The following is a 54735-nucleotide window of genomic DNA, read 5'->3' as shown; positions in this document are numbered from 1 at the left end:
TACCTTGAACGGGAACAACACTTTGAACGGGAATTTAAGCGGCTCATTGAAGCTGAAGAGAAGCTGCAGGCAAAGTTCAACGAGATTGGTGAGCGAATGCTCGCTGGTGCGCAATCGAAATTTCTCGAAGGTGCAGGTGCACACCTTGCTAGTCTGAACAAGGAGAGCCTCGCGGAACTCGAAAAGAAGGCTGAACCGATTAGCCGCACACTGGAAGATTATCGTAAGCGTGTCGAAGAACTAGAGAAAGGCCGTAGCGAAGCTTGGCATCAACTCCAAGGAGTGATCGGAGAAGTAAAGGCAGGACAGCGCGAAGTTATCGATGGTGCCAATCGCATTACAACTACTTTACAGGGTGCTACAAAGGCAAGAGGGGACTGGGGTGAACTCCAGTTGGAAAATCTTCTTGAAAGCTGCGGACTCACTGATCGCACTGATTTTCGACGTGAGGTGAACGTCAAAAATGCAGACGGAAATGATCTACGTCCAGACGCTATAATCAACATTCCAGGCGGTCGGAAGCTCGTTGTCGATGTTAAGAACGTATTCAACACTTATCGATCTGCCAACGAGGCTGATACCGAAGAAGAGCGACAAACGCTTCTGAAAGCCCACGCTCGAGAGCTTCGCACTCATATCGATGCGCTTTCAGTGAAGCGCTATCAGGACTCTGTAGATGGCTCTGCGGATTTCGTTGTGATGTTCGTTCCAGGCGAACACGTTTTGTATGCAGCGTTAACACAAGACAGCGGACTTCTCGATTATGCGCTTAAAAGACAAATTGTATTGTCAAGTCCCCTCAATTTTATGTCGATCGCCCTTACTGTCTCGACAATTTGGCGTCAGGCGGGAGTTCAGGCAGACGCAATGGAAATTGCCAAACTTGGCAAGGAGATTTACGATCAACTTGGAGTTGTGGCGGGACATCTATCAAGGCTGAGGAAAAGCATTTACTCGACAAACCAACACTTTGATGCGCTGGTGACGAGCTTCGACGGGCGTTTGCGTGTCCGAGGAGAACGGTTTGAACAGCTCAACGTCGATACAAGTGCACAAGACCTTACCGAAGCCCTGCCAATTGGACACAATCCTCGTGTCTTAGCCAACTTTGCAGACAGCGGAGCCGATGAAGAGGTCTAATTTAGACTCGCCAGCACCTCATACCCCAGCACCGCTGCCGCTACCGCAGCGTTGAGCGAATCCGCGCGGCCTTTCATCGGCATCGTTACCCGCAAATCGCACGCCGCCTCATAGGCTTCGGGCAGGCCTTGCGATTCGTTGCCGACCATCACGAAGCACGGGCTGGCATAGGGTGCGCCGCGATAGGGCACTGCGTCGCGTAGGGACGCTGCGACCAGCTGTCCCGCTCCACCACGCAGCCACGGCAAGAACTCCTCCCACCGCGCCTGCGCAATCGCCTGCGTGAACACCGCGCCCATGCTCGCGCGCACGGCCTCGACGCTGAACGGATCGGCGCAATCGTCGATAAGAAGCAGCCCGCCCGCGCCAATCGCGTCGCCGGTGCGCAGCATGGTGCCGAGATTGCCCGGATCACGCAACGCCTGCGCCACCAGCCAGATCGGCGCGGCATTGCGGTCCAGCTGGCCAAGCGATGTATCAAACTCCGCAAACACGCCGGCCACGCTTTGCGGATTGTCCTTGCCGGTAATCTTGCCGAGAATGTCGGGCGGGGTTTCGATCACTTCGCCGCCCGCCGCCGCTACTGCCGCCTCCAAAGCGTCAAGCAGCGGGTGGGGATCGCGCTTTTCGGCCATCACCAGCACTTCCGGAATGCGCCCGCATTCGCGCGCATCGGTCAGCAGCCGCAGGCCTTCGGCGAGAAACTTGCCCTCGCGCTTGCGATATTTCTTGTCGCGCAAGCTCCGCAGATACTTGACCGTGGGGTTGGAATAGCCGGTGATGTGTTTGCGCATGGCGAGGGACTTATTCCTCGCCGAAACCGGCCTCGACCAGCGCCACCAGCTCGGCCAGCCGCGCCTCTGCCGCTTCGCCTTCAACGCTCAGCGTGATCGTATCACCCTTGGCCGCGCCGAGCATCATCAGGCCGAGGATGGAGGTGCCCAGCGCCTCGTTCCCGTCCTTCGCCACTTTCACCGTGCAATTTTCCATCGCGGCGGTGGTGGCGACGAATTTGGCGCTGGCGCGGGCGTGCAGGCCGCGCTTGTTGACGATCAGCACCTCCTTGCCCGGGCTGCTCATGCGTGCTGCCCGAGAAATTCGGAGGCGAGGGTGATGTAATTGCGGCCCGCCGTGCGCGCGGCCTCCGCCGCTTCGCCCAGCGTCATCTCCTTGCGCGCGCCGGCCAGCCGGATCAACATCGGCAGATTGATGCCCGCAATCACTTCGGTCTTGCCCGGATCGAGCAGCGAAATGGCGAGATTGGAGGGCGTGCCGCCGAACAAATCGGTCAGCAAGATCGCGCCCATGCCGCTATCGACGCGCGCGATGGCGGAGGCGATTTCGCTGCGCCGAACTTCCATATCGTCATTCGGGCCGATGCAGATTGTTGCCACATCATCCTGCTGGCCCACCACGTGTTCCATGGCGGCGACAAATTCATCGGCCAAGCGGCCGTGCGTCACAAGGATAATGCCGATCATTGCCAGCACGCGGCCTTAAAGTTTGTTTGGGGGGAGTGCGTCCCGGTCATTTCTGCTGCGTGCCTTCTACCAGTTCTGCCGCTCGCGATGCCAGATTGCGATGCAAGACCGTGGGCGAAAAGCCACCGTCGCGCAAGACCTGAGCCATCTTCTCGGCCGTGTAAACGCTGCGGTGTCTCCCGCCGGTACAGCCGAAGGCGATGTTCACATAGGCCTTGCCCTGTTCCGCATAGCGCGGCAGCAATTCGAGCAGCAAGCTGCGGATTTTCTCGAAAGTTGAGGCAAATACCGCGCTTTGCTCGATAAATTCTCCAACCGGTGCATCCAGCCCCGTCTGCGCGCGCAGGTCTGGCTGCCAATGCGGATTGTCGAGAAAGCGCATATCGAACACCAGATCGGCGGTGGGCGGGGTGCCGCGCGAAAAGCCGAAGCTGGAGACGGTGACGGTCATTTCCTTGGGCGCGGTCTGCGCGAATTGGGCGCGGATCGTCTGCTTCAGATCATTGGTGGTGAAGTCGGTGGTGTCGATCAGCACATCGGCCCAGCGGCGCAACGGGCTGAGCAGCTCGCGCTCTGCCGCGATGCCATTCGCCACCGGCATATCCTGTGCGAGGAAGTGCCGCCGCCGCGTTTCGTTGAAGCGGCGTTCCAGTTCATGCCCCGCGCAATCGAGGAACAGGGTGGTGATGGCGACCGAATCGCTTTCCACCCACTTCTTCATCCGCGCGATGACATCATCGGGCACGAAGCCGCGCGTGCGGCAATCAAAGCCGATGGCGAGCGAGAAGGGTTCGGTGTCTTTGCCGACCAACCGGTCGAGCAGGCGGACGGGGAAATTGTCGATCGATTCCCAGCCCAGATCTTCCAGCTCGCGCAGGGCGGTCGTCTTGCCTGCGCCCAGCATTCCCGTCACCAGCAGAATGCGCTGGCGGCGCGCGGCGGATGGCGAGGGAGGAGCAGGGGGCGGGGTAGAGGTCTCGACCATGCCGGTGCGCTTTGCGCCCATCGCGCGCAAATGTGAAGTCCTTCCTTATGCGGTATCGAAGGCGGAATCGAAAACCAGCCCGTGGATTTCCAGCGCGGCTTCGGCGCGCAGCGGCAGAACGGGAGTGTCGGGATACAGGTCAACCTGCGGCACTTCGTGCCCGATCAGCAGCGAATGGCCGGTGCCCAGAGGCAGCCGCTCGGCATCCTTGGTGAGATGGATCACGATAGCGATGGGCGCGCTGGCGGAGGGTACTTCGAGCAGGCCGACATTGCGGATTTCGATCAGGCCTTCGGTGTTGGGCGGCGGTGCGGCGCGGACGCATCCGGCCTTGGCGTCCCACGCCAGCCGCACGCCGTCATCCCCCACCAGCTCTCCGCCGCGATCAAGCAGGGCGAGCGCCAGGCTCGATTTGCCGCTGCCCGGCGCACCGGTAATCAGAACGCCGCGCCCGCGCATGGCGACGCAGCTGACATTGGCCATAAGTTCGCTCATCGGCTTGCTATTCTCCCTTGCGCGGTGCCGGTTTGGCGGCGGGCAATTCCAGCACCAGGCACGCGCCGCCGAGGAATGGCGGAGCATCCTCCACCCGCAGCGTGCCGTCATGCGCTTCGGCAATTGTGCGGCCAATGGCAAGGCCGAGGCCCGAATGGTTGCCGAAACTTTCGTTTTCGGGGCGGTGCGAGTGGAAGCGGCGGAATACCTTCTCGCGCTCGTCCACAGGAATGCCCGGCCCCTGATCGCTGACCCGCACTTCCACCCGCCCTTCGGCATTGGTCACCGAAATCACGATCCGCCCGCCTTGGGGGGAAAAAGAGACGGCATTGTCGATCAGGTTTTCCGCCACCCGCTCCAAACGGATCGGCACGCCCATCACCGTGGCGGGCAAGCCGTCAGGTTCGATTTCGATGGTGCAGCCGCGCGTTTCGCCGCGCTCCAGCTTGCGCGCGACGACGTTGGAGAACAGCTCGGTCATGTCCACCTGTTCGAAGATGGCGCGGCTGAGTTCGGCATCGATGCGGCTGGCCTCGGAAATTTCGCTCACCAGCCGGTCGATGCGGCGCACATCATGCGCGGCGATATCGACGAGCTGCGCGCGCAGCTCCGGATCGTCGATCTTGGGCATCGATTCGGTGGCGCTGCGCAGCGAAGCGAGCGGGTTTTTGATTTCATGTGCGACATCGGCGGCGAAGCTCTCCACCGCGTCGATGCGGTGGCGTAGCGTGGCGGTCATATCGGAGACGGCGCGGGCGAGCAGGCCAATCTCGTCCCCGCGCTCCTGCATCCGCGGCACTTCGATATCGCGCTCGCGCCCCAGCCGCACGCGCTGCGTGGCGCTGACGAGGCGGCGCAGCGGCTCGATAATCGTCGATGCGAGATAGAGCGAGAGGATCGTCGACAGGAAAAGCGCCAGCAGGATGATCGTCATCAGGCTGGAACGCGCATTGCGCACCGCCTGCGTGATGTCGGTCGCGTTGCGGGTGGTGAGCAGCGCTGCGCCGTTGAGGCCCACCGGCGCAGCAGCGTTGATGACCGGCGTATCATCGGGCGCGCGGCGCAATTCGATCTGGCTGAGCCCCTGCTGCCGCACCCGCACAAGTTCGGGCCAGGCCTCCGCATCGGTGCTTTCGGGTTCGACATAGCGCGGGGCGGACGGCGCGCCGGTGACGATGTTCACCGCATTGTCCGTCCAGCGGGCGAGGTCTTCGAAGAAGGGTTCGGCCACCGGATCGTCAAAGGCAAAGCTGGGCGCGGCAAGGGCGAAACTGTCCGCGATCAGCTTGCCCTCGGCATCATACATCCGCAGCCGCATCGACTGTTCGCGCCCGATCTGGCTGAGCAGCGCTTCCTGCCGTTCGGTGGTCGCACCCGCCAGCGCTTCGGCGGTGATCTGCGCTTCGATGCGGGCGAGCTTGAACCGCTCGTCGAGCAATTGACGGCGGTAGGAATCGAGGAAAAACAGGCTCCCCGCCAGCACCAGCAGCGGGATCAGGTTCACCGCCAGAATCCGCTTGGTCAGCGATTTGCCCACCGGCATGGTTATCCGGTCGAGCCTGCTTCCCGGCCCCGCCTCCTCAGCCATGGGGCTTAGCCATCGGAAAAGCTGTAGCCCGCGCCGTAAAGTGTCTCGATCGCGCCGAATTCACGGTCCGCCGCGCGGAATTTGCGCCGCAGCCGCTTGATGTGCGAATCAACCGTGCGATCATCGACGAAAATATCGTCGGGATAGGCGGCATCCATCAGCTGGTTGCGGCTTTTGATAACGCCGGGGCGCTGGGCGAGGGCTTCGAGAATCAGGAATTCGGTGACGGTCAGGCTGACCGGCTTATTGTCCCATGTTACCTGATGCCGCGCCGGGTCCATGCTGAGGCGACCGCGCATAATCAGCCCGCCTTCGCTGCCGGAAGCCGGTGCGTCTGCCTCCTGTCCTTCCTCCAGCGGCGCGGCGCGGCGCAGGATTGCGCGGATGCGGGCGAGCAGCAGCCGCTGGCTGAACGGCTTGGCGATATAATCATCCGCGCCCATGGCAAGGCCCGCTTCCTCGTCCTCTTCCTGATCCTTGCTGGTAAGGAAGATGACCGGCAGATCGGATTTCTCGCGCAGGCGTTGCAGCAGTTCCATCCCGTCCATGCGCGGCATCTTGATATCGAACACGGCCAGATCGGGCGGATTGCTGAGCAGCGCATCCAACGCGGCCTCGCCATCGGAATAGACGCGCGTGGCATAGCCTTCCGCCTGCAAGGCGATGGACAAGGTGGTCAGGATGTTGCGATCATCATCCACCAGAGCGACCACGCGCTGGGCATCGCTTGTCCGGCCACCCGCCGTGCCGTGTGCTTGTTCGCTATCCGCCTGCATCACCTATTGCCTTTTTCTCTCCCCGCAAGGCCTAACCATTTGCGCGCTTTTGCACAACTTAAGCGCAAAAAGACCGCTGGAGAAAGCCGCTTGGGCGCGTTGTGAACGATAACATGGCGAGAGGTTAACCACAGGGATTTGACGCGCGCTTTTGTCGCCACTAAGGGGCGCGTCAAAGCTGTTACGCATTCGTATGCGTTGGCCCTGTTTTTCACGGGGCCGCAGCAGCTCCATCGGCGCATTCTGCCGCGCCAGACGCGTAATTGAGAGGATAGGCCTGTGTCCGCTTCGCTGAGTGTTCCCTTGTCCGCGCAGGGCATTGTCACCAACGCCACCATCCACGCTAATCTGGGCACGCCCGCGCTGGTGGAGCACGCGATTGCCAATGGCGAAGGCCGACTGGCCAAGCACGGGCCGCTGGTGGTCGAAACCGGCAAGCACACCGGCCGCAGCGCGAAGGACAAGTTCATCGTCCGCGATGCCGAGACCGAAAGCACCGTGTGGTGGGATAATAACGCCTCGATGAATCCCGAACACTTCGCCGCGCTTAAAGCCGACTTCATGGCGGCGCTGGCGGCGAGGGATACGCTCTATGTCGCCGATCTGTTCGGCGGCTCGCAGCCCGAACACCGCGTAAATGTGCGCGTCATCAACGAACTAGCCTGGCACAACCAGTTTATCCGCACGATGCTGTGCCGCCCGACGGCGGACGAGCTGGAGGGCTTCACGCCCGAATATACCGTCATCGATCTGCCGAGCTTCCAGGCCGATCCCGCACGCCACGGCACGCGGAGCGAAACGGTGGTGGCGGTGAACTTCACCGAGAAGCTGATCCTGATCGGCGGCACGCGTTATGCGGGCGAGATGAAAAAGGGCGTGTTCGGCATTCTCAATTACCTGCTCCCCGCCAAGGGAGTAATGCCGATGCACTGTTCGGCCAATACCGGAGCAGACGGCAAGACGGCGGTTTTCTTCGGCCTGTCGGGCACGGGCAAGACAACGCTTTCCGCCGACGCCAGCCGCACGCTGATCGGCGATGACGAACACGGCTGGAGCGACCAGTCGGTGTTCAATTTCGAAGGCGGCTGCTACGCCAAGATGATCCGCCTGTCCGCAGAGGCAGAGCCGGAAATCTACGCCACCACGCGGATGTTCGGCACGGTGCTGGAAAATGTGGTGATGGACGCAGACACGCGCGAACTCGATTTCGACGACGCCTCGCTCGCCGAAAACAGCCGCGGCGCTTACCCCATCGATTTCATTCCCAACACCAGCAAGCACAATCTTGGCCCGGTGCCGAGCCATGTGGTGATGCTGACCGCCGATGCTTTTGGCGTGCTGCCCCCGATTGCGCGGCTCACTCCCGATCAGGCGATGTATCACTTCCTCTCGGGCTACACCGCGAAGGTCGCGGGCACCGAAATCGGCGTGACCGAGCCGCAGGCGACCTTCAGCACCTGCTTCGGCGCGCCCTTCATGCCGCGCCACCCCTCGGTCTACGGCAATTTGCTGAAAGAGCGGATTGCCAAGGGCGGGGTGCAGTGCTGGCTGCTCAACACCGGCTGGACGGGCGGCAAATATGGCGTCGGCAGCAGGATGCCGATCAAGGCGACGCGCGCGCTGCTCAACGCCGCTCTCGACGGCAAAATGGACGCGGTGGAATACCGCAAGGATGCCAATTTCGGCTTTGACGTGCCCGCCAGCGTGCCAGCCTTGGCAGAGGCGGGGATTGACCAGACAATTCTCGATCCGCGCAGCACCTGGGCCGATGGCGCAGCCTACGATGCGGCGGCGCAAAAGCTGGTGCAGCTTTTCGTGGACAATTTCGCGCCCTTTGCCGCCCATGTCGATGACGGGGTGCGCGGTGCGGCGCCGCAGGCGGCCTAAGCCAAGCCTGCTGTAGAGTTGGAGAGGAGGCCCCGCCCGTGCCGGAGAAATCCGGTGCGGAGCGGGGCCCGAACTTTTGTACGTCTGGCCAAAACAGTCTGCCCCTGAGTCATATAGGTTTCACCTTGTTTTACTTGACTCCGCAGGCTGCGAAGCGTCCTTTCGCGCCAGCACACAACGCCATTCCAAGGAGCGATTTCCATGAGTATTTTCGACCAGATTCTCGGCCACGTCACCAACAACCCCACCGTCACCAACATGGCGGAAAAGCTGGGCATTGATCCCGCCGATGCAGCGCGCGCCGTGGCGGCGCTGGGCGAATCGCACCAGCAGGAAGGTGACACCATCGAGCTGGCGGCAGAGCGCACCGGCATGGATGCAGGCATCCTCAACCAGATCCGCGATGCGATTGGCGGCGAAGGCTCGCTGAGCAACTTCGCCTCGATGGTGGACAAGGATGGCGACGGCAATCCGCTGAACGACATCGCGGATATGGCCAAGGGCTTCTTCGGGCGTAGCTGAGGATGAGCCTTGCACAAATCCTCCAGCAGACGGGCGTCATCGAAAGCATGGCGCGCGAGCTGAACATCGACGAAGCGACCGCGCGCATGGGCGCAGGCGCTTTGCTTCCGGCGATTGTCGCGGGGATGGGGCGTAGCTCCACCGCAGGCGGCGGTTCCGATCCGCTCGGCGGGCTGGGCGGCGTGCTCGGCTCGGTTCTGGGTGGCGGAGCCTCTGGCGGTGGCCTTGGCGGCGGTCTGCTCGAAGCGGTGCTGGCTCCGCAACCGACGCCAGTAGAGCAAGGCAACGACATTCTCGGCAGCATCTTCGGCAGCCGCGATGTCAGCCGCTCGGTTGCAGGCGAAGTCGCCGGTGTGACCGGGATCGACGAGAACCTGCTCAAGCGGATGCTGCCGATCCTCGCCATGGCGGTCGTCGGCTATATGACCCGGCAGGCCGGGCAAGGCGAAGGCGCGCAAGGCGGCGGGCTGGGGGGAATCCTCGGCTCTATCGTCAGCGGCATGGCGCGCCGCTAATCCGTTTTTCGCGCTCGCGCAGTCAGACGGATTGCGCGAGCGCGGAATGCACCGCGCCGAACAGGCCGAGCCCGATCAACATCGCCGCGCCGCCGCGCGAGCCGATGCGCTGCCAGCGGATTTCGGATCGCGGCAACAGCGCCAGCAGCATCACGCCCATGGCGGCGATCACCAGAAATGTCAGCTCCACCGGGCGCTCCTTCCGCGTTAGGGAAATGGTAAGCTGCGCCCCATTGGTTAATTCTGGCTAAGCAAACAGGGTTAACAGCGCGCTAACCCGCGCTTATCTGCGCGCCATTGGCGATCATGTAGCGCGAGACATTCTGCCCCATCACATCAAGGGGCGCGTTGCCGCCTTCCACCACTGCCATGTTGAAATCGCGCAGATCGTAGGCGCTGCCCAGCACGCGCTGTGCGCGGCTGCGCTGGCGCAGGATTTCCAGCTTGCCGACCATGTAGCCGCAGGCTTGGCCCGGCCAGCTGCAATAGCGGTCGATCTCGTTGGTTGTCTCGGGAATATCCACTCCGCTGTTCGTGTGGAAATAGTCAATCGCCTGCTGGCGGCCCCAGCCTTGGGCATGGAGGCCGGTATCGACCACCAGCCGGATCGCGCGATAGGCGGCGGCTTGCAGATAGCCCAAGCGCCAGGCGGGATTGTCGGCATAGGCGCCCAGCTCGTCCGCCAGTTGCTCGCTATATAGCGCCCAGCCTTCGCTGAATGCGTTGAAGGCAAGGATCGCGCGGATCAGCGGCAACTGGTTCGAATATTCGCCTTCCCACACATGGCCCGGAATCGCCTCGTGATGCGTCAGCGTGACGAGATCATAGGCGCGGTGCAGATCGGTGGTGCGCAGGTTGATCCAGAAGGTGCCGGGGCGTGATCCGTCGACCGCAGGCGCGCCGCCATAGGCGGTGGGTGCGCCCAGTTCCTCGTTCGGCGGAATGCGCCGGACTTGCACGGCGGGATTGACCACGCGGCGGAACGCGCGGGGCATTTCGCCGCGTATCCATTCGATCCGTTCTTCGAGGAAATCGATGATCTGCGCGCGGCCCTCATCGCCCTCGGCGAACTTGAAGCGGTCATCCTGCGACAATTCGATCATCCGCTGGCCCGGATTGCCTTCGGTATAGCCGAGGCTGCGCAGGATCGGATCCATCTCGGCATGGATGTCGGCCAGCGTATCGATGCCAAGTTCGTGGATTTCGGCTGGCGACATGGTGGTGGTGGTGCTCGATTTGAGGCTCCACCGATACCATTCATCGCCTTCTGGCTGCGCAGCCATGCCCGGCGCGCTGCCCGCCATGCCGCGTTGCAGGCGCAATTCGGCAAGCTGGTTTTCCAGCCGCATGGCGACAGGGCCGGTAACGATGGCTTCCGCGCGCGCCTGCCAGTCACCGGCAATGCCCGCTTCCGCCGTGCGCCGGACAAGCGATTCCACCAGCGATCCGCCCGCCATCGCATCGCGCAATTGCCGCTCCATCTGGTCATCGGCGCGGGTCAGCAGGAAATCGGGCGGGATGACGCCCATCGTGCGGCCCGCCTGCATCCGCTCCAGCTCGCCCGCCAGAACATCGGGAATGGCTTCGAGGCGGGAAAGATAGGCTTCGGCATCCTCTTCGGTGCGGATCGGGTGGTCGCTATCGAGCGCGCGCGGCAGATCGATATAGGCGCCGACATTCTGGATGACGGGATAGGGCGCGGTGCGCCAACTGCCGACGGGGATATCGCCATAGGGCAGGGCGAAACCTTCCACCGCGGTGGCATAGGCACTCTCGACCACGGCAAAGCTGGTGCGGGTGGTGGCATCCAGCCCAACCTTGGGGAATTGCCGCGCGCGCTCCAGATCGCGTTGCAGGGTTGCGGCATAGGCATCCTGCCCCGCCTGCGTCGCATCGTGCAGGCGGCTGCGCAAAGCGGCGCGTTCGCCGGTATCAACGCCCAGACTGCTGGCGCGGGTGGGCTCATGCTCCAACAGGTTCCACGCAAATTCTTGCAGCAGCGCCTCGCCCGCCGCTTGCCCGGCAGGAGGGGTCATCATGGTGGTGACAGGCTCGATCTGCGCGGTTTGGCTGGCAGCGCAGCCGGGCAGAACGGTGAGCGCGGTCGTGGCCCCGAGCGCGCCAACGAAGGAACGGCGGGTGAGGGTGTGATCGAATGGTGTGGTCATAGGGCCGAGTGGTCGCTCACCAATGCGCTTCCGTCAAGCGGCGGTGCGCGCTAATGCGACGGGATGTTTGACGTGATTATCTCTATCATCATGCTCGCCGGTGTGGCGCTGGTGGCGGGCGCGGTGGCGTTATGGCGGCGCGGCAATCGCAAGAATGCGGGGCTGATGGCGCTGCTGGCGGCGGTGATGTTCGTCAATGTGGCAATCTGGCTGCTCCCGACAGCGGATGGCGAAACGCTCGCCGATGCCGCCGCCGGGAATGCCGAGTAGGCCTATTCGGGGATCTGCCAGGTGACTTCGCCGGTATAACTGCCCGCCACCCGTGCGCCGGTGGTGTCGGTGGCGGGGGTGAAGCGGGCGACGCGCTGGATGACGCGGCAGGTCTGCCGGTCGAGCCCGCTATGCCCGGTGGTGCGCGTCATCTCGCATCCGGTGACCCGGCCATTGCTGCCGATGGTGAGGCGATAACTGCCCGTTCCTTCATTGCCGCGCCGCAAATCGCGGTCGGGATAATCGTCGGTCGTAATCCAGCCTGCGGGGCCGTTGGTGGGGCGAGCCGCGACTGCCGCGATGGTGGGCGAGGGGGACGGTGTGGGCGACGGTGTAGCGCGCGGCGTTTCCGTGGGGCGCGGGCCTGCCTGTTCGCCGGGGTTGGTGATCGGCGGGCCGGGCGGGGCCATGGTGGGCGATGTCGGGATCGGATCGTTCGGCGTGAGCGGGAAGGGGCTCGGCGGCACATAGATGATGTCACGCGGCTGCGGGACGGGGTCTTCGACGACCTGCGGATCGGCTGGGGGCGGCGGTTCGACCACAATGGTAGCCTTTGGGCTTGGCGGTTCCTCAACCGGCTCGAAAGTGGTGACCGCAAGTCCGGCGATCAGCCCCGCGCCGATCAGCGCGTGGATACCGATAACGGTGGTGGCAGCCTTGGCGCGCTGGGCCGGGGTGACGGTGGCATTGGCGTATGACATGGCTTCTCTCCTTAGCGAGTCATGTTATACTGTTACCTATCGTAAGAAAGCGCGTATGGCAAGTCACCTCGCGTAACAGTGTTACGCGAGGATGTCCTGAAACCGTTTATTCGGAACTGTGCGCGTGGTTCGGTGCCCGATCAGGTGATCGGGCAGGCCGGATCGAGGCGGAAGTCGAGATAACGGTTGACCGACGCCATCAGCTCCTCCTGCTCGTTTTCAAAGAAGTGATTGGCGCGCGGAATCTCGTCGTGATGGATGGTGATGTGCTTCTGCGTCCGCAGCTTTTCCACCAGCTTTTCCACCGATTGCGGCTGCACCACCGTGTCATTCGTCCCCTGGATGAAAATGCCGCTGGCAGGGCAGGGGGCGAGGAAGCTGAAGTCGTACATATTCGCAGGCGGCGCTACCGAGATGAAGCCGCGGATTTCCGGGCGGCGCATCAGCAGTTGCATCCCGATCAGCGCGCCGAAGGATACGCCTGCGACCCACGTTACCTGCGCTTCGGGATGGATCTGCTGCACCCAGTCGAGTGCGCTTGCCGCATCGGAGAGCTCGCCAATACCATTGTCGAATGACCCTTGCGAGCGGCCCACGCCGCGAAAGTTGAAGCGCAAGGTGGCAAAGCCGCGATCGACGAAGGTCTTGTAGAGCTTCTGCACGATCCGGTCATTCATCGTGCCGCCGCCCTGCGAATGCGGGTGAAGGATCATGGCGACGGGCGCGCGCGGACGCGGGCCGGGGGAGAAACGACCTTCAAGGCGGCCTTCGGGGCCGGGGAAAATGACGTGCGGCATGGGCTTGTGTGGCCTTGGCAAAAATGGTGGGTGCGCACGGCGGCTGGCGCTGCGCAAGTGCGCGGCTATATAGGCATCATGCGCCAAATCGCAATCATTCTCGCCCGCCTGTTCTGAGATGGGCCGCATCTATCTCGATCACGCCGCCACCAGCCCGCTGCGCCCGGAGGCGAAGGCGGCGATGGAGGAGGGCTTCGCCATCTGGGCGAACCCGTCTAGCCCGCACGCCGAGGGCCGCAAGGCGAAGGCTGCGCTGGAAGATGCGCGGGAGCGGTGCAAGCGGGCGCTCGGCTGGGACGGCGAACTCATCTTTACGAGCGGGGCGAGTGAGAGCGCGCGGCTGGCCTATGACGCGGGCAAACAGGCGAGCGAGTATGTCAGCGCGGTCGAGCATGACTGCCTCATCAACCTCGCTCGCAATTATGGCGATATGACACTGTCGGTCGGCCAAGACGGCAGCGTGCAATACGCGCAGTTGGAAGCGGGGAACCCGCTGAGCATCGAGAACACAAGCGATTACTATCTGCAGCCAGCGCTGATCGCGGTGCAGCACGTCAATTCGGAGACTGGCACCCTGCAAGACCATCAGCGTCTTTCGCAGCTGATTGCTTCGCGAGGCGGCATATTGCTAGCCGATTGCGCGCAAAGTGCGGGCAAGATCGCGCTTCCGCCTAGCGATATGGCAATCGTCTCTGCCCACAAGTTTGGCGGCCCGATTGGCGTTGGCGCGCTCCTTGTCAGGGATTTTGCGCTGCTCACCCCGTATGGCGGCCACGAACGCGGTTATCGTCGGGGCACCGAAAATCTGCCGGATATCATGGGCATGGCAGCGGCGCTCGAAGCGGGGGATTGGGCGACCACTGCAGAGCAGCGTGCTGCGTTTCGTGCGCGACTGGGCGAGCGTATTCTGCGCATCGGCGAGCAGGTTGATTACATCATCCCGCTCACCCACCCCACCATGTCCGCGCAGGCCCTTCTGATCCGGCTCGACGCGATGGGATTTGCGGTCTCGGCGGGCAGTGCGTGTTCGTCCGGCACGCTCAAGAAAAGCCGCGTCCTGCACGCTTTCGGGGTGGATGACGCGACGGCCGCCCGCACGATCCGCGTTTCGCTCGGCTGGAGCACCACGCCGGAAGAGCTGGATGCGTTTGTGGCGGCCTGGGAAAGTCTCCACTAACTCCGCTCATCCTGAGCTTGTCGAAGGATTGCTTTTTCTTCTAGCGGAGCCTCAGGAAGGATGATGCTTCGACAAGCTCAGCATGAGCGGTATGGGAGTTAAATGATCTACCTCGACTATCAAGCCACCACGCCGCTTGCTCCCGAAGCCCGCGATGCCATGCTGCAATGGCTCGGCGGGCCGGAGAGCACTGCGTATGGCAATCCACACTCGCCCCACCGCATGGGGCGCATGGCCGCCGCCGCGATTGATCTGGCGCGCGAGCAGGTCGCCGCGCTCTTTCCGCCCGGCGGCACGGTGCATTTCACCGGCAATGCGTGCGAGGCGGTAACGCTCGCGATGAAGGGCTGCATTGCAGTGCGAGCGGGCGAGCGGATTGCCCTGAGCGCCATCGAGCACGCGGCTGTGGTCGAGAATTCCCGCGCGCTGGGCAATTGGGTGGAACTGCCGGTTACAACCGAAGGCATCGTCGATCTGTCCGCCGAGTTTCCCGCCCGCATCGGGCTGCTTGCGGTGATGCAGGTGAACAACGAAATCGGCACCGTCCAGCCCATTGCCGAACTGGTCACGAAGGCGCGAGCCGAAGGCGCGCTGGTATTGGTTGATGCGGTGCAAGCGGCGGGCAAGTTTCCGCTCGCCGAGGCCGACATGATCGCGATTTCCGCACACAAGCTCTACGGCCCCAAAGGCATCGGCGCGCTGTGGGTGCGTGACGGGGTCAAGCTGATACCGCTGGTGGAGGGCGGAAGACAGGAGGGCATCCGTTCGGGCACGCTCAGCACAGCTTTATGTGCAGGCTTTGGCGCAGCAGCCAAACTGGCGGCGGAGCGGATGGAGGAGGACGCGGCCCATGCGCGCAGCCTGTGGGAACGCGCACTCGACTTATTCGATGGCTGGGCGGTCAATGGCAGCCTGGAGGCGCGCAACCACGCGAACCTTTCGATCCGGCGCGAGGGGCTGGATGTCGCGCGGTTGATGAGCGATTGCCGCGAAGTGATGTTCTCCGCCGGGTCTGCCTGCGCCAGCGGATCGGGCAAGCCGAGCCATGTCTTGAAAGCCATCGGTCTTTCGGACGCCGAAGCGAAAAGCACCATCCGCCTCGGCTGGGGCCGCTACACCACGGTGGAGGAGCTTGAAGCGGGCGCGAAAGTGATTATCAGTGCTGCATCGCAGCAAGGATAACAGCCATCAAAATCACCTTCCTCACCCGCGACGGCGACAAGGTCGAAACTGACGGCGCGGCGGGCGACAGCCTGCTGGCGGTTGCGCAGGCCGCCGGTATGCCGCTGGAAGGCACGTGCGAGGGGCAGATGGCGTGCTCCACCTGCCATGTGATCGTGGCGCGCGAGTGGTTTGTGAAGCTGCCCGAAGCGAGCGAGGAAGAGGAAGATATGCTCGACCTTGCCGCCGATGTGCAGCCCACCAGCCGCCTGTCCTGCCAGATCGTGTTGGACAAGGAGATGGACGGCCTCACCGTGCGTATTCCCGATGCCAGCGTGAACGCGCAAGGGTTCTGAGATGCGCGAAAAGGTAAGGCAGTTCGTCGAAGCGGGCTGGTTCGAAAAGGCGATCATCACGGTGATCGTGGTCAATGCGATTGGCCTCGGGCTGGAAACCTCGCCTTCCGTGATGGCGCGGTTCGGCGGCATTGTGCACGCGCTCGACACGCTTGCTTTGGGCATTTTCGTGGTCGAGCTGGGGCTGAAGCTGTTCGCTTACCGCCTCGCTTTTTTCCGCAATGGCTGGAACATATTCGACCTTGTGATCGTGTCGGTCGCGCTGGTTCCGGCGTCGCAGCAATTCTCCGTGTTGCGAGCCTTGCGCATCCTGCGGGCGCTGCGGCTGGTGTCGGTCGTGCCGAGTATGCGCCGGGTGATCGTGGGACTGTTCCAAGCGATCCCCAGCATCGGCACGGTGATCGTGATGCTGCTTTTGCTGTTCTATATCAGCGCAGTGATGGCGACCAAGCTGTTCGGCGGCGCCTTTCCCGAATGGTTCGGCGATATGGGCCGCTCGCTCTATTCGCTGTTCCAGATCATGACGCTGGAAAGCTGGAGCATGGGCATCGTACGCCCGGTGATGGAGGTGTACCCCTACGCTTGGGCGTTCTTCGTGCCGTTTATCCTGCTCACCAGTTTTATCGTGCTGAACCTGTTCATCGGTGTGATCGTCAACGCGATGAGCGAGGCGACCGAGGAAGAAGCGCATGGCGAGCGCGAAATGATCCTCGACGAACTGCGCGGCCTGAAAGACGAAATCGCGGCGCTGCGGCGGGATATGGGTAGTGCGAAAGGCGGGGGCGGGTAAAAACCCACCCCTGCGCTGGCAAACTAGGCCTCCGCTTCGACAGGCGGATCAAACCGCTTGAGCAATCGCTTCACGCCCCATATCGCCCCTCCGACCGGCACCGCGATACTGGCGAGCACGATGAAAGCGGCAAGCAGATAGCCCAGTATTCCGCCAATGCTCGCTAAGGCTGATGTGACCGGATCGAGGAAGCTGCTCGCAGGCGCGCTGGCGGTGGAGTAGTCGATATTGACGCGGGTGAACGCAACCCGTCCGCGCATCTCCTCCAGCCAGGCGCGTGCCTGATCGATTTCTTCGTTGATCCGTGCGACCTGACGTTCGGCCTCAACGATTTCCTCGACACTGCCCTGGCGGGTGCGCAGGACTTCCATCATCCGGTCGCGCAGGGCGATGCGGCTGCGCAGCCGCGCTTCGGTGTCGACCATGTTGCCGGTGAGATCTTCGCCGGTGATCCCGGCGGTAACCTGCTCGCCGCCGACCGTTGTTGCCGCAGCACCCAGCCGCCCACCAAACTCGCGTGCCTGATCGGCCACCACGGCCAATTCCAGCCGGCCCGAGGCGTAACCGTCCTCGACATTGCCCGAATGCGATTGCGAGACGATCTGGCACACGTAAGGTCCTGCCGCTTCGCACATATCGGCGTGGCGTTCCTGCAAAGGGGCGATTTCCGCTGCGTCGAGCTGGAAGCCGTAATCATAGGTGTAGGCCATGCGCGGCAGGGTGATAGGAATGTCCGGCCTTGTTTCGAGCGCGGCGGTGTCCGGTGCGGTGGATGCCTGTTCGGCGATTTCCTCGCCCTCCTCGAACATGGCTTCGGGGGCTGCCTCGGTTGTGGCGTCCGCCTCGGTCAATTCGGCGCTTTCGCCATAATTGTCCGATTCGGAGCACGCGGCGAGCGTGACGCAAGCCAATGAAATTCCTACAAGTAATCCTCTCTTACGCATTTCGGCCTCCTGTTTGCCTTATTTGCGCCATAATTACGCCACATTGTGCCTTACTTGGCAAGTGCAAACGCAAAACGCCCCGCTGCCGGTGGGCAACGGGGCGTTCGGAGCAGCGCTTAAACTGCTGAATTACGGCGCGGCTTAGGCGTCTGCCATTTCGCCCGCATCCGCCATCTCCCTCAGCTGCGCGATCAGCGCGTCGGTGAAGGCGGGGATGTCGTCGGGGTTGCGGCTGGTGATGAGGTTGCCATCCACGGCCACCTCCTTATCGACCACATTCCCGCCTGCATTGCGCAGATCGGTGCGGACGCTCGGCCAGCTCGTCACAGTCATCCCTTCGACAATCCCTGCCTCGATCAGCAGCCACGGCGCGTGGCAAATCGCGGCAATCGGCTTTCCGGCGGCATCGAAATCGCGGACAAGCGCAATCGCCTTTTCGTTCATCCGCAGAATATCCGGGTTGATCTGTCCGCCCGGCAGAACGAGCGCGTCAAAGTCCGCCGCCTTTGCCTCTTCAAGCGCGAGATCGACCGTCACCGCATCGCCCCATTTGCCGCTGGAGAAGCCGCGGATTTCGCCGCTTTCGGGGCTGACGACGACGGTTTCGTAGCCTGCTTCTTCCAAGCGACGTTTCGGCTCCTCCAGCTCGGATTGTTCAAAGCCGTTGGTCGATAAAATCATGATCCGTTGGGTCATGGAGTATTCTCCTTTCACATTTGCGTGTCTGATCAATCAACGGGTGGGGAAATCACTATGTTCCGCGCTGTCCGGCGAAAGGAGCGGGTGATAGGGCGAGCCGATGGTCACTCCCGAAGATAATTCTGATTCCGAGCAGGGCATTACCCGCGAGCCGTTCGAAAGCGCGCTTTCGGAGCGGTATCTTGTCTATGCTTTGTCCACGATTACAGCGCGTTCGCTGCCGGATTTGCGCGATGGCCTGAAGCCGGTGCACCGGCGCTTGCTCTGGACGATGCGGCAGTTGCGGCTGTCTCCCGATAATGCGTTCAAGAAGTCCGCCCGCGTCGTCGGCGATGTTATCGGCAAGTATCACCCGCATGGCGACACCGCAGTCTATGATGCGATGGTGCGCCTCGCCCAGCCGTTCACACTGCGATACCCACTGGTGGAGGGGCAGGGGAACTTCGGCAATATCGACGGCGATAACGCCGCCGCCTACCGCTACACCGAAGCCCGCCTGACGCGCACCGCCATGCAGCTGATGGCGGGGCTGGATGAAGGCACGGTCGACTTCATCCCGACCTATAATGGCGAGGAGCAGGAGCCCGAGCTGATGCCGGGCCTGTTCCCCAACCTGCTCGCCAACGGGGCAAGCGGGATCGCGGTGGGCATGGCGACCAGCATTCCCAGCCACAATGTTGCCGAAGTGCTCGATGCCGCCGAACTCGTGCTGTTCAACAAGGATGTGACGCATGACGAGCTGATGGCGGTGTTCCACGGCCCCGATTTCGCTACGGGCGGCCTTGTCGTGGACGGGCCGGAGGCGATTTCGCGCGCCTATGAAATGGGACGCGGCGGCTTCCGCGTGCGCGGCCGCTTCCACGCGCCCGAGGCCGAGAATGCCGAGGATCGCGAGGCGGGGATCGAACGGCAGAAGGGCGGCGGATACCAGCTCGTCATTTCCGAAATTCCCTATCAGGTGCCCAAGAGCAAGCTGATCGAACAGATCGCGCAGGCGATTGCCGACAAGAAGCTGCCGATCCTCGAAGATGTGCGCGACGAAAGCGACGAGAATATCCGCATCGTGCTGGTGCCGCGCAGCCGCAATGTCGATCCGGAGATGCTGAAGGAAAGCGTCTACAAGCTCACCGATCTGGAAACCCGCATCAGCCTCAACATGAATGTGCTCGATGCCACCCGCACGCCAATGGTGATGGGGCTGAAAGAGCTGCTGGTGAACTGGGTGCAGCACCAGATCGAAATCCTGCAACGGCGCGCGCAGCACCGGCTGGAAAAGATCGCCGACCGGCTGGAATTGCTCGAAGGCTATATCATCGCCTTCCTCAACCTCGACCGGGTGATCGAGATCATCCGTTACGAGGATCATCCCAAAGCGGTGATGATGGAAGAATTCAGCCTGACCGACCGGCAGGCCGAAGCGATCCTCGACACGCGGCTGCGGAGCTTGCGCAAGCTCGAAGAAATGAAGCTGCGGCAGGAGAAGGATGACCTGCTGAAGGAACAGGGCGAGCTCGAAGCCCTGCTCGCCAGCCCCGCGCGGCAGAAGACGCGGCTCAAGAAAGACCTGGCGGCTTTGCGCAAGGAATACGGGCCGGATACGCCGCTGGGTGCACGCCGCACGACGATCACCGATGCCGCGCCAGTGGTGGAATTCGATCCCAATGCGATGATCGAGAAGGAACCCGTCACCGTCGTGCTCAGCCAGAAGGGCTGGGTGCGCGGGGCGAAGGGCCATGTCGATCTCGGCAAGGATGGTGCGGGGGATTTCAAATACAAGGAAGGCGACGGCCCCGCCTTTGCGGTGCATTGCCAGACGACCGACCGCGTGCTCCTCGCCTGCGACGATGGCCGCTTCTTCACTTTGGGCGCGGACAAGCTGCCCGGCGCGCGCGGCTTTGGCGAGCCTTTGCGCAACACGCTCGACATCGAAGCGAGCGCGACGATTATCGCGGTGATTGTCCACGCGAAGGACAAGCAGATCCTGCTCGCCAGCAGCATCGGCAAGGGCTTTGTCGCGATCACCGACGAACTGCTCGCGGAAACGCGCAAGGGTCGGCAGGTGGTCAATCTGAAAGAGGGTGCGAAACTGGTGGTCGCCCGCCCGATCGCGCCCGCGCATGATCATGTCGCGGTGGTGGGGGAGAACCGCAAGCTGGTTGCCTTCGCGCTGGAGGAAATGCCGGTGATGAGCCGTGGGCAGGGCGTCACTCTGCAACGTTACCGCGACGGTGGCCTGTCCGACGCGACGACCTTTACGCTGGCGGACGGCCTCAGCTGGACGATGGGCGGCGACAGCGGGCGCACGCGGACAGAGAACGAGATCGCGATGTGGAAAGTGGCGCGCGGCGCAGCCGGCCGGATGCCGCCGCAGGGATTCCCGAAGGATAATCGGTTTTAAGGGGGGTAGGCAGTAGGCAGTAGCGTGCCCTAACTTCCCTTCCCCTTGGGGAAGGGGCTGGGGGATGGGGGGCCGATGCCCGATTAGCGAGCGCCGCAAGCCCACCCCGCTGCGACTAAGCCTCACCTGCGGTTCGACAAGTCTCGCTGCCCCTCCCTCACGGGAGGGGTGGGCTCAGCTACCCAACGCCTCGTCCAGCAGCGCCTCAACCCGCGCCGCATCGGGGAAACCCTCGGCAACCCAGCGGCGTTCCACCGCTTGCAGAATGCGCGCCACTTCCGGCCCTGCCGCCACCCCGCGCGCGACAATCGTGCCGCCTTTGAGCGGGAAGTTGGGCACTGTGAAGTCCGCTACGCCCGCCACCGGCGCATTGTCCAGCAATAGCAGGTCTTCGGCAACGCGCGGCCCCTCGGCATAGATCAGCGCAGGCGTCCCTTCGGGCGCGCCGCCGCGCTTGGCGAGCCGCACCAGATGCACGCGCTGTTTGGTCGAGAGCCGCAAACGCGCCGCTACCTGCTCGGCGAGCCTGGGATCGGCGGGCAATAGCGCGGCGAGGCGGCGCAGCGGGGCAGCGGCCACACCTTGCGCCCGTTCGTGCGCCAGTAGCTGACCGTGTGCGGCAATTGTGTCCTCCCCCGCTTCGGGCAGGATCACGCCGAGCACGCCCGCGCGGTGCATCCGTGCCAGCGTCTCTTGCGGGGCGGGCAGGGCGAGGAGCGCGAGCAATTCGGAGGCAATCCGCTCCCGGCTCAGCCCTTTGAGCATTGGTGCCAATTCCGCGCAGGCTTCCTCCGCCTCCGCATCCAGTTCCGCGCCGAAACGCGACTGGAAGCGGTAATAGCGCAAAATCCGCAGGTGATCTTCGCGGATGCGCTCGCGGGCATCGCCGATAAAGCGCACGCGGCGCGCGGCGAGATCGCCAAGCCCGCCGAAATAGTCGCTGATTTCCAGCGTTTCGGGATGCGCGAACAGCGCGTTGATGGTAAAATCACGGCGCGCGGCATCGTCCTGCCAATGTTCCGCAAAGGCGACAGTCGCGCGGCGGCCATCGGTGGCGACATCCTTGCGCAGGGTGGTGATCTCGACATTGCCCTCGGGCAGTACAGCAGTAACGGTGCCGTGGTCGATCCCGGTGGGGATGGGCTTGATGCCAGCCGCCTCCAGCCGTTCCATGACTTCCGGCGGGTGCAGCGTGGTCGCCGCGTCCACATCGTTCACCTCGACGCCCAGCAGAGTATCGCGCACCGCGCCGCCCACCCAACGCATATTCTCCGCGCCGAGAGCGGCGACAAGCTGCGCCAGGTCTGCGCGCTGCGTCCAGTCGGTTTGGGGTAGGGTCGCCACACTCACTCCGTCTGTCCTGAGCTTGTCGAAGGACTGCCTTTACTTCCTTTGCTGCGCTAGAAGAAAGTGCAACCCTTCGACAAGCTCAGGGTGAGCGGGATGGGGGGACAAGCTCAGGGTCAGCGGGAAAGGGGACAAGCTCAGGGCAATCGGATGTGTGGAATTCAATCCACCAATTCCCGCCAATCGAGCCGCCGCGACAGGTTCGCGACAATCCCTGCGGTGATCCCCCAGATGCGGTGGCCGTTCCACACAATCTCAATATAGGGCCGCTGCACCCCGCCGAAGTCGCCCATTTTCGCCGCGTGATTGCGCGGATCGAGCACGTAGCGCAACGGTGCTTCGAACCAGCCATCGACTTCGCGCGGATCGGGCGTGATCGTGATATCTGGCGGCACCAGCCCCAGCACCGGGGTGAGGTTGAAGCCCGTTCCGGTCATGAAATTCTGCCCCGTGCCGATAACCCGCACCGCGTCTGCCGGAATGGCCAGTTCCTCCTCCGCCTCGCGCAAGGCGGCGGTGATCACGTCTTCGCCCGGTTCCAGCTTGCCGCCGGGGAAGGAGACCTGCCCGGGATGCGAGGCCATCGTCTTGGGGCGGTGGGTGAAGAGCATGCCCGGTTCGGCGCGGTCCGTAATCGCCATCAGCACGGCGGCGTCACGCGGAGTGCGCGTCACCCAGGCGCTGTCATCGCGAATGCCTTCGATGCCGATATGCGCGGTGGCACCGAACAGGGCCTGCGCGCGGGTGAAAAGATCGCTCATGCAGGCACCAGCGGAAAATCCGCGCCCTGGCTGGAGACGAGCGGCACATCGCCCTCGAACCGTGCCAGTTCAACAAGTTGCAGCCATGTCGAGCGGTTGAGCCGCGCCTCGCAGCCATGGCGCACCAGCAGATAGATCGCAGGAGCCTTCGCATCGCCCGCCGCGCGCAGCGGATTGTCCGGCCCGGCCAGCACCAGCTCGTCGGTGTTGAGGCGGAAGGCGAGCGCCCCCGCTTCCTCCTTCACGTCGACCGCGATGAAAGGCGCGTCCTCCACCGCAATCGCCTGCTTGTAATGCGGAGTGACGAGGAGGTAGCGCCCGTCGCCCTCGCGCCGGAGCAGGCTGGCGAAGGCGCGCACCATGGCGGGGCGGGTGATCTCTCCGTCATGGTGGAACCAGCGTCCGTCCGCTGCGATGCGCATTCCGCTGTCCCCCTGTTCGGGCGGGTCCCATTCGGCAACCGGCGGCAGACCGCGCGCGGCAATCGCCTGCGCGATTTCGGGAAGCGTCAATCCGGCGAGTTCGGGAGGCGGAATGTAAGGCATCGTCGCGGCATCAAATGCCAGAGCGCGTCAGCCAATCCAAGGCCCAAGCATACCTTCGTGGGGGAGCACGGCGGGATTGGCACAGCGCACCAGCAGGCGATGCTTCTCATACGGGCCGGGCAGCAGCCAGCCCTGCGTCGGCGCGGCGAAAAAGCCGAAGCGTTCATAATATTCGGGATCGCCCACCAGCAATTGCGGCAGCGCGGTTTGCGGATCAAGCGCAGCGGTCATCGCGGCCATCAGCGCGTGGCCGAAGCCTTCGCCCTGCCGTTCTGGCACCACGGCGACGGGGCCAACCATCAGCATCGGATGCGCACGGCCCGCCGGATCGGTCAGCGCAACTGGCCAGGTCTGGATCGTCCCGACGAGCAATTGTTCGCTATCGACCACGGCAAAGCTCAATGCGGGTAGCCAATCGGTGCCGAGCCGGACGCGATAGGCGGTGCGCGCATGGCGATCGGGGCCGAAGGCACGGTCGAGCAGAGCCTCGATCAATTCGGGCTGCACCGCTTCGAGCGGGATCAGAGTGGCGGTGTCATCCATGGAGCGCGCGCGGATAGGGCGCTGCGCCTGTTGGTGCAAATGTTTCTGCTGTAAATGGGCGGCGAAAGCCGACCACAAGGCCGACCGGCCGACCGGCCGCCCGCAGCGGGCGCAGCTTGCTGCGCATCTAGCGAGGACGCTCACGCGGATGCGTGAGCGCAAAACTCACTCAGCAGGCGTCAGCCGGATCAGCCTTCCGTTGTCGCCATCCTCGATCACCCAGACCGCGCCGTCCGGAGCAATCTCGATATCGCGCAGGCGGTTCGGGAATTCGTAACGGCCCAACTCCTCCGCGCTGTTCGCGCCCGAATCGGTGGCGATGCGCACAACCGAGGGGATGGTGAGATTGGCGACCAGCAACTGGCCCTGCCAGTCGGCGAACATTTCGCCGGAATAGAAATCCATGCCGCCCGGGCCGATCACCGGCGTCCAGTGCAGCGCGGGCTGGGTGAAGCCGTCATCCTCGGTGTGATCGGGAATGGCAACGCCATTGTAATTGTCGCCATTGGAGCGGGTGGGCCAACCGTAATTGGCGCCCGCGACGACGAAGTTCAGTTCGTCCCCGCCAGCGGGGCCGTGTTCCAACTCCCACAACTCGCCATCCTCGCGCATGGCGAGGCCGAGGAGGTTGCGCTGGCCGTAGCTCCACATCTGGTCGGCGGGGGAGCCCTGCGCGGCAAAGGGGTTGCCCGCTGCGGGTGTGCCATCAAGGTTGAGGCGGACTATGCCGCCCAGATTGTTGCCCAGATCCTGCGCGGGGGTCTGCTCCTGCCGGTCACCGCTGGAAATGAACAGATATTGCCCGTCGGGCGAGAAGGCGATGCGGTGCGAATAATGCCCGCGCCGTTCGCCCGCGCGGCTCTGCCGCCAGATTTCGCTCAGCCCGCTGATCGCGCAGCCTTCCGCGCCGCATTCGAGCGTCCCGCGCCCGACCACGGCGAAGGTGCCGTTATCGCCATCGCTCGCCGCCCAGCTGAGATAGACCATGCGGCTGGCGGAAAAATCGGGGGCAAAGGCGATGTCGCCGAGCCCACCTTGCCCGGCATAGGCGACTTCCGGTACACCGCTCACGTCGCTGATTGCGCCCGTCGCCGGATCATAGACTTTTAGCACGCCTGCCTTCTCGGTGATGAAAATCATCCCCGTTTCGGGGTGGAATTTGAGCGCCCACGGCTCGGCGAAATTGGCGTGCGCTTCGGCGGTGAAGGGCGAACCTTCGGCCAGCGCAACCGGCTCACCGGCGGTCACGACCATCGGCGGGCTATCCCCCGATTGGGCATTGGCGCAGCTTGCGAGCGCGAGGGTGGCGGGGAATAGGGCGAGGGTCAGGAGTGTGTGTTTCATGCTGTGTGCAACGCCTTATGCAGAATTTGGTGCCCGGCTGGGTGACACGCCGCTGGTCGCCGGAGTGGACGAGGCGGGGCGCGGGCCGCTGGCTGGCCCCGTTGTGGCGGCGGCGGTGGTGCTGTGCAAGCCTGCACCTTCGGGCATCAACGATTCCAAAAAGCTCTCCGCCAGGGCCCGCGCCGAAGCCGAACAGCGCATCCGCGCACGCTGCGCCTGGGGGATCGGCGTTGTCGACGTGGAGGACATCGACCGGCTCAACATCTTCGGCGCGACCATGCTGGCGATGAGCCTTGCGGTCGAACGGCTGTGCGATGTTTTGGGCGGAGCGCAGGTCACCACGCTGATCGACGGCAATCTGACGCCGGAAGGACGCTGCGAGCAATGGCGCTGGCCCGCGCGCGCCATTGTCGGCGGTGATGGCAAGGAAGCGTGCATCGGTGCCGCCAGCATCCTCGCCAAGGAATATCGCGACCGGCTGATGGTCGAAGCCGCGCAAGAGCATCCGCATTACGGGTGGGAGCGCAATAAAGGGTACGGCTCCGCGGAACATATGGCGGCGCTGCGCGTCCATGGGCCGACGCCTTTGCACAGAAGGTCATTCGCGCCGGTGGCGCAATTGGAAATGAGCCTGTAACGCCTGCCTCCCATGCTAATTCTCTCCCTGTCCATTCTCGGTGGCCTTGTCGGCCTGTTTGTCGGCGGCGAATTGCTCGTGCGCGGTTCGGTGGCGATGGCCAAACGGCTGGGTATCTCCAATCTGGTGACCGGGCTCGTGATAGTCGGCGCGGCGACATCCATGCCCGAGATGGTCGCCAGCGTGCAGGCCGCGCTCGAAGGATCGCCCGGCATTGCATGGGGCAATGTGGTCGGCTCGAACCTTGCCAATACGCTGCTAATCCTCGGCGCGACCGCGCTGGTGGCGCCGATTATCCTTCACGGCATCGGCAAGCGCGACGCGGTGGTCGCGCTGCTGGCGACGCTGGCGGTCTGGGCGCTGGCGGTGTCGCAAGCGGGTGCGCGCTGGATCGGCATCGCCCTGCTGGTAGCGCTGGTGGTGTATATCGTCTGGCGGGTGCGCCATCCGCCCGAACTGGAAGAAGAGGATGACGAGAAGCAGCCCGGTTTCGGTCTGGCGATCATCCTGTTCCTTGCAGGCCTTGGCGCGCTGGTGGTGGGCGGCAAATTCCTCGTCGATGGCGCGATCGAACTGGCGACGCTTGCGGGCATTTCGCAGACGGTCATCGGCCTCACCATCGTCGCCGTGGGCACGTCGCTGCCAGAGCTTGCCGCGTCGATTGCCGCCGCGCTCAAGGGGCGCAGCGATCTGGCGGTGGGCAATGTTGTCGGCTCCAACATCTTCAATCTGCTGATGATCGGCGGGGTGACGATGGCGGTTTCGCCGCTTGCGATCCCGGCGGAGATGCTCGACCTGGAATTCCCGGTGCTGGCCGGTTCAGCGGTGCTGATGCTGCTGCTGTGCCGCTATGCGCACAGTATCGGGCGCGGGCTGGGATTGCTGCTTTTGGCGGCGTTCACGGTGAATACGGCGCTTTTGTTCGCCTAATTTTGCAGGTGAGTCCTCGCGGCCACACCGCAGCATATCGAGTCCTGTAATCTGGTGCAGACTCAACATCTTGTGTGAGACTCCTTTTGTTCCGCTCTAACTGTGGTGGAGCGGTGCAAAATTGCCGCTTGACCCCGGACTCCCGAGGATTCATCCCCTGTGGATAACTTGAGGGGTATTGAGTGGGCAATCTGACGAAAATTCGCAGCATACCGGCCAAAACACGTGCGCCGAAGGTCGACAAGAAGGACTTGCCGCTGGGCCAGATCCTCGCGGGCGACTGCGTGGAGGAGATGCGCAAGCTGCCCGATGCCTGCATCGATCTCGTCTTTGCCGATCCGCCGTATAATCTCCAATTGGGCGGCGATCTTAACCGGCCCGATGGCAGCCATGTCGATGCCGTGACCGATCACTGGGACCAGTTCGACAGCTTCCAGATCTACGATAATTTCACCCGCGACTGGCTGACCGAATGCCGCCGCGTCTTGAAACCCGATGGCGCGCTGTGGGTGATCGGCAGTTACCACAATATCTATCGCGTCGGCGCGATCTTGCAGGATCTGGGCTTCTGGCTGCTGAACGATATCGTCTGGCGCAAAACCAATCCGATGCCCAATTTTCGCGGCACCCGCTTCACCAATGCGCATGAAACGCTGCTGTGGGCGAGCCAGGGCGAGAAGGCGAAATACCACTTCAATTACCGCGCGATGAAGACGCTGAATGACGAGCTGCAAATGCGCAGCGACTGGACATTCCCGATTTGCAGCGGCGGAGAGCGGCTGAAAGACGATACCGGGCACAAGGCGCACCCGACACAAAAGCCCGAGGCGCTGCTCTACCGCGTGCTGCTGGCGACGACCGAAAAGGGCGACGTGGTGCTTGATCCGTTCTTCGGCACCGGCACAACCGGCGCGATTGCCAAGCGGCTGGGCCGCGACTGGATCGGCTGCGAGCGCGAGGCGGACTATCGCAAGGTGGCGATGGCGCGGATCGAAAAGGAGCTGCCGCTGGACGAAAGCGCGCTTACGACAATGCAGAGCCGCAAAACGCAGCCGCGCGTGGCGTTCGGCGCGGTGGTGGAAGCAGGCCTGCTCGCCCCCGGCACCATGCTGTTCGACAAGGCGCGCCGCTGGCAGGCGACCGTGCGCGCCGATGGCAGCATAGAATGCGGCAAACTGGTCGGCAGCATCCACAGCGTCGGCAAAGAGCTACAGGGCGCGCCGAGTTGCAACGGCTGGACATTCTGGCACTACGAAGCAGGCGGCGAAGTAAAGCCGATCGATGCGGCGCGGGGGCTATATCTGCTGGCGAGTGAGGATTGATCCGTTCAATCGTCACCCCCGATCACATCCGGGGTGACGCTTTGGGTCTGCTTACGGCCACTTCCCTACACCCACGCTCTGCGCATACACCCGTGCAAATGCGCACCTCACACCCTTCCAATCGCTCCGCAAACAGGCGAAAGCTGCGGTGAAAAGTTTTGTCTCAGGACACTGTAACAGGTGTAACAGGTTAGCGCCCGAAAGCGGCTCAAGGCATTGAAAGCAAACGCATGACCCAATCGCTCTACATCCAGCCGATCTCCACCGTCTCCGGTCCGCAGGCGGTCGAGGGGGATGCGGTGCGGCTCGCGGGCGGGATGGTCTATGCGCGCGAGTTTGCGGTGATCGTGCGCGAGGACGGGCGGGTGCTGTCGCGCCAGATCGCGACCAAGGCTGGCATGGCAGACGTGCTTGCTTCGCTGCCCGATGCGCTGGCGGCGGAAGCCAGCGCACAGTGGGCGGGGCTCGCCAAGGTACACCCGCCGCTGGCGCTGGGCGGGCGAACGATCCGGCTCGACCAGCCGCAGGTGATGGGCATTCTCAACGTCACGCCCGATAGCTTCTCCGATGGCGGCAAGTTCATGGACGATCCGGAGGAAATGCAGCTTCATGCCGCCGCCATGCACGAAGCGGGTGCGGCGATTATCGACATTGGCGGGGAAAGCACGCGGCCCGGGGCCAAAGCCGTGTGGGAAGGCGAGGAGATCGAGCGGGTGCGACCGGCGGTCGGATATTGCGCCAACATGGGTGCGGCGGTGAGCGTGGACACGCGCCGCCCCGCCGTGATGGAAGCCGCGCTGGCGGCGGGCGCGCATATTCTCAACGATGTATCGGGCCTCCGCTACGATCCGCGCAGTCTGGAGTTTGCCGCAGCGAGCGGGGTGCCCGTCATCCTGATGCACGCGCCCGGCACCGGCGAGGATTTGCACGCGGGCGGCGACTATCAGGCGGCGGCGTTCGACGTGTTCGACACGCTGAAAGCCTTGCGCGACCGGGCGATTGCGGGCGGCATTGCAGTGGAGAGGATCGTGCTCGATCCCGGCATCGGCTTTGGCAAATCGCTCGCCGACAATCTCGCGATCCTCAACGCGCTGCCGATGTATCACGCGCTCGGCTGCCCGCTGCTGCTGGGTGCAAGCCGCAAGCGGATGATCGGCGCGCTGAGCAACGAAGCGGGTGCGCACCAGCGCGTGGGCGGATCGCTCACGCTGGCAAAGCTCGGCATGGATGCGGGCGTGCAGCTGCTGCGCGTGCATGACGTGTTCGAGACGGTGCAGGCAAGGAACGTATGGCGCGGCCTGCGCGATGCTGCGCTGACCGACTTTGCGGGACTGGAGAGCTAGGGCGCTCTAAAACGTAATGCTGTCGCGCACCTGCTCCAGCGCGGCGGAGGCTTCGTGCACGCCTGCATTGTCGCGGCTCACCAGCATCAGCGTGCGGCCATGCGCGGGGAGGAAGGTGTAGCGCGTGGTGGTGTGATCGGTGGTGTGCTGCAGCGCGACGCCCTCTGCGCCGTGCATCTCCACCGGTTCGAACGCCTCCATATGCGCGCGGTCGCGGGCGATGGCGGTGGTGTAATGGCTGAGTGGGCGCTCCAGCAGCGCCAGCGCGAAGCCGACTTCGTGGTCGGCGGTGCAGGGTTCGCGATGGCTTGCGGTGTCGAACGAGCAGCCGTCCGATCCGATCCGCTGCACAAGGTCGCGCGGGATGAACTTGATCGCGAAGGCGGTTTCGGTGAAGTCCGGGGGCAGCGGCAGCTCGGTTTCGACCTGGCTCAGCACATGCGCGTTGTAGGCGTAGTGGATATGCGCAAGGTTCCCCTCGGTCAGCGTCGTGGCTTGGGTGCTCGCGGAGGTGGCGGTTGCGGGCGCGACGGGTTCCCCCGATGCTGGCGAGCAGGCCGCCAGCGCCATCGTGCAGATCAGAAGGAATGAGCATTCGGGCCGTTGCATGACACTACATCGCACGAACCGCCATACGGTTCCGCGACTGCGCGCTGGCAAGGCCCGCTTAGGCTGCGTTGTCGATGCCGAGATCGGTGAGCTTGCGATACAGCGTCGAGCGGCCAATGCCGAGGCGGCGGGCGACTTCGGTCATCCGGCCGCGATAATGCCCGATGGCGAGGCGGATCACATCGGCCTCGATCTCTTCCAACGGGCGCAGATTGCCGTCGCCGGTGTAAAGCTGGACGCCCGCGCTCTCGCGCACCGGAATATCGGGCGCATAGAATTCGCCGACGATCTCGCGCACCTGCGGGAAATCCTCGGTCGTCAGCGCATCGCCATCGCAGAACACGGCCGCACGGAACAGCACCGCTTGCAACTGGCGGACATTGCCCGGCCAGTCGAAAGCGGACAGCAGGGTGAGCGCATCCGCAGTGATGCCGAGCGGACGCAGGCCCGGTTGCTCGCCAATGCGGGCGAGGAAATGGCGGGTGAGCGCGGGAATATCGCCGGTGCGCTCGCGCAGCGGCGGCAGTTCGATCGCAGTGCGCGAAATCGCCGCAAGCAGCCCTTCGCGGAAATGGCCGGTGGCGACCAAGTCGGCAAGCGGCAGGTTGCTCGCCGCGATGATCCGCACATCGACCTTGTAGGCATATTGCGCGCCGATCGGTTTGACCTGCCCGCTCTCGATCACATCGGTCAGCCGGTCTTGCAAATCCATCGACAGGCGGTCGATCTCGTCGAGCACCAGTGTCCCGCCATCGCAATGCTGGATCGCGCCGACCTGCTGCTCGAACGCACCGGGGAACGCGCCTTTCTCGTGCCCGAACAGCACCGATTCGAGGCTGCTGGCCGGAATGCCCGCGATGCTGAGCATCCGGAACGCGGTCTTCGAGCGCGGCGAGGCGCCCTGCATTGCCCGCACCAGCATTTCCTTGCCGGTGCCGCTTTCGCCTTCGATCAGCACATGGCCATGCCCGCGCGCGGCCTTCGCCGCCTTGGCCAGCGCATCGCGGAAGGGCGGGGACGTGCCGACCATCGCTTCGAAATCGAGCTGGGCGGGCATCTTTTCGGTGAGCGGAGTCAGCTCGTCACGCGGCGTTTCGCGGGTGGTCGCATTGCGCAGCGCCTGCATCAGGCGATCAGGCGCGACGGGTTTGACGAGGTAATCGGTGGCGCCTGCTCGCATCGCCTCCACGGCAAGCTGTGGGCTGGTGCTGGTGGTCAGCATCAGGATCGGCAGGGCGGGGCGGCGTTCTTTCAGCTCGGCGATCAGTTCGCAGGCGCGGTCTCCCGGCACCCACTGATCGAGGATAATGGCGGAGAGCTGCATCCCCTGCCGCGTGCCCAACGTGGCAATCGCGGTTTCGGAATCGCCGACCACCAGCGTGCGCCAGCCTTCGCGCCCGGCCAGCGCGGAAATCAAACGGCTCTGGGCCGGTTCATCGTCAATCAGCATCAAGAGACGCTGTTCAGGCTCTGCCATGCGCACCCACCATAATCGCCCGGACATTCGGGCAGGAACGCAGTTTGGTAACAGGAGGGGGTAAAAAGCCGATTAAGCTCCGCAACCGCGCTAAAACGCGCTTGGGGACTTGAGCGGGGGCAATGCGGGCGATAGAGCATCGCCAACAGTTCACCTTTTGCTTGCAGGAAAGTTACGTTCGAAATGGGCAATCCGCACGATATGAAAGCTGCCACCGGCACCTATTCCAGCTTCATCGCCACGTTGAAATGGGCAGTGCCGCTGTTGGTGGCGATCACCTTCTTCGTCATCTGGCTCATCGCCTGAGCGGCGGCGGACAGGTGATGCGGATAGCGGTTCTCAAAGAGCGGGCAGCTGGCGAGAGCCGCGTTGCCGCAACTCCCGAAACGGTCAAGAAATTCACCGCGCTTGGTGCCACCGTCGCGGTGGAGGAAGGCGCGGGCGCAGGCGCGTCGATTTCCGACGCTGCTTACCGCGAGGCTGGAGCGGAAGTCGCTTCCGGCGGCGCGGTGGTGAAAGATGCCGACATCGTGCTCGGCGTGCAGGCACCCGATGTCGCTTCGCTGACAGGCGCGAAACCCGGCGCTTGGGTGGCGGCGACATTCGACCCCTTCAGTCAACGCGAGCGCGTGGATGCCTACGCTAAAGCGGGGCTTGAGGCGCTCAGTATGGAATTCATGCCGCGCATCACCCGCGCGCAGAGCATGGACGTGCTCTCCAGCCAGTCCAACCTTGCCGGATACAAGGCGGTGATCGCGGCAGCCGACGCCTATGGCCGCGCCTTCCCGATGATGATGACGGCGGCGGGCACCGTGTCGGCGGCGAAGGTTTTCGTGATGGGCGTGGGCGTTGCCGGATTGCAGGCGATTGCCACGGCCAAACGTTTGGGCGCGCAAGTCTCTGCCACCGATGTGCGCTCTGCCACCAAGGAACAGATCCAATCGCTGGGCGCGAAGCCCATCTTTGTGGAGAATGTCGCCGGGATCGAGGGCGAGGGCGCGGGCGGCTATGCCACCGAAATGTCGCCAGAATACCAGGCCGCGCAGGCGGAGCTGGTCAGCAGCCACATCGCCAAGCAGGACATCGTCATCACCACCGCGCTGATCCCCGGCCGCGCCGCGCCGCGCCTGGTGTTGGACGCGCAGATTGCGACGATGCGCGAAGGCAGCGTGATTTTTGACCTCGCCGTGGCGCAAGGCGGCAATGTTGAAGGCTCGCTGCCCGATCAGGTGGTCGAGAAGCACGGCGTGAAAATCATCGGCTTCTCCAACACCGCGACGCATCTGGCGGCGGACGCGAGCGCGCTGTTCAGCCGCAACCTGTTCAACTTCCTCAACGCCTTCTGGGACAAGGAAGCGGGCAAGCCGGTGCTGGACGAGGAAATCGGGGATGCTGTGCGGCTGACGCAGGGTGGCGAAGTGGTGAATGAGAGGCTGAAAGGGGACTAGCCGTTATGGGACTTCTCAATGCAACAACCGCAAGTGGGGACGGATTTATCCAGGAGCACGGCCATTGCCTGGTCGCCGGCGAAAACGTTCTACTGGCGTTCAAGGCGGTGCGGGACTGGATTGTATTTACCGATTGGCGTGTGATCCATGTTGATGTGCAGGGGCTGACCGGGTCAAAGAAGGACTACAAGTCGGTTCCCTACCGATCGATCAACGCTTACTCGATCGAAAGTGCCGGAACCTTCGACCTTGATGGCGAGATCAAGTTCTTTGTGTCCGGTCTTGGAGGAATCCAGTTCAAAGTCGGACGTGACAGCGACGTTGCCGGTTTGCAAAGCTTGCTGGCAGAAAAATTGAACAGATGATCGCTGCAAGCGCGGTTTGCTCCTCCCCCGGCGCGGGAGGATTTTAGGAAAGCCCATGGACTTTATCTCAATCCTCTCGATTTTCGTGCTGGCGTGTTTCGTTGGCTATTATGTCGTCTGGTCGGTTACGCCCGCGCTGCACACGCCGTTGATGGCGGTGACGAATGCGATTTCCAGCGTGATTATCGTCGGCGGGTTGATCGCCGCGGCGGAGGCGGGGAGCGATGTGGCGAAGTGGCTGGGGCTGCTCGCCGTGGTGCTCGCCAGCGTCAATATCTTCGGCGGTTTCGCGGTGACCGAGCGGATGCTCGCCATGTACAAGAAGAAGGAGAAGTGAGCATGGGCCGCACTCTCCTTTCGTCATTGCGAGCGCAGCGAAGCAATCCAGTCCGGCGCTTGCTGGATCGCCGCGTCGCTTCGCTCCTCGCGATGACGGCGTTTTTCGTCTCCACCCCCGCCCAAGCAGCGACGGGCGAAGCGGTGAACCCTTGGGTCGCGCTCGCTTACCTCGTGGCAGGCGTGTTCTTCATTCTCGCACTGCGCGGGCTCTCCAGCCCTGCAACCTCGCGAGCGGGCAATCGCAACGGCATGATCGGCATGGCGATTGCCGTTATCACGACGTTGGTGACGCATAGTGTCGCCAATATTGTCGAGATCGGGATTGCGATTTTCCTCGGCGGGATCATCGGTGTCACCATCGCCCGACGCATCGCCATGACGCAGATGCCCGAACTGGTGGCAGGCTTCCACTCGCTGGTCGGCCTCGCGGCTGTGCTCGTCGGTTGGGCGGCCTACCTTAATCCCGGCGCGTTCGGGCTCCTGGCCGATGGCGGCGCCATCGGGCCGGTGAGCAAGGTCGAGATGGGCCTCGGCATCGCCATCGGGGCGATTACCTTCTCCGGTTCGATTATCGCCTTTCTGAAGCTCAGCGGCAAGATGAGCGGTTCGCCGATCATGCTGCCGGGGCGGCACGTGATCAATCTCGGCATGCTCGCGGCGATCCTCGTGCTGACCGCCATGTTTGCGCACACACCCGACGCTGCAGCGAACCTGCCCTTTATCGTCGCGTTGACGGTGCTCGCTTTCATCATCGGCTTTCTGCTCATCATCCCGATTGGCGGGGCGGATATGCCGGTCGTCGTGTCGATGCTGAACTCCTATTCCGGCTGGGCGGCGGCGGCGATGGGGTTCACGCTGGGCAACACCGCGATGATCATCACCGGCGCTTTGGTGGGCTCGTCAGGCGCGATTCTGTCCTACATCATGTGCCGCGCGATGAACCGCAGCTTCCTCAGCGTGATCGCGGGCGGCTTTGGCGGCGATAGCGGCGGCGGTGGCAGCGGCGAGGCGCGCGAGGCGCGGCCCTACAAGCAGGGCAGCGCGGCGGATGCTGCCTATATGCTGGAACAGGCGGAAAAGGTCATCATCATCCCCGGATATGGCATGGCAGTGGCACAGGCGCAGCACGCCTTGCGCGAGATGACCGACAAGCTGGAAGAGAAGGGTGTGGAGGTCAAATTCGCCATCCACCCCGTCGCGGGCCGGATGCCGGGGCATATGAACGTGCTGCTCGCCGAAGCCAATGTCAGTTACGACAAGGTCTTCGAACTGGAAGACATCAACAGCGAATTTGCGCAGGCCGATGTCGCCTTCATCATCGGCGCGAACGATGTGGTGAACCCGGCGGCGAAGACCGACAAGTCCAGCCCCATTTACGGGATGCCGGTGTTCGATGTGGACAAGGCCAAGCAGGTCTTCTTCATCAAGCGCAGCATGGGCGGCGTGGGTTATGCCGGTGTCGATAATGACGTGTTCTACATGGACCAGACGATGATGCTATTGTCGGACGCGAAAAAGATGGTCGAGGAAATCGTCAAGGCGCTGGACTAGCGGCGGCGCTTGCGCTTTTGCTGCAATTTGATTTGCAGCAAAAAGGGGCAAAGGCGTGCGCAAACTCGGCCTGATTGGCGGGATGAGCTGGGTTTCGACCCACCGTTATTACGAACGGATCAACAAGCGCATCCAGCGCGATGTCGGCCCGCGCCATTCCGCGCCGTTGCTGATCGAAAGTCTCGACTTCGCGCAAATCTACCAGTTGCAAACGCCAGAAGACTGGGAGCGCGGTGCGGCGGTGATTACGGCAGCGGCCAATCGCTTGGCCGACGCTGGCGCGGAAATGCTCATTATCGGCGCCAATTCAATGCACCGGATGTTCCGCGAGATCGAGGCGCAGGTGCCGGTGCCGATGCTCCACATCGCGGAGTGTGTCGGCGCGAAGATGGCGGAGGACGGCATCGCGCGCGCTGCGTTGATCGGCACGCGCAATGTGATGACCGAAAGTTTCTACCGCCGCCGGTTGGTGGCGCACGGGGTCGACTTGCTGCCGCCCGATATGGAGCACGCCGACGAGCTTGACCGGATGATCTATGAAGAGCTGATGGTGGGTAAGGCGCGCAAGGAATCCGAGCGCACGCTGCGCGGCTGGTTCACCGGCTATGAACGCGACGGAGCGCAGGCCGTGGTGCTTGCCTGCACCGAACTGGAGCTGATCGTCGATATCGATGCCAATGTGCTGCCGATCTATGATTGTATGCGCATCCATGCCGATGCGGCGGCTGCGTGGATTGTCGGCGCGGATTAGCTCGCCCAAACGGGGTTTTCCCGCGCCAATCGCCGCCGTTCGCGCCCTGTTCCCGTTGTCATCATCGGGTCTCTGCCATAGCGGTGCAGTCCATGTACCACGCGCCCGCCGGGAACAGACCGTATGCCGCCGATCCCGCGCAGAGCCGGGGGCGCGAGTTTTCGCAGCCGGGGCACACCGCGCGCGGGCCGCGCACCGCTTTCCAGCGCGATCGTGACCGGATCATCCATTCGATCGCCTTCCGGCGGCTGGCGGGCAAGACGCAGGTCTTTATTGCCCCCGATGGTGACCATTACCGCGTCCGCCTGACGCACAGTCTGGAAGTCGCGCAGATCGGGCGGGTGATCGCCCGCGATCTGGGTCTGGACGAGGATCTGACCGAGGCGCTGTGCCTCGCGCATGATCTGGGCCATCCGCCCTTCGGCCATTCGGGCGAGGATGCGCTGGATGCCGCATTGGAGCTGTCTGGAGGCTTCTGCCACAACGGCCACACTCTGCGCACCGCGATGCGGCTGGACAGCCCCTATCACGGGATGCGCGGGCTTAATCTCAGCTGGGAAGTGCTCGAAGGGCTGGCGAAGCACAACGGGCCGGTGGAAGCGCCCGGCTGGGCGCTGGCGGAGCTGGACGCGGCATTTCCGCTCGATCTGCATCTGCATCCATCGCTGGAAGCGCAGGTCTCCGCGCTGGCGGACGATATCGCCTATGACAATCACGATATCGACGATGGCCTGCGCGCCGGTTTCCTTGATCTGGACGATCTTCTCACGCTCGATTTCCTCGCCGATCTGTGGCGCGATATCGAAGCGCGCTTTCCGCTGGCGACCCGCGAGGAACGGTTGCGCGAACTGGTGCGCGCGCAAATCGGGGTGATGTGCAACGATCTTTTGGAGACGACGCGGGCGAACCTTGCGGGCGTTGATAGCGTCGCAGAGGTACGGCAGGCAGGGCGAGCGCTGGCGACCTTCTCGCCCGACATGGCCGCGCGCGAGCGGCGCTTGAAGGGCTTTATGTATCAGCGGCTGTATCACCATCCCGATCAAGTACGCACGGCGGAACTGGCCAAGACGGTAATCGCCAAGCTCTACGCCGCCTACGACCAGCAGCCTTCGCTGATGACGCCGCGTTGGGTGGAAAGCCTGCCCGAAGGCCAGCCGGAGCGGGGGCGGCATATCGCCGATTTTGTCGCGGGCATGACAGATCATTTCGCCATCCGCCAATATGCGCGGATTTTCGGCAGCGTCCCCGAAGGGCTGAGCAATGTCTGATCCGGCTGCACCTGCCGGGCCGCTGTTTGCGGAGCCTGCCGAGGCCGCGTCGGTTCTGCCGCGCCATGATCGCCGCCGCGTGCTGCTTGTGGGCGCCACAGGTCTTGTCGGGCGCAGCGTCATCGCCCGCACGCCGCACACGCCGCAAGTGGCGCTGCAAGGGCTGGCGCGGCGGGAAATGGACTTTCCCGACGGCGTGCGGATGGAATTGGTGCTGGCGGATATCCAGGACTGGCCGGAGGTGATCGCCTCGCTCGCGCCCGAAGCCGTCATCAACGCGCTGGGCACCACCCGCGCGAAGGCGGGGAGCGAGGAAGCCTTTCGCGCGGTTGACCATGATCTGGTGATGGCGGTCGCCGCCGCTGCCAAGGCTGCCGGAGCGCGCAGCTTCGTGCATATCTCCTCGGTCGGGGCCGATACCGCCGCGAAGAATTTCTACCTGCGCACCAAAGGCGAGGTCGAGCGCGAGCTAAAGACGCTGCGTTTTAACCGGCTCGATATCTTCCGCCCCGGCCTGCTGCGAGGCCAGCGGCAGGGCGATGTGCGCTTTCTGGAAGGGCTGGGCCGGATGCTCGCACCCGTCAGTGATCTGTTCCTGCGCGGCAATGCGGAAAAATACCGCTCGATCCACGCAGAAGATGTGGCCGCCGCCGCTTTGCAGGCCACTGGCGAGAGGGCGGGCGGGCAATTCATCCACGAACATTCGGGGATCTTGCGGCTCGCCGGGCGGTTCCAGAGCCATCAGGACTGATCGGGAGAGCGCACAATGCCTTGGGACACTATTTTCGCCGTTGCCAATGGCTGGGCGCTGCTGCTGTGGCTTATCCTCATCGCCTTGCCGCGCACCACGCTGTCGCAGACTTTCGTGTTCTACGCCGGGGTCGGCCTGCTGTGCTGCGCCTATGTGCTGCTTTTCGGCCTGCTTCTGAGCGGCGCTGTCGATCCGGTGCGGGTAGGTGAAGCGGGTGAGGCGTCGTTCACCAGCATTGCCGGGGTGCGCAGCCTTTTCGCCAGCGATGCGGGGGCGACGATCGGCTGGATCCACTATCTCGCGCTCGATCTCTTCGCCGGATTGTGGATCGCCAAGGATGCCGATCACAAGGGTTTCTCGCGGCTGGTGCAGGCGCCCGTCCTGCTGCTGACCTTTATGGCGGGGCCTGCGGGTCTGTTGCTGTGGTTCCTGATCCGCGAGAGGCGCGCGCGTGCCGGGGCGAGGCCGCGGCGGGTCAATCTGTGAAACGCCATGCGCCCGCTACCTTGCGCAATCGGGACGCGATTGCAGAGGTTTTGGCGCTGGAATTGCCGGGGCGCGGCACCGTACTCGAAGTCGCCAGTGGCACTGGCGAACACGCGGTGTTCTTTGCGGAGACATTCCCGGCGCTCGATTGGCAAGCCAGCGACGCTGATCCCGAAGCCATCGCCTCGATCGCGGCCTATCGGGAAGAGTGCGATCTGCCCAATCTGCTCCCGCCCTTGCGCTTTTCGGCAACCGACGCCGAATGTCCGCTCGCCAAGGCCGATGCGATTTTTTGTGCGAACATGATCCATATCAGCCCGTGGGCCGCATCCGAGGGGCTATTCCGGCACGCGGGCAGCTTGCTGGCTAAGGGCGCACCGTTGATCCTCTACGGCCCGTTTGTCGAACCCGATGTGCCGACCGCCGTGTCCAATCTGGAGTTCGACGCCAGCCTGAAGGCGCGCGATCCTGCGTGGGGGCTGCGAAGCCTTGAGGCAGTCGATGCTCTCGCGGCGGAAGCGAGCCTGACCCGCACCGCGCGCCAGACCATGCCCGCCAACAATCTGGCGCTGGTCTATCGCCGCGACTCACGCGACGCCGCGCCCTAGTCGATCGCGCGTTCGCCAGCCTTGCCGACGGATTCGATGTCCTGCCCGATGCCCTGAATGGTGTTGCAGGCGGTGGCGGTGAGCGCGAAGACGCTCGCGGTCAAAGCGATCATAATTTTGCGTGCCATGGATCTCATCCTTTCGTGTCTTTCGCCGTAAACATACCGGATGAACGGGTGATGGCGCGCTCAGGTTCCCTCCGGCGGCGTTGCTGCGGCGAGGCGAGCCTTGCGCAAGACACGCTCCCGCCAAGTGATCACGATGCCCGATCCGATAACAAACGGTGCGCCTAGCCACACGCCGAGCGTGGGCAGATCGCCAAAGATCAGCCAGCCGAACAGCGCGGCCCAGATCAGGCTGGAATAATCCATCACGATCACGCTCGACACCTCGCCAAAGCGCAGCGCCATGGTGATGAAGACTTGCCCCCAAGTGCCGAACAGGCCGATGCCAAGCAGCAGCAGCCATTGCTCGCCCGAGAGCGGCTGGTGCACAAAGGGCAGGGCTGGGGCGGTGACGAGCACGGTCGCCAGCGCAAACCAGAAGACGATCACCATCGGTGCCTCGGTGCGGCCGAGGTCGCGGATCTGGATGGCGATAAGCGCGATCATGAATGCGCCGCCCAAGGCCACCATCGCGCCGGTGAGCGGGATCGCCCCAGTGCCGGGCTGGGCGATGATGATGATGCCGGCGAACCCGGCAATCACCGCCGACCAGCGCCAGACGCCGACGGCCTCCTTCAGCAGGACAATCGACAGCAGCACAGCGAAGATCGGGCCGGTGTAGCTCAGCGTTGTCGCCTCGGCCAATGGCAGCAGGATAACACCGCCGAAATTCAGCAGCATTCCGACCACGCCATAGGCAGCGCGCAGGGCGTGGGCCTTGGGCCGCGCAGTCTTCAGCATCACCAGCCCACCAGCCAGCATCGCCCAAGCGAGCATGATCGGCAGCGTGATGAATTGCCGCCAGAAGATCAGTTCGAGCAGATGCACGCCGCTCTCGCTCGCCAGCTTGATGCAGACTGCCATCAGCGCAAAGCCCGCAATGCCGAGCAGGCGGAAAAGCAGGGCGAGCAGTGGTCGGTCGGTGGCAGAGGCGGGCACGGCGATTGCTTTAGGCTCCGGCGGGCATCGCGCAAGTGTTGTCACGCGCACAGGCATTGCGGGGCGAGGGCGTATCCACCATATGCCGCGCGATGAAGTGGCCAGCCTTCTTGCTATTGTCCAGCGATGCGACCCGTTACGTGATGGCGGGCGGGGCGCTGCTCGTGCTTTCGGCCATTGCTGCGTTCGGCGAACGGCGCCGGGCGCGCCGCAAGCATCCCGATGCTGTGGGCATCATGCCGTGGCGCGATATCGGCGCGCTGAGTATGTTCGCCGGGCTGGCGCTGTGCGCCTTCGGAATTGTCGGCTGGATCCGGGGATAGAGCAAAAGACTCTTGACCTTGTTTGGCGCTCACCCATCCGGGTGAGCGTCCTCGCTAGACGCGCTTCGCTACGCGCCCGCTGCGGGCGGGCAGTCGCCCTTTGTCGGCTGCTAGTCGCAGCCGATTTCACCTCTGTGCAATCGGAACTTCCTTGGAATCGGCGCCTTCAGGCGACGACAGCCCGCGACTGCGGGCCGGCCGGTAGGCCGTAGCCAAGTGAGCGAATGCGAACGCCGGCGCTTGAGGTGCCTGTTTACAAACAGGCTTCCAAATAAGCCTGGTCGAAGCCGAACTGGCGGGCCTTTTCCAGCGTGTAGGGGCGCAGGCCGGACGAGCGGTGTTCGCCGATAATCTTGCCGTCATCGCCTTCGTCGAGATATTCGAACGCGAACAGCTCCTGCGTCACGATCACATCGCCTTCCATGCCGATCACTTCGGTGACGTTGGTGGTGCGGCGAGAGCCGTCGCGCAGACGCTTCACCTGCACGATCAGATCGACCGATTCGGCGATCTGGCGGCTGATGGCTTCCTTCGGAATCTTGATGTCGCCCATCAGGATCATGTTTTCCATACGGCCAAGGCATTCGCGCGGGCTGTTGGCGTGGAGCGTACACATCGAACCATCGTGACCGGTGTTCATCGCCGCAAGCAAGTCGAAGCACTCAGCGCCACGAATTTCGCCGAGGATGATGCGGTCAGGACGCATACGCAGGGCGTTCTTCACAAGGTCGCCAATGGTGATCGCGCCTTGGCCTTCAAGGTTCGGTGGGCGGGTTTCCAGCGGCAACCAGTGCGGCTGCTGCAAGCGCAATTCAGCCGCGTCTTCGATGGTCAGCACGCGCTCGCCCGGGTCGATCATCTTCGACAAGGCGTTGAGCATCGTTGTCTTACCCGAACCGGTACCGCCCGAGATAACGATGTTCATCCGGCACGCGCCCGCGATTTTGAGCGCGGTGGCCATCTTGTCCGACATCGATCCGAAATCGCGCAGCATATCGATGGTGATCGGCTTTTCGGAAAACTTACGAATCGAAATCGCGGTGCCGCGCAGACTGAGCGGCGGCACGATCACGTTCACACGGCTGCCGTCCTTCAAGCGGGCGTCAGCCAGCGGCGTGGTCTGGTCGACGCGGCGGCCGACCTGGTTCACGATCCGCTGGGCGATCTGGAACAGGTGGCTTTCATCGCGGAACTTGATCGGCGCGATGGTCAGCTTGCCCTTCTTTTCGATGTAGGTCTGGTCGGGGCCGTTGACCATGATATCGGAAACGTCGGGATCGTTCAGCAGCTCTTCCAAAGGGCCGAACCCGAGCAGTTCGTCGATCAGCACTTTTTCCAGCGCGAACTGTTCGCGGCGGTTGAGCGTGACTTTGAGCTCGGCCAGCACTTCCATGATGATCGGGCGGAATTCCTCGCTCAGCTCTTCCTTGGAAAGCGTCGAGGCAGCTTCGGGATCGACCCGTTCGAGCAGGCGCGGCAGCACCTGTTCCTTGATCTTATGGACGCTGGCTTCGAACCCGCCGAATTCCTGCTGTTCATGAACGGCATTGGCGCGTTCGGACAGACGGTCCATCGCATTGGCGTTCTTGTCGGCAGAAGACGAGATCGGAGCCCCTTCGGCGGGCACCGGCGGGAACTGTTCACCGCCGCGCGGGCCGGCTCCGCTCTCTGCAACGCCGCCCGCACCCCCGTGCATCGGTTTGGCCACGCCAAAGCTCGGGCGATTGCCCGTGCCCATGCCGCCAGCTCCGTTTTTGCGTCCGAAAGCGCTCATCCGCTGTCCCTTGTCTCTTCCCACAATGGCGAAATCACAAATGCGACTTCACCGATACACACTCCCATTTCGCGGAGTTTGGTAAACATTTCGCTAAGGTTTGGCGGCGAAGCGGGGCAGGGGATGTAAACTTTCATGCTGCCGTAGAGCGCGATGGTGAATTTCCCGTTCACTGTCGTGTGCGGGCTATCCCGCGGGCTTGCGCGAAAGCGGCGATTGCACCGCGATGCGCGAGTGCCTAGAGCGCGCAATCGCTGTTCGGGTATTCTTCCATGCAACAATCGGATCGGGTCGGGCTGCTGTTTGCGCTGGCAGGCTTTTGCCTGCTGTCAGTCAGCGATGCGGTGGTGAAGAGCATGGCTGACGAATGGACGCCGACCGCGCTGGCGGCGGTGCGGTATACGATCGGGGCGGTTGGCCTGTCGGCCCTGCTGCTGGCGCGTGAGGGCACTGCTCCGCTGCGCTCGGTGCCCAAGCCGGGAATCCAGTTTTTGCGCGGTTTCGGCATTGCTCTGGCGACAGTTACCTTCTTCGGCAGCGTCTGGCTGATGCCGCTGGCCGATGCAGTGGCGATCACCTTTTTCCAGCCGATGATTACCGCCATTCTCGCAGCGATCTTCCTTGGCGAGCGGTTGCAGGCGGGCAAGATCGGCGCGATTATCATCGCCTTTGCCGGCGTGCTGGTGGTGCTGCGACCCAACTTCGCGGATATCGGTTTTGCCGCGCTCCTGCCGCTGATTTGCGCCACCGGCATGGCGGTGCTGATGACAGCGAACCGTGCGGTGCGAGGGGCGGGCAGTGCGCTAGCCGCGCAGGCCTATGCGGCCATCGGTTCGGCAGCGCTGCTGGTGCCCTTGGCTTTTGCGGCGGCCCGAAGCGGCTATGCTGAAGTCGCGTTCTTCTGGCCCGAATGGCACGTGTTGGCGCGCACCTGCATGGTCGCGCTGCTGGCCAGCATCGCGCACTGGCTGATCTTCAAGGGAACGCAGCGCGCAGGCGCAGCGACCGTCGCGCCGATGACCTATGTGCAGATTCTCCTCGCGACTATCCTTGCGTGGATATTCTTCGGCGAAGCGCCCGATCCGACCGCGTTGGGCGGTGCTGCGCTTATCATCATTGCTGGGCTGTGGCTGTGGCAGATGGGGCGCGGCGCCGATGCGGCAGCGGCGCGGAAAGCTGAAGCTAGCGCCTGATCCACACGGTCAGGACGCGGTCCTGCAACTCTACCGAGCGGCTTTCGTAGTAATCGGCCGCCAGCGCCGTCTCGACGAGCGCGGTTGTCTCCTCGTTCTGCACCGTCACGGGCCTGTCAGCGGTCACAATCGCGCCCGGCTCCATGGCCAGAATACGCCGCACCTCGTCCCCCTGATCGACATCGAGCGCCTTGATTTCCAGCGCGTTGTTCAGATGATCGGGATAGACGAGCCGCGTCGGCACGCAGCTTTCGCTCATCCGGTACAGCGCCGTCGGCCCGTCGAAAATCCACAGGCAGGGGCCGCGCGCATCGACATGGGGAGCAATCGCCCGCGCCAGATCTTCGGCAGCCTGCGTCTGGAGCCGCGATTCCGCGTGCCGGTCAGGTAGGTTGAGCAGCGCGACAAAGCCGGTCGCCAGCAACAGGCCGGGATAGAGCTTCAGCGGCCCCCGGCCATCGAGGAGTGGCAGGCCGACCAACGCAAAGGGCGCACTCACGGCGGCGAAATAATAGAGATAGACCGTGCTCGGCAGAAAGGCGGTGGCGAGGCTGGCGAGCGCCCATCCAGCAAAGAACAGCCAGGTGGCGAAGGGTTCGGGGCGGATCATCCGGAAAGCGGCATAGATCCCTCCGCCAGCGACAATCACCAGTGGCGCCACGCCCAGCCAGAATTCGGACGCCCAGCGCCCTTGCGGGGCGGGCATCCGGTCAAAGAAGCTGAGGAAATTGGCAAAGACAAAGGCGTCAAACCCGCCCGTTGCCGCATAGAGCAGCGCCACCGCCACGGTCGGCGCGAGGCCAAGCGCGGCAAAGGCTGTGCCCAAGGCGGCGACATAGGGAAGGGTGGAACCGCGCCGGTATTCCACCCACAGCGCATAAAGGCCGAAGAAGGCGCATTGCGGCAGCACCGTATACTTGATCTGCAAAGCGATCCCGCCCAGCAGCATCGCAGCGAGAGCGCGGCGGCGGAAATGCGGGTGTTCCGGATCAATCAGCAGCAGCGCCATCCCCAGCATCAGCGGCAGGAAGAACACCTCGCTCTGCGCCGAATAGCTGGCATAGGCGCACAGCAGCACGGTCTGAATAATCGCCGCCAATGTCGCGGAAGCGCGCCCGACAAGCCTGAGAGCCAGCCGGTAGGTCAGCCACGCGGACAGGAGAGCAAAACCCGCCGCCACGACCTGATAGGCCAGCGGACCAGGGCCGAACAGCCAGTGCGCCACGCCGAAAATGGCGAACAGACCAAAGGGCTTGCGATCCCACCAGTCGACAAAGGGCAGCTCGCCATATTGCATCCGCCAGCCGATGAAGCTGTAAAGCTGCTCGTCATAATCGGCGACCGGATTGCCGAACCAGATGCCGCGCGTGGCCGCAACCACCAGCAGGATCACTGCAAACGGCACCACATCCCCACGCAACCATAGTCGGCTTGCGGGTTCGGCATTCACGGAGATAGGCGCCATCGCGGTCATGCCGTGCTGTGTGGCGTCATCATGGTTAAGGAACCTTTATGATCGCCGGATTCTGGTAGCGGTGCTCGCGCAGGTTCTGCAAAATACAGCTTTGGGTAAAGTTAACCTGCTTGCGGTAACGCCGCGCCATGATCTCGCGGGCTATTATCATCAGGCGGCTTGAGCTTGTCGCGGCGGCATTGCTGGTTGCGGTGGGTAGCCTCGCGGCATGGGCCATTGCGCCCTTCACGATAACCCCCACAACAACCGTGCGCGCGGCAGGACAGATCGTTCGCGCTCCCTTTGCCGAGCGCATCATTATCGGGGACAGCCGCATCGAGTTCGCCGAGCCGGTCGAGAACGCGCTGCTGATCGGCTATGCCGGAGCAACCACGCGTGAGATGGAGCGGATGGTCCATCTCACTTGCAGCCTTAGCGATGCGCCGATGGTGATTGCGCTCGGGATCAATGACACGATACCCCAAATGACCGACCTTGCCGCATCGCAGGCGAGCATCGAGCGCGCCATCGCCGCTTGCGGAGCAGAACGTGTCGCAATTTCCGGGATTTGGTTGCCCGATCCGCAAGTCGAGCCGCTGGGCAATATCTATGATCTGGAAACGCTCGCCCGCCTCGATGCGCTGCTGGAGCAAGTGGCGCTGGAGAACGGCGCGGCCTTTGTGCCAGCGCCCGCCGCGCTTTCCGGGCATACGTTCGACGGCGCGCATTTCACGCCCGGCGTGTCGCGCGACTACACCGCCACGCTGCTGGCCGGACTGGCGGATCGGGGCGCGTAGGCTCCGTTTACGTATAGGTATGCGTGCCCGCGCAGTCCTTTGACGAACGCCGTGCGCCGTAATATCCTGACCGGATAAATGCATCGAAATGCATGGGAGGGTTGTCATGAAATTTGCTGCTGCTTTGCCGCTGGCTTTGCTGTTCCCGCTGCCGCTGGCCGCGCAGGAAGCGCCTGCCTTGCCCGATTGGCTCGCCGGATGCTGGGAAGCGAGCGACGGCGAACGCTGGGTCGAGGAATGCTGGACGGTGCCGCGCGCCGGGATCATGCTGGGTAGCGGGCGCAGCGGCGATGGCGAGAGGCTGCTCGGTTGGGAGACGATGCGCATCGCGCTTGACGAACCCAATGGCGATGGCCCGAATGTGCGGATGGCGTTTCTCGCGGCGCCGATGGGCGCGACGCCGACCTTGTTCGCCTGGAGCCCGGGTGATTCCGAGGGCGTCACTTTCATCAACACCGCCAACGAATATCCGCAGCGCATCCGCTATTGGCGCGAGGGGCGCGAGTTGATGGCGGAGATATCGCTGGTGGACGGCAGCAACCCGATGCGTTGGACGTATCGCCGGATGGACGATTAGCTGGTTGCGGGGCGAGGGGGCAGCGACTTCATCCCCTTGGTGCGGCTCGTCAGATGATAATCGCGGCATAGCGCACAACGATAAGGGCGCAGAGTTACCTGCGCCCCCAATGCAGCCGCAATGGCCTCGTCTTCGCTGGAATAGCGCCGTTTGCGGGCGCAGATGCCGGGGCGGGTCTTCACCGCGCGCGTAGTGCTGGATCAGCGGGCCAGATCAGCCTTCGACGTGCTCGGCCAGCACGGTCAGGCCCTTTTCGCCGACTTCGGCAAAGCCGCCGCGCACCATGATGCTTTCGGGCTCACCGCCCTCGGTCTTGTAAACCTGCACCGCGCCATCGCGGATCGTGGACATAAAAGGCGCGTGGCCTTCCAGCACCCCGAATTCGCCCTCTGCGCCCGGAACGACCACCATGTGGACGTCCTCCGAACGGACGAGCTTGGACGGGGTTACGAGTTCGAAGTGTAGTGCCATTTCACATCATAGCCCCCTGCGAAGCGGGGCTTCCTTCAACCCCCCTCCCGCTTGCGGGAGGGGCCGGGGGAGGGCCTGTAACCAGAAGGAGGGTGGCCCGACATTCCCTCCCCTGACCCCTCCCATAAATGGGAGGGGAATATGAGGAGTCCCGGCCTTTCGGCGGGACGCCTTAGTCTTACGCCTCTTCAGCCAGCTTCGCGGCTTTGGCGACCACATCTTCGATGCCGCCGACCATGTAGAAGGCGCTTTCCGGCAGGTGATCGTATTCGCCGTCCACAACTGCCTTGAAGCTCTTCACCGTGTCTTCCAGCTGCACGAACTTGCCCGGAATATTGGTGAACACTTCGGCCACGTGGAACGGCTGGCTGAGGAACTTCTGGATCTTGCGCGCGCGCGCCACGATCAGCTTATCTTCCTCGCTCAGCTCGTCCATGCCGAGAATGGCGATGATGTCTTGCAGGCTCTTATACTTCTGCAGCGTTTCCTGCACGCGGCGGGCGGTGTCGTAGTGTTCCTGCCCGACAACGCGCGGCTCCAGCACGCGGCTGGTCGAATCGAGCGGGTCCACCGCCGGATAAATGCCCAGCTCGGAGATCGCGCGGTTCAGCGTGGTCGTTGCGTCCAAGTGGGCAAACGAGGTGGCAGGCGCCGGGTCGGTCAAGTCATCCGCGGGCACGTAAATGGCCTGCACCGAGGTGATCGAGCCCTTGGTGGTGGAGGTGATGCGTTCCTGCAGATTGCCCATGTCGGTCGACAGGGTCGGCTGGTAGCCCACCGCCGAAGGAATACGGCCGAGCAGCGCCGACACTTCCGAACCCGCCTGCGTGAAGCGGAAGATGTTGTCGACGAAGAACAGTACGTCCTGCCCTTCCTGATCGCGGAAATATTCCGCCATGGTCAGGCCGGAGAGCGCCACGCGAGCACGCGCGCCCGGCGGTTCGTTCATCTGGCCGAAGACGAGCGCCACTTTCGAGCCTTCGCTGGTGGCATTGCCGTCCGCGTCCTTGGCGATAACGCCAGCGTCGAGGAATTCGTGGTACAGATCGTTACCTTCGCGGGTGCGTTCACCCACGCCGGCGAACACCGACACGCCGCCGTGGCCCTTGGCGATGTTGTTGATGAGTTCCTGGATCAGCACGGTCTTGCCCACGCCCGCGCCGCCGAACAGGCCGATCTTGCCGCCCTTTGCGTAAGGTGCGAGCAGGTCGATCACCTTGATGCCGGTGACAAGGATCGCCGCGTCGGTCGACTGGTCGATAAAGGCAGGCGCTTCGGCGTGGATCGGCGCGCTCATATCGGCACCGATGGGGCCACGCTCGTCAATCGGCTGGCCGATCACGTTCATGATGCGGCCCAGCGTCTTGGGGCCGACCGGCACGGAAATCTGCGCGCCTGTGTTGATCACTTCCTGACCGCGGGTGAGGCCTTCGGTCGAGTCCATCGCGATGGTGCGCACGGTGTTTTCACCAAGGTGCTGCGCCACTTCCAGAACCAGCGTGTTGTCGCCGTTCTTGGTTTCCAGCGCGGTCAGAATGGCGGGCAGTTCACCGGGGAACTGCACGTCGACGACGGCGCCGATGACCTGGCTGATCGTGCCATTGGTCGTTTGATTGAGAGCGGGGGCGGTGGCCATGTTCGTTTCCTTGCCTTGGGTCTCTTACAGCGCTTCCGCGCCAGCAATAATTTCAATGAGTTCGGTGGTGATCGCGGCCTGACGGCTGCGGTTGTACTTGATCGTCAGCTTGTCGATCAGCTCGCCAGCATTGCGCGTGGCATTGTCCATCGCGGTCATCGATGCGCCTTGCTCCGAAGCCTCACGCTCCAGCAGCGCGCCGAACAGCTGCGTCTTGACATAGCGGGGTAGCAGATCGGCGAGGATTTCTTCCTCGTCCGGTTCGTATTCGACGGCCGCGTCCGATGCCTCGACTGTGCCGGGCGAGGGGACAGGGAGCAGTTGCACCACCGTCGGGTCTTGCGCCAGCGCGCTCTTGAACTCGGGGTAGATCAAGTGGGCGACGTCAAACTCGCCCGCTTCGAACCGCGCCACCAGATCATCGGCAATCGCTTCGGCTTCGGCAAAGCCGATATTGCGGACGTTGCTGGTGTCGAAATTGAACGCGATCTTGCTCTCGTAATCGCGGCGGATGGGCGCGCGGCCCTTTTTGCCGACGAGGTAGAAGGTCACATCCTTGCCCTCTGCCAGCAGCTTTTGCGCTTGCAGCTTGGCCGCCTTGACGATGTTCGAGTTCAAACCGCCGCACAGGCCCTTATCGGTGTTCACCACCACCAGCAGGTGGCGCTTGTCCGCGCCCGTGCCGCGAAGCAGCAGCGGCGCGCTGTCTCCGCTCACCTTGCTGGCGAGCGAGCCCATGACGGAGGCGAGACGGCTGGCATAGGGGCGCGCAGCTTCTGCCGCCGCCTGCGCCTTGCGCAGCTTCGCCGCGGCGACCATCTGCTTCGCCTTGGTGATCTTCTGGGTCGATTTAACCGACCCGATCCGATCCTTGAGTTCCTTCAAAGAGGCCATGGTGGCTCCCTATTGCTTCGCTGCGGACTTAGGCGAACTGCTTGGCGAAAGCGTCCAGCGCGGCGACGACCTTGGCCTTCGTGTCGTCTTCGAACTTGCCGGTGTCGCGGATTTCGGCGAGCACGGCGGCGTGTTCATTGCGCATGAAGCTGAGCATCGCGGCTTCGTATTCGGTCACGCGGTTCACCGCGACGCTATCGAGATAGCCATTGGTGCCTGCGAAGATCGACACAGTCTGCTCTTCGAACGGCATGGGCGAGAACTGCGACTGCTTCAGCAGCTCGGTCAGGCGCGCGCCGCGGTTGAGCAGCTTCTGGGTCGAAGCGTCGAGGTCCGAACCGAACTGCGCGAAGGCCGCCATTTCGCGGTACTGCGCCAGCTCCAGCTTGATCGAGCCAGCGACCTTCTTCATCGCCTTGGTCTGTGCGGCACCGCCCACGCGGCTCACCGACAGGCCGACGTTGATCGCGGGGCGGATGCCCTGGAAGAACAGGTCGGTTTCGAGGAAGATCTGGCCGTCGGTGATCGAAATCACGTTGGTCGGGATGTAGGCCGACACGTCGCCCGCCTGCGTTTCGATGATCGGCAGTGCGGTCAGCGAACCGCCGCCGTTCTCGTCATTCATCTTCGCCGCGCGTTCGAGCAGGCGTGAGTGGAGATAGAACACGTCACCCGGATAGGCTTCGCGGCCCGGAGGACGACGCAGCAGCAGCGACATCTGGCGGTAGGCCACGGCCTGCTTCGACAAATCGTCATACACGATCACGGCGTGCATGCCGTTGTCGCGGAAGAATTCGCCCATCGCGCAGCCGGTATAGGGCGCGAGGTACTGCAGCGGGGCAGGCTCCGACGCTGTTGCGGCGACCACGATCGAATATTCCATCGCGCCGTTTTCTTCGAGCGACTTCACGATCTGCGCCACGGTGGAGCGCTTCTGGCCCACGGCGACATAGATGCAGTAGAGCTTCTTGCCCTCGTCATCGCCCGCGTTCACGCCCTTCTGGTTGATGAAGGTGTCGATGGCGACGGCGGTCTTGCCAGTCTGGCGGTCACCGATGATCAGCTCGCGCTGGCCACGGCCGACGGGAACGAGCGCGTCGATGGCCTTGAGGCCGGTCTGCACCGGCTCGTGCACCGATTTGCGCGGGATGATGCCCGGCGCCTTCACTTCGACGCGCTGTCGGGTGGTGTCGGTCAGCGGGCCCTTGCCGTCGATAGGGTTGCCGAGCGCATCGACCACGCGGCCGAGCAGGCCCTTGCCGACGGGAACGTCCACAATCGTGCCGGTCCGCTTGACGACATCGCCTTCCTTGATTTCGGCGTCCGAGCCGAAGATCACGACGCCGACATTGTCCGCTTCGAGGTTCAGCGCCATGCCCTGCACGCCATTGGCGAATTCGACCATTTCACCGGCCTGCACCTTGTCGAGGCCGTGGATGCGGGCGATACCGTCACCCACCGAGAGGACGGAGCCGACTTCGCTGACTTCGGCCTGGGTGCCGAAATTGGCGATCTGGTCTTTGATGACCTTGCTGATTTCTGCGGCGCGGATTTCCATGTCTATGCCTTCTTATATGGGGGAGCGCGCTCAGGCGCTCTTCATGGCTTGTGCAAGCGAGTTGAGACGGGTGCGGATCGAGCTGTCGATGCGCTGCGATCCGATGGTGACGACGAGCCCGCCGAGAAGATCGGGATCGACGTGGGATTTCAGTTTCACGGTGCGGCCTTCGCGGGCGCGCAGCTTGGTTTCAAGCGTGGCGATCTGGTCGCTGCTGAGCGGGTGTGCGCTGGCGACTTCGGCCTGCACTTCGCCGCGCTGGGCCGCTGCGATCATGGCGAATGCGCGGATCATGCCGGGCAACGCCGAGACGCGGCGATTATTCGCCAGCACGCCGAGGAAGCTCTTGGTGAGATCGGACAGGCCAAGATGCGCGCCGAGCCCGGCCATGACATTGGCGAGCTGGCCGCGGCTGATTTCCGGATTGCGGATCAGCGCGCGCAGATCATCCGATTCGCCCAGCGCAGCCTCCAGCCGTTCGAGATCGGACTCGACAGCGGTCACTGTGCCGGCTTCACCGGCAAGATCAAAAAGAGCAGAGGCGTAACGCCCTGCAAGGCTGGCCTGTATACCGGCGGAAAGCTCCACGCGCGAAGGTCCTCTTGGATCCGAGAAACGGTAAATTTCGAAAGCGATGGAATCGGGTCACGATTGCGTCCCTGCCAAAGCTGGCGCGCCCCTATCATCGGGGGACGGGGGATGCAAGCGGGGTGGGCGGCGGTTTGGCGGAACCTAGCCAAATGGCCTATGCGCGAAAGCTACAGCGAGCGGCCGAGCCAATTGACGAGGAGGAATGCGAGGCCAAGATAACCCAGCGCCACCATCCACCAGCGGCGGGCGAAAAACAGGAAGATAATCACTGCAAGCGGCGGCAATTCTGACATCACATACGGCAAGAGTTCGTGCAATGAACTGCTCCGCATCACGCCGATGCTAACCCAGTTTGCCGCCAGCGGCGTGAAGATCAGCAGGTAAAGACCCCACAGATAGCGCCGGTTTTCCTGATAATATGCGGCAAGGTCGATCCCTTCATCAGGCACGCGATCCGGCAGCGCGGCGGCAGCCAACAGGTTGAGGATGACGAGCACCCACATGATGGGAAGAAACCGCGCCAATGTGATCTCTTCTTCGGCGCTTCCGCTCGCGATCATCCACCAGAACGACATCATCGTCATCAGGACAAAGAATGCGAACAGCGGCTGCGCCCAGTGCCATTTGACCCTTTTTGATCGCAGCAGAGTGTTGAGGTGCTGGAGCTCGAAGGCCACCGCAATCCCAAGGACGATGGAAGCGAATACGAGCGCCTGTTGCATCGCGGTCTACTCCGTCTCGCCTTTGGTGCAGCGATAGACCAGCCGTTCGTTCGGCCTGTCCGGCAGAGCAGAGGTCACGCCCGCTTGCTGCGCGCCCAACCGGTTCGCGCCGTCCTCGCCTGCCTCGCAGCTGGGGGCGGAGTAATCACCACGCGCGGCCCGCGCTGCGTCCATCGGTTCGCGGGCCAGCAAGTAGCGTTCCATCACAAACTCGCCCGCTGCCGGATCGAAGCTGTTGATCGACACTGCCGCTTCGCTGTTCGGCACAAAAACGCGCGTCCATTCGCCTGCATCGAGGCCGTATTGGGTGCGTCCGTTGACGCAGCCGGTTTCGGTCCAGGTCAACGCCATTTGCTCTTCGGGGTCGCCCGTCACGCGGCTGCGATCGGCGTCGAGCACGCATTGATATTCGCCCGCTGCTCCGGCGGCGAGGTCAATCGTGCCGCTGTCCTCACGTTCGGGAATTGCTTCGCGCAGCCGCTCCTCGGTGCGGGTGTCGATGGAGTTGAAATGCGGGCGGGTGATCCATGCGATAGCGGCTCCGGCAACGCAGAGCAGCGCCACTCCGCCAGCCGCGGCGCGCAGGCGCGGGTTCTGGCCGATATGGCCATAGGCCGCCACGCCGCCCGTTCCCGCGCCGATCAGGAGCAACAGGAAGGCGAGCGCCAGCTTGGTATCGCGTTCCTCCAGCACTTCGAAAGTGGCGAGCCGCCGCGCTTCCTCTGTAGCTTGCGCCTGTGCAGCCGCTTCGGCCTCGGCGACATTTTGTGCAGCGGCGCGGGCTTCGGCCTCGCGCGCTGCTTCTTCCGCGTCGAGTTCGGCAAGGCTGCGGCAAGGGCCGGAGTTGAGGCGGGGGGCAACATTGTTCGCGCGGAGGAAGGGGAGCAACTCGCGCGTCGACACGGCGAAGAAGAACTCGGCATCCGAACCATCACTCTGCGCGCCGAAACTGTTGACGCCGAGCACGCGCCCGCAATCATCGACCAGCGGCCCGCCGCTATTGCCCGCCGCAATCGGCGCGGTGTGCAGCAGCGTATCGAAATCGCGGCTGGGTCGGCGTCCGGCGAGCGATCCGGCGGCGGTGACCGGCGGCTGCGCGCGGAACATGTCGCTGAAGGACAGGCCCTGCGCACGGTCGACATTGAGCGGGTAGCCGATGGCGGTAACCGCCCCGGTGGTCGCCGGATTGCCCGCGATGGTGAGCGCGGGGAGGCCCAACGGCTCGGTCGCCTCGATAATCGCCAGATCGTTGCGCTCGCTATAGGCGATCACGCGGGCATAGACCGCGACGTCGCGGTCTGCGGGCACGATGCCGATGGCCAGACGGTCATCATCCATCGCCTGTGCAATGACGTGCGCATTGGTGACAATCCGCTCCCCACCGACGGAAAAGCCGGTGCCATGCGAGATTGGATACAGCTCCGTCCCGTCCTGCCCGATAATCACCACCCGCACCACGCCGCGCGTCGCCGCTTCGATATCCTCCGGATCAGCGGCAGCGGGGATGGGCCGGGCGAGGGCGAGCGCGCAAAGGATCGCTGCGCAGACAAGGTGCAGAAGTCGCATGGACTGCTTTCCTATCGGGAAGCGCGCGCACCGCAAGCCCCGCTATGCGGTGAGATGTTGCAAGTGCTGCCATAAATCTGCATCACGCGCGCTATAGTGCACCTGCGAAGAGCCATGAAAGAGACCGGATTCGATGTCTGCCTTGAAGAAATATGCGCGTGAAAACCTCCACAGTTCGCAAATGCGGCTGATGCAGGATGTCCGTTACGAAGCGCATTTGCAGATGGAGAGCCTGAAGAACCGCGTTCTTCCGGGCCGCCGCTCGCGCATCAAGCAATTGCAGCAGCAGACCGATCTGAAGCTGCACTGGGGCTGCGGGCGGAAGAAGAAGGAAGGCTGGGTCAATGTCGATGGCTGGGCCTCGGCAGCCACCGATCTGGTCTATGATCTGCGCAACCGGATGCCGCTGGCAGACGGTTCGGTGGCGATGATCTTTACCGAACACGTGTTCGAACACTTCACCTTCGCCGACGGTGAGAAGATCGCTGCGGATTTCCACCGCGTGCTGAAGCCGGGCGGCACATTGCGCCTGATCGTGCCCGATCTGCAGACTTTCGCCGAGCGTTACGTCGCCGGAGACCGCGAGTTCATGGCCAACTTCCACCCCCAGGCAAGGCATCTGGGAGAAGGGCTGAACAATATCTTCTACGGCCACTTCCATCGCGGAATCTATGATTACCCGATGCTGGAAGACCTGCTGAAACGGGTCGGCTTCAGTGCGGTGCGCAAGGCAGATTTCCACGACAGCGCGATTGAGGAGCTGAACCAGGAACTCCCTTGTGAGGGACGGATGCCGCTCAAC

60 protein-coding genes (2 of these 60 running past the window's edge) are annotated in these 54735 nt (G+C 63.4%); 29 read left to right on the top strand and 31 right to left on the bottom strand.

Going from position 1 to position 54735, the window contains the following annotated elements; translation table 11 throughout:
* On the top strand, nt 1-1140 hold the 3' portion of the coding sequence (rmuC, locus tag GC121_RS14310) for a DNA recombination protein RmuC (protein WP_151975355.1). Its footprint begins 345 nt before the window's first position; 1140 of the gene's 1485 nt are visible here — the last part of the coding sequence; its start codon lies beyond the left edge, outside the window; it ends in the stop codon at nt 1138-1140.
* Here the strand turns inward: rmuC and GC121_RS14305 are convergent.
* Genes GC121_RS14305 through GC121_RS14275 form a run of 7 tightly spaced genes read right to left on the bottom strand, consistent with a single transcriptional unit; the run spans nt 1137 to nt 6465 of the window.
* On the bottom strand, nt 1137-1934 hold the full coding sequence (locus GC121_RS14305) for an RNA methyltransferase (RefSeq protein ID WP_151975354.1): 798 nt from the start codon (nt 1932-1934) through the stop codon (nt 1137-1139). The two genes, rmuC and GC121_RS14305, sit on opposite strands and share 4 nt — an antisense overlap.
* 10 nt (nt 1935-1944) lie before the next feature.
* On the bottom strand, nt 1945-2220 hold the full coding sequence (locus GC121_RS14300; protein WP_151975353.1) for an HPr family phosphocarrier protein: 276 nt from the start codon (nt 2218-2220) through the stop codon (nt 1945-1947).
* A complete protein-coding gene (locus tag GC121_RS14295; protein ID WP_151975352.1) occupies nt 2217-2621 on the bottom strand; it encodes a PTS sugar transporter subunit IIA in 405 nt (134 codons plus the stop codon). The genes GC121_RS14300 and GC121_RS14295 overlap by 4 nt, the downstream gene beginning before the upstream one ends.
* 46 nt (nt 2622-2667) lie before the next feature.
* A complete protein-coding gene (gene rapZ, locus GC121_RS14290) occupies nt 2668-3606 on the bottom strand; it encodes an RNase adapter RapZ (RefSeq protein ID WP_151975760.1) in 939 nt (312 codons plus the stop codon).
* A 45-nt stretch (nt 3607-3651) separates the two neighbouring features.
* Complete coding sequence (locus GC121_RS14285; RefSeq protein WP_151975351.1) at nt 3652-4101, bottom strand: HPr kinase/phosphorylase; 450 nt, start codon at nt 4099-4101, stop codon at nt 3652-3654.
* Nucleotides 4102-4108: 7 nt separating this feature from the next.
* Entirely contained in the window at nt 4109-5689 is a 1581-nt protein-coding gene (locus GC121_RS14280; protein ID WP_151975350.1) for a stimulus-sensing domain-containing protein, read from the bottom strand.
* A 5-nt stretch (nt 5690-5694) separates the two neighbouring features.
* Nucleotides 5695-6465, bottom strand: coding sequence for a response regulator transcription factor (locus GC121_RS14275; protein ID WP_151975349.1), 771 nt, complete (start codon nt 6463-6465; stop codon nt 5695-5697).
* Nucleotides 6466-6744: 279 nt separating this feature from the next.
* Between GC121_RS14275 and GC121_RS14270 the strand changes: the two genes are divergently transcribed.
* The 3 genes from GC121_RS14270 (at nt 6745) to GC121_RS14260 (ending at nt 9389) form a co-directional block, all read left to right on the top strand.
* Complete coding sequence (locus GC121_RS14270) at nt 6745-8352, top strand: phosphoenolpyruvate carboxykinase (RefSeq protein WP_151975348.1); 1608 nt, start codon at nt 6745-6747, stop codon at nt 8350-8352.
* A 201-nt stretch (nt 8353-8553) separates the two neighbouring features.
* Nucleotides 8554-8874 (top strand): hypothetical protein, encoded by a 321-nt coding sequence (locus GC121_RS14265; RefSeq protein WP_151975347.1) that lies wholly within the window; start codon nt 8554-8556, stop codon nt 8872-8874.
* Nucleotides 8875-8876: 2 nt separating this feature from the next.
* Nucleotides 8877-9389, top strand: a complete 513-nt coding sequence (locus GC121_RS14260) for a DUF937 domain-containing protein (protein WP_151975346.1) — start codon at nt 8877-8879, stop codon at nt 9387-9389.
* A gap of 22 nt (nt 9390-9411) precedes the next feature.
* Here GC121_RS14260 and GC121_RS15555 read toward each other — a convergent pair whose 3' ends face one another.
* Together GC121_RS15555 and GC121_RS14255 are read right to left on the bottom strand one after the other, a co-directional pair.
* Nucleotides 9412-9579 carry a hypothetical protein gene (locus GC121_RS15555; RefSeq protein WP_199857884.1) on the bottom strand — a complete coding sequence of 56 codons (168 nt, stop codon included), beginning with the start codon at nt 9577-9579 and terminating at the stop codon, nt 9412-9414.
* A gap of 82 nt (nt 9580-9661) precedes the next feature.
* Nucleotides 9662-11557, bottom strand: coding sequence for a DUF885 family protein (locus GC121_RS14255; RefSeq protein WP_151975345.1), 1896 nt, complete (start codon nt 11555-11557; stop codon nt 9662-9664).
* A gap of 63 nt (nt 11558-11620) precedes the next feature.
* Between GC121_RS14255 and GC121_RS14250 the strand changes: the two genes are divergently transcribed.
* On the top strand, nt 11621-11827 hold the full coding sequence (locus GC121_RS14250; protein WP_151975344.1) for a hypothetical protein: 207 nt from the start codon (nt 11621-11623) through the stop codon (nt 11825-11827).
* Nucleotides 11828-11829: 2 nt separating this feature from the next.
* Here GC121_RS14250 and GC121_RS14245 read toward each other — a convergent pair whose 3' ends face one another.
* Both GC121_RS14245 and GC121_RS14240 read right to left on the bottom strand, forming a co-directional pair.
* On the bottom strand, nt 11830-12528 hold the full coding sequence (locus tag GC121_RS14245; RefSeq protein ID WP_151975343.1) for an energy transducer TonB: 699 nt from the start codon (nt 12526-12528) through the stop codon (nt 11830-11832).
* Between the two features lie 140 nt (nt 12529-12668).
* Entirely contained in the window at nt 12669-13325 is a 657-nt protein-coding gene (locus GC121_RS14240) for an alpha/beta hydrolase (RefSeq protein ID WP_151975342.1), read from the bottom strand.
* Between the two features lie 118 nt (nt 13326-13443).
* Here GC121_RS14240 and GC121_RS14235 point away from each other — a divergent pair, with 118 nt between their 5' ends.
* The 4 genes from GC121_RS14235 to GC121_RS14220 all read left to right on the top strand — a co-directional run bounded on the left by GC121_RS14235 (nt 13444) and on the right by GC121_RS14220 (nt 16809).
* Entirely contained in the window at nt 13444-14502 is a 1059-nt protein-coding gene (locus GC121_RS14235; RefSeq protein WP_151975341.1) for a cysteine desulfurase family protein, read from the top strand.
* A gap of 102 nt (nt 14503-14604) precedes the next feature.
* The gene (locus GC121_RS14230) at nt 14605-15684 is read left to right on the top strand and encodes a cysteine desulfurase family protein (RefSeq protein WP_151975340.1); all 1080 of its coding nucleotides are present in this window, start codon (nt 14605-14607) and stop codon (nt 15682-15684) included.
* A 5-nt stretch (nt 15685-15689) separates the two neighbouring features.
* On the top strand, nt 15690-16019 hold the full coding sequence (locus tag GC121_RS14225; protein ID WP_151975339.1) for a 2Fe-2S iron-sulfur cluster-binding protein: 330 nt from the start codon (nt 15690-15692) through the stop codon (nt 16017-16019).
* Between the two features lies 1 nt (nt 16020).
* A complete protein-coding gene (locus tag GC121_RS14220) occupies nt 16021-16809 on the top strand; it encodes an ion transporter (RefSeq protein ID WP_151975338.1) in 789 nt (262 codons plus the stop codon).
* Nucleotides 16810-16832: 23 nt separating this feature from the next.
* Here GC121_RS14220 and GC121_RS14215 read toward each other — a convergent pair whose 3' ends face one another.
* On the bottom strand, nt 16833-17720 hold the full coding sequence (locus GC121_RS14215) for a DUF4349 domain-containing protein (RefSeq protein ID WP_234421280.1): 888 nt from the start codon (nt 17718-17720) through the stop codon (nt 16833-16835).
* 174 nt (nt 17721-17894) lie between these two features.
* A complete protein-coding gene (locus GC121_RS14210; protein ID WP_151975336.1) occupies nt 17895-18449 on the bottom strand; it encodes a type 1 glutamine amidotransferase domain-containing protein in 555 nt (184 codons plus the stop codon).
* A 103-nt stretch (nt 18450-18552) separates the two neighbouring features.
* Between GC121_RS14210 and parC the strand changes: the two genes are divergently transcribed.
* Nucleotides 18553-20850, top strand: a complete 2298-nt coding sequence (gene parC / locus GC121_RS14205) for a DNA topoisomerase IV subunit A (RefSeq protein WP_151975335.1) — start codon at nt 18553-18555, stop codon at nt 20848-20850.
* Nucleotides 20851-21024: 174 nt separating this feature from the next.
* Here the strand turns inward: parC and GC121_RS14200 are convergent, their stop codons facing one another.
* The 5 genes from GC121_RS14200 to GC121_RS14180 form a co-directional block, all read right to left on the bottom strand.
* Nucleotides 21025-22194, bottom strand: a complete 1170-nt coding sequence (locus GC121_RS14200) for a CCA tRNA nucleotidyltransferase (RefSeq protein WP_234421279.1) — start codon at nt 22192-22194, stop codon at nt 21025-21027.
* 164 nt (nt 22195-22358) lie between these two features.
* Nucleotides 22359-22958, bottom strand: a complete 600-nt coding sequence (locus GC121_RS14195) for a CoA pyrophosphatase (protein ID WP_151975334.1) — start codon at nt 22956-22958, stop codon at nt 22359-22361.
* Entirely contained in the window at nt 22955-23503 is a 549-nt protein-coding gene (locus GC121_RS14190; RefSeq protein WP_151975333.1) for a DUF1285 domain-containing protein, read from the bottom strand. Before GC121_RS14190 ends, GC121_RS14195 begins: the two co-directional genes overlap by 4 nt.
* 27 nt (nt 23504-23530) lie before the next feature.
* Entirely contained in the window at nt 23531-24046 is a 516-nt protein-coding gene (locus GC121_RS14185; protein ID WP_151975332.1) for a GNAT family N-acetyltransferase, read from the bottom strand.
* A 165-nt stretch (nt 24047-24211) separates the two neighbouring features.
* Nucleotides 24212-25390, bottom strand: a complete 1179-nt coding sequence (locus tag GC121_RS14180) for a PQQ-dependent sugar dehydrogenase (RefSeq protein WP_151975331.1) — start codon at nt 25388-25390, stop codon at nt 24212-24214.
* Between GC121_RS14180 and GC121_RS14175 the strand changes: the two genes are divergently transcribed.
* The 4 genes from GC121_RS14175 to folP all read left to right on the top strand — a co-directional run bounded on the left by GC121_RS14175 (nt 25389) and on the right by folP (nt 29622).
* On the top strand, nt 25389-26027 hold the full coding sequence (locus tag GC121_RS14175; RefSeq protein WP_151975330.1) for a ribonuclease HII: 639 nt from the start codon (nt 25389-25391) through the stop codon (nt 26025-26027). The two genes, GC121_RS14180 and GC121_RS14175, sit on opposite strands and share 2 nt — an antisense overlap.
* Nucleotides 26028-26039: 12 nt before the next feature.
* Complete coding sequence (locus GC121_RS14170; protein WP_151975329.1) at nt 26040-26957, top strand: calcium/sodium antiporter; 918 nt, start codon at nt 26040-26042, stop codon at nt 26955-26957.
* Between the two features lie 191 nt (nt 26958-27148).
* Entirely contained in the window at nt 27149-28279 is a 1131-nt protein-coding gene (locus GC121_RS14165) for a site-specific DNA-methyltransferase (protein ID WP_305038614.1), read from the top strand.
* Nucleotides 28280-28509: 230 nt separating this feature from the next.
* A complete protein-coding gene (folP, locus tag GC121_RS14160) occupies nt 28510-29622 on the top strand; it encodes a dihydropteroate synthase (RefSeq protein ID WP_151975328.1) in 1113 nt (370 codons plus the stop codon).
* 6 nt (nt 29623-29628) lie between these two features.
* Here folP and GC121_RS14155 read toward each other — a convergent pair whose 3' ends face one another.
* On the bottom strand, nt 29629-30231 hold the full coding sequence (locus GC121_RS14155) for a hypothetical protein (RefSeq protein WP_151975327.1): 603 nt from the start codon (nt 30229-30231) through the stop codon (nt 29629-29631).
* 58 nt (nt 30232-30289) lie between these two features.
* A complete protein-coding gene (locus GC121_RS14150) occupies nt 30290-31708 on the bottom strand; it encodes a sigma-54 dependent transcriptional regulator (RefSeq protein ID WP_151975326.1) in 1419 nt (472 codons plus the stop codon).
* Nucleotides 31709-31891: 183 nt separating this feature from the next.
* Between GC121_RS14150 and GC121_RS15790 the strand changes: the two genes are divergently transcribed.
* From GC121_RS15790 to GC121_RS14105, 10 genes are all read left to right on the top strand, one after another.
* Entirely contained in the window at nt 31892-32014 is a 123-nt protein-coding gene (locus GC121_RS15790; RefSeq protein WP_255478895.1) for a hypothetical protein, read from the top strand.
* Nucleotides 32015-32031: 17 nt separating this feature from the next.
* Nucleotides 32032-33156 carry an NAD(P) transhydrogenase subunit alpha gene (locus tag GC121_RS14145; protein ID WP_151975325.1) on the top strand — a complete coding sequence of 375 codons (1125 nt, stop codon included), beginning with the start codon at nt 32032-32034 and terminating at the stop codon, nt 33154-33156.
* A gap of 5 nt (nt 33157-33161) precedes the next feature.
* Nucleotides 33162-33521: a PH domain-containing protein gene (locus GC121_RS14140; protein ID WP_151975324.1), complete on the top strand. Its 360-nt coding sequence runs from the start codon at nt 33162-33164 to the stop codon at nt 33519-33521.
* A 55-nt stretch (nt 33522-33576) separates the two neighbouring features.
* The gene (locus GC121_RS14135; protein WP_151975323.1) at nt 33577-33858 is read left to right on the top strand and encodes an NAD(P) transhydrogenase subunit alpha; all 282 of its coding nucleotides are present in this window, start codon (nt 33577-33579) and stop codon (nt 33856-33858) included.
* 92 nt (nt 33859-33950) lie between these two features.
* Nucleotides 33951-35411, top strand: coding sequence for an NAD(P)(+) transhydrogenase (Re/Si-specific) subunit beta (locus GC121_RS14130; protein ID WP_151975757.1), 1461 nt, complete (start codon nt 33951-33953; stop codon nt 35409-35411).
* 55 nt (nt 35412-35466) lie between these two features.
* Nucleotides 35467-36162, top strand: coding sequence for an aspartate/glutamate racemase family protein (locus GC121_RS14125; protein ID WP_151975322.1), 696 nt, complete (start codon nt 35467-35469; stop codon nt 36160-36162).
* Between the two features lie 92 nt (nt 36163-36254).
* Nucleotides 36255-37430, top strand: a complete 1176-nt coding sequence (locus tag GC121_RS14120; protein ID WP_151975321.1) for a deoxyguanosinetriphosphate triphosphohydrolase — start codon at nt 36255-36257, stop codon at nt 37428-37430.
* A complete protein-coding gene (locus tag GC121_RS14115) occupies nt 37423-38181 on the top strand; it encodes an NAD-dependent epimerase/dehydratase family protein (protein ID WP_151975320.1) in 759 nt (252 codons plus the stop codon). Before GC121_RS14120 ends, GC121_RS14115 begins: the two co-directional genes overlap by 8 nt.
* A gap of 15 nt (nt 38182-38196) precedes the next feature.
* Entirely contained in the window at nt 38197-38667 is a 471-nt protein-coding gene (locus GC121_RS14110; protein WP_151975319.1) for an ABA4-like family protein, read from the top strand.
* Nucleotides 38664-39275, top strand: coding sequence for a DUF938 domain-containing protein (locus tag GC121_RS14105; RefSeq protein WP_151975318.1), 612 nt, complete (start codon nt 38664-38666; stop codon nt 39273-39275). Before GC121_RS14110 ends, GC121_RS14105 begins: the two co-directional genes overlap by 4 nt.
* On the opposite strand, the gene GC121_RS14100 is transcribed toward GC121_RS14105, so the two are convergent.
* Nucleotides 39272-39403: an entericidin A/B family lipoprotein gene (locus GC121_RS14100; protein ID WP_151975317.1), complete on the bottom strand. Its 132-nt coding sequence runs from the start codon at nt 39401-39403 to the stop codon at nt 39272-39274. The genes GC121_RS14105 and GC121_RS14100 overlap by 4 nt on opposite strands.
* Before the next feature lie 60 nt (nt 39404-39463).
* A complete protein-coding gene (locus GC121_RS14095) occupies nt 39464-40378 on the bottom strand; it encodes a DMT family transporter (RefSeq protein WP_234421278.1) in 915 nt (304 codons plus the stop codon).
* A 92-nt stretch (nt 40379-40470) separates the two neighbouring features.
* Between GC121_RS14095 and GC121_RS14090 the strand changes: the two genes are divergently transcribed.
* The gene (locus tag GC121_RS14090; protein WP_151975315.1) at nt 40471-40701 is read left to right on the top strand and encodes a hypothetical protein; all 231 of its coding nucleotides are present in this window, start codon (nt 40471-40473) and stop codon (nt 40699-40701) included.
* Nucleotides 40702-40954: 253 nt separating this feature from the next.
* Here the strand turns inward: GC121_RS14090 and GC121_RS14085 are convergent, their stop codons facing one another.
* The gene (locus tag GC121_RS14085) at nt 40955-42475 is read right to left on the bottom strand and encodes a CpaF family protein (protein WP_151975314.1); all 1521 of its coding nucleotides are present in this window, start codon (nt 42473-42475) and stop codon (nt 40955-40957) included.
* Nucleotides 42476-42747: 272 nt separating this feature from the next.
* Here GC121_RS14085 and GC121_RS14080 point away from each other — a divergent pair, with 272 nt between their 5' ends.
* Nucleotides 42748-43668, top strand: coding sequence for a DMT family transporter (locus tag GC121_RS14080; protein ID WP_151975313.1), 921 nt, complete (start codon nt 42748-42750; stop codon nt 43666-43668).
* Here GC121_RS14080 and GC121_RS14075 read toward each other — a convergent pair.
* The gene (locus GC121_RS14075) at nt 43658-45133 is read right to left on the bottom strand and encodes a glycosyltransferase family 39 protein (RefSeq protein WP_199857882.1); all 1476 of its coding nucleotides are present in this window, start codon (nt 45131-45133) and stop codon (nt 43658-43660) included. The genes GC121_RS14080 and GC121_RS14075 overlap by 11 nt on opposite strands.
* A gap of 137 nt (nt 45134-45270) precedes the next feature.
* On the opposite strand from GC121_RS14075, the gene GC121_RS14070 reads away from it, so the two are divergent.
* Nucleotides 45271-45918, top strand: coding sequence for an SGNH/GDSL hydrolase family protein (locus GC121_RS14070; protein ID WP_151975311.1), 648 nt, complete (start codon nt 45271-45273; stop codon nt 45916-45918).
* A gap of 106 nt (nt 45919-46024) precedes the next feature.
* Nucleotides 46025-46495, top strand: a complete 471-nt coding sequence (locus GC121_RS14065) for a DUF6265 family protein (RefSeq protein ID WP_234421277.1) — start codon at nt 46025-46027, stop codon at nt 46493-46495.
* 213 nt (nt 46496-46708) lie between these two features.
* On the opposite strand, the gene GC121_RS14055 is transcribed toward GC121_RS14065, so the two are convergent.
* The 7 genes from GC121_RS14055 to GC121_RS14025 form a co-directional block, all read right to left on the bottom strand.
* Nucleotides 46709-46966 carry an ATP synthase F1 subunit epsilon gene (locus tag GC121_RS14055; protein WP_151975309.1) on the bottom strand — a complete coding sequence of 86 codons (258 nt, stop codon included), beginning with the start codon at nt 46964-46966 and terminating at the stop codon, nt 46709-46711.
* Nucleotides 46967-47144: 178 nt separating this feature from the next.
* Nucleotides 47145-48602 (bottom strand): F0F1 ATP synthase subunit beta, encoded by a 1458-nt coding sequence (gene atpD, locus GC121_RS14050; protein ID WP_151975308.1) that lies wholly within the window; start codon nt 48600-48602, stop codon nt 47145-47147.
* A 24-nt stretch (nt 48603-48626) separates the two neighbouring features.
* On the bottom strand, nt 48627-49496 hold the full coding sequence (locus tag GC121_RS14045) for a F0F1 ATP synthase subunit gamma (RefSeq protein WP_151975307.1): 870 nt from the start codon (nt 49494-49496) through the stop codon (nt 48627-48629).
* Between the two features lie 28 nt (nt 49497-49524).
* Entirely contained in the window at nt 49525-51054 is a 1530-nt protein-coding gene (gene atpA / locus GC121_RS14040) for a F0F1 ATP synthase subunit alpha (protein WP_151975306.1), read from the bottom strand.
* A 30-nt stretch (nt 51055-51084) separates the two neighbouring features.
* The gene (locus GC121_RS14035; RefSeq protein WP_151975305.1) at nt 51085-51642 is read right to left on the bottom strand and encodes a F0F1 ATP synthase subunit delta; all 558 of its coding nucleotides are present in this window, start codon (nt 51640-51642) and stop codon (nt 51085-51087) included.
* Between the two features lie 170 nt (nt 51643-51812).
* Nucleotides 51813-52367 carry a hypothetical protein gene (locus GC121_RS14030; RefSeq protein WP_151975304.1) on the bottom strand — a complete coding sequence of 185 codons (555 nt, stop codon included), beginning with the start codon at nt 52365-52367 and terminating at the stop codon, nt 51813-51815.
* A 6-nt stretch (nt 52368-52373) separates the two neighbouring features.
* Nucleotides 52374-53933, bottom strand: coding sequence for a trypsin-like peptidase domain-containing protein (locus GC121_RS14025; protein ID WP_151975303.1), 1560 nt, complete (start codon nt 53931-53933; stop codon nt 52374-52376).
* A gap of 133 nt (nt 53934-54066) precedes the next feature.
* On the opposite strand from GC121_RS14025, the gene GC121_RS14020 reads away from it, so the two are divergent.
* On the top strand, nt 54067-54735 hold the 5' portion of the coding sequence (locus GC121_RS14020; protein WP_151975302.1) for a methyltransferase domain-containing protein. Its footprint extends 24 nt past the window's final position; 669 of the gene's 693 nt are visible here — the first part of the coding sequence; its start codon is at nt 54067-54069; the stop codon falls past the right edge of the window.

It is taken from the genome of Erythrobacter sp. EC-HK427, from assembly GCF_902498745.1.
Taxonomy (GTDB): Bacteria; Pseudomonadota; Alphaproteobacteria; order Sphingomonadales; family Sphingomonadaceae; genus Alteraurantiacibacter.
This window is presented reverse-complemented; position numbering and strand designations above follow the sequence as displayed.

Excerpts from the sequence above, each read along its gene's own strand:
- GC121_RS14305 (WP_151975354.1), bottom strand. The coding sequence starts at position 1,934 with ATGCGCAAACACATCACCGGCTATTCCAACCCCACGGTCAAGTATCTG.
- GC121_RS14300 (WP_151975353.1), bottom strand. The coding sequence starts at position 2,220 with ATGAGCAGCCCGGGCAAGGAGGTGCTGATCGTCAACAAGCGCGGCCTG.
- GC121_RS14295 (WP_151975352.1), bottom strand. The coding sequence starts at position 2,621 with ATGATCGGCATTATCCTTGTGACGCACGGCCGCTTGGCCGATGAATTT.
- rapZ (WP_151975760.1), bottom strand. The coding sequence starts at position 3,606 with ATGGTCGAGACCTCTACCCCGCCCCCTGCTCCTCCCTCGCCATCCGCC.
- GC121_RS14285 (WP_151975351.1), bottom strand. The coding sequence starts at position 4,101 with ATGAGCGAACTTATGGCCAATGTCAGCTGCGTCGCCATGCGCGGGCGC.
- GC121_RS14280 (WP_151975350.1), bottom strand. The coding sequence starts at position 5,689 with ATGGCTGAGGAGGCGGGGCCGGGAAGCAGGCTCGACCGGATAACCATG.
- GC121_RS14275 (WP_151975349.1), bottom strand. The coding sequence starts at position 6,465 with ATGCAGGCGGATAGCGAACAAGCACACGGCACGGCGGGTGGCCGGACA.
- GC121_RS14265 (WP_151975347.1), top strand. The coding sequence starts at position 8,554 with ATGAGTATTTTCGACCAGATTCTCGGCCACGTCACCAACAACCCCACC.
- GC121_RS14260 (WP_151975346.1), top strand. The coding sequence starts at position 8,877 with ATGAGCCTTGCACAAATCCTCCAGCAGACGGGCGTCATCGAAAGCATG.
- GC121_RS14255 (WP_151975345.1), bottom strand. The coding sequence starts at position 11,557 with ATGACCACACCATTCGATCACACCCTCACCCGCCGTTCCTTCGTTGGC.
- GC121_RS14250 (WP_151975344.1), top strand. The coding sequence starts at position 11,621 with ATGTTTGACGTGATTATCTCTATCATCATGCTCGCCGGTGTGGCGCTG.
- GC121_RS14245 (WP_151975343.1), bottom strand. The coding sequence starts at position 12,528 with ATGTCATACGCCAATGCCACCGTCACCCCGGCCCAGCGCGCCAAGGCT.
- GC121_RS14240 (WP_151975342.1), bottom strand. The coding sequence starts at position 13,325 with ATGCCGCACGTCATTTTCCCCGGCCCCGAAGGCCGCCTTGAAGGTCGT.
- GC121_RS14235 (WP_151975341.1), top strand. The coding sequence starts at position 13,444 with ATGGGCCGCATCTATCTCGATCACGCCGCCACCAGCCCGCTGCGCCCG.
- GC121_RS14230 (WP_151975340.1), top strand. The coding sequence starts at position 14,605 with ATGATCTACCTCGACTATCAAGCCACCACGCCGCTTGCTCCCGAAGCC.
- GC121_RS14220 (WP_151975338.1), top strand. The coding sequence starts at position 16,021 with ATGCGCGAAAAGGTAAGGCAGTTCGTCGAAGCGGGCTGGTTCGAAAAG.
- GC121_RS14210 (WP_151975336.1), bottom strand. The coding sequence starts at position 18,449 with ATGACCCAACGGATCATGATTTTATCGACCAACGGCTTTGAACAATCC.
- parC (WP_151975335.1), top strand. The coding sequence starts at position 18,553 with ATGGTCACTCCCGAAGATAATTCTGATTCCGAGCAGGGCATTACCCGC.
- GC121_RS14195 (WP_151975334.1), bottom strand. The coding sequence starts at position 22,958 with ATGAGCGATCTTTTCACCCGCGCGCAGGCCCTGTTCGGTGCCACCGCG.
- GC121_RS14190 (WP_151975333.1), bottom strand. The coding sequence starts at position 23,503 with ATGCCTTACATTCCGCCTCCCGAACTCGCCGGATTGACGCTTCCCGAA.
- GC121_RS14185 (WP_151975332.1), bottom strand. The coding sequence starts at position 24,046 with ATGGATGACACCGCCACTCTGATCCCGCTCGAAGCGGTGCAGCCCGAA.
- GC121_RS14175 (WP_151975330.1), top strand. The coding sequence starts at position 25,389 with ATGCTGTGTGCAACGCCTTATGCAGAATTTGGTGCCCGGCTGGGTGAC.
- GC121_RS14180 (WP_151975331.1), bottom strand. The coding sequence starts at position 25,390 with ATGAAACACACACTCCTGACCCTCGCCCTATTCCCCGCCACCCTCGCG.
- GC121_RS14170 (WP_151975329.1), top strand. The coding sequence starts at position 26,040 with ATGCTAATTCTCTCCCTGTCCATTCTCGGTGGCCTTGTCGGCCTGTTT.
- folP (WP_151975328.1), top strand. The coding sequence starts at position 28,510 with ATGACCCAATCGCTCTACATCCAGCCGATCTCCACCGTCTCCGGTCCG.
- GC121_RS14155 (WP_151975327.1), bottom strand. The coding sequence starts at position 30,231 with ATGCAACGGCCCGAATGCTCATTCCTTCTGATCTGCACGATGGCGCTG.
- GC121_RS14150 (WP_151975326.1), bottom strand. The coding sequence starts at position 31,708 with ATGGCAGAGCCTGAACAGCGTCTCTTGATGCTGATTGACGATGAACCG.
- GC121_RS15790 (WP_255478895.1), top strand. The coding sequence starts at position 31,892 with ATGGGCAATCCGCACGATATGAAAGCTGCCACCGGCACCTATTCCAGC.
- GC121_RS14145 (WP_151975325.1), top strand. The coding sequence starts at position 32,032 with ATGCGGATAGCGGTTCTCAAAGAGCGGGCAGCTGGCGAGAGCCGCGTT.
- GC121_RS14140 (WP_151975324.1), top strand. The coding sequence starts at position 33,162 with ATGGGACTTCTCAATGCAACAACCGCAAGTGGGGACGGATTTATCCAG.
- GC121_RS14135 (WP_151975323.1), top strand. The coding sequence starts at position 33,577 with ATGGACTTTATCTCAATCCTCTCGATTTTCGTGCTGGCGTGTTTCGTT.
- GC121_RS14130 (WP_151975757.1), top strand. The coding sequence starts at position 33,951 with ATGACGGCGTTTTTCGTCTCCACCCCCGCCCAAGCAGCGACGGGCGAA.
- GC121_RS14120 (WP_151975321.1), top strand. The coding sequence starts at position 36,255 with ATGTACCACGCGCCCGCCGGGAACAGACCGTATGCCGCCGATCCCGCG.
- GC121_RS14115 (WP_151975320.1), top strand. The coding sequence starts at position 37,423 with ATGTCTGATCCGGCTGCACCTGCCGGGCCGCTGTTTGCGGAGCCTGCC.
- GC121_RS14110 (WP_151975319.1), top strand. The coding sequence starts at position 38,197 with ATGCCTTGGGACACTATTTTCGCCGTTGCCAATGGCTGGGCGCTGCTG.
- GC121_RS14100 (WP_151975317.1), bottom strand. The coding sequence starts at position 39,403 with ATGGCACGCAAAATTATGATCGCTTTGACCGCGAGCGTCTTCGCGCTC.
- GC121_RS14090 (WP_151975315.1), top strand. The coding sequence starts at position 40,471 with ATGAAGTGGCCAGCCTTCTTGCTATTGTCCAGCGATGCGACCCGTTAC.
- GC121_RS14085 (WP_151975314.1), bottom strand. The coding sequence starts at position 42,475 with ATGAGCGCTTTCGGACGCAAAAACGGAGCTGGCGGCATGGGCACGGGC.
- GC121_RS14080 (WP_151975313.1), top strand. The coding sequence starts at position 42,748 with ATGCAACAATCGGATCGGGTCGGGCTGCTGTTTGCGCTGGCAGGCTTT.
- GC121_RS14075 (WP_199857882.1), bottom strand. The coding sequence starts at position 45,133 with ATGGCGCCTATCTCCGTGAATGCCGAACCCGCAAGCCGACTATGGTTG.
- GC121_RS14070 (WP_151975311.1), top strand. The coding sequence starts at position 45,271 with ATGATCTCGCGGGCTATTATCATCAGGCGGCTTGAGCTTGTCGCGGCG.
- GC121_RS14065 (WP_234421277.1), top strand. The coding sequence starts at position 46,025 with ATGAAATTTGCTGCTGCTTTGCCGCTGGCTTTGCTGTTCCCGCTGCCG.
- GC121_RS14055 (WP_151975309.1), bottom strand. The coding sequence starts at position 46,966 with ATGGCACTACACTTCGAACTCGTAACCCCGTCCAAGCTCGTCCGTTCG.
- atpD (WP_151975308.1), bottom strand. The coding sequence starts at position 48,602 with ATGGCCACCGCCCCCGCTCTCAATCAAACGACCAATGGCACGATCAGC.
- GC121_RS14045 (WP_151975307.1), bottom strand. The coding sequence starts at position 49,496 with ATGGCCTCTTTGAAGGAACTCAAGGATCGGATCGGGTCGGTTAAATCG.
- atpA (WP_151975306.1), bottom strand. The coding sequence starts at position 51,054 with ATGGAAATCCGCGCCGCAGAAATCAGCAAGGTCATCAAAGACCAGATC.
- GC121_RS14030 (WP_151975304.1), bottom strand. The coding sequence starts at position 52,367 with ATGCAACAGGCGCTCGTATTCGCTTCCATCGTCCTTGGGATTGCGGTG.
- GC121_RS14025 (WP_151975303.1), bottom strand. The coding sequence starts at position 53,933 with ATGCGACTTCTGCACCTTGTCTGCGCAGCGATCCTTTGCGCGCTCGCC.